This is a genomic window from Paenibacillus sp. S29 (genome assembly GCF_049319765.1).
Lineage (GTDB): Bacteria > Bacillota > Bacilli > Paenibacillales > Paenibacillaceae > Paenibacillus > Paenibacillus polymyxa_B.
The window spans coordinates 403701-461371 of the sequence record NZ_JBMOUI010000003.1 but is presented as its reverse complement, the minus strand read 5'-3'; the positions used below and the strand labels follow the sequence as shown (position 1 = coordinate 461371).

The window sequence follows — 57671 nt, the reverse complement described above, 5'->3', positions numbered from 1 at the left end:
TGGGTGTCAAATCGGGCAACGAGCCAATGGCCGCAATTTCATCTATCCCCTTAACACCATTCAGCAGGTCATACACGTCGTCACTATAAGCCAAAATCGCAATCCGATAGCGCGCTGTCAGCCGATTTCCTTTGGTTGACCGAAAAACCATCTGCCGGATCGCCAACGATATAGCTTCATATACAACGTCAATACGCCGCCGCCCCTCCATCAGCATGTTCATCGACGCGCTGATGTCAATCAGGTAAATGATTAGGGCGGGAGTACGTTGTGAAGCCTGTATTGTATAATTCATAGTTTGTACATGCTCCCCTCAGTTACCTTCTATCTCCATCTGTTTTGTATCTATCATTCCGCCCATATATAAACATATGAAATATTAAATTTTAGGCAGTCTAAAATTCGTATCACCTAAAAAGTTATAAATCGAGGAAGCCCGATATCCCACTTCACCTACCGAACGATAATAAGAAGGATTACTATCATATAGTGTTCTAAAACGCTTGGCAAAGCTCTTAGCCTTCGCAGCGCTTCCACCTTCCTGAGAGGCATACGCCTTGTTGTACAGGGAAATAAGCTGAAGAACGTTCTCCTTGTTTCGTGCATGCATGGACTCTTTTTGCTTTTGTTCCGCCTCGGCTGCTGCCTTACGAGCTGCCTCTTCTTGGGCGGCACGAGCTTCCTGCTCTTTTTTCAAAGCCAAGTATTTTTCATACTTTGCCTGTTGATCATACGCTTTTTGCTTCGCCAACTTGGCAGCCGCCTGCTTGTTTTGTTCCTTTTGGGCGAGATAAGCTTCATATTTAACCTGTTGAGCGATAAGGGCTTGCTGTTTCTTCTGCTTCTCCTGTTGCTTTTGAGCAGCAAGTGCCTGTTGTTTGGTCTGCTGTTCCGCTTCCTGTCGTTGTTTCTCCGTCAGCAATTTTTGAGACGCTTCCTGCTCGGCTGCCAGCTTTTCCTCGGCCGCCTTTGCAGCCTTCGCTGCCTCTTCCTGCTTGGCTGCCTCGATTTGCCGCTGATTGGACTGATCTGCAAGAATATTCACGGCTGGGATTCCAGCTGCCAATAGAACGACTGCGGCCGCAGTTGTCACGATAAATGCTTTGGAGCGATACCAGGCTTTTGATTTTTCAGGTTGCTCTGGCGTCTTGGGATTCAACTGCTCCTCTAGCCCTGTGATCGCAGCCGACACCTCCACATGCAGAGGACTACCGTCTTCTACAAAATGATACAACGACCGGTATACTTCTAGCGCTGCAGCAGGTTTGTTTTGCTGCTCCAAGTCACGTGCCTGTCGGAACAGCTTGTCCGTTACCCCACGCTCTCCCTGCTCCAGAGCAGCCTGATTTAGCAATGCAGCCTGTTCAGCTTTGAGCGGTGCAGGCGCTGACAAAGAGGGTGCAGCTTCACTGGCAAGGCCGCCCACCGCTGCCGATTCTATTGTTTCTGTCGCAGTAGGCTCCGGTTCTATAGCCTCAACTGGAATTTCCTGCTCAGTAACCGCATTAAGTACAACCAGCCATTCGCCAAAAGTAGGGCAACTGCTTAAATCCTGACTATCCCAGGCACGGCTGAACAATTCTACCACCTTGCTGCCCCACCGGGATTCAAGTGATTTTCGTAAAATAAAATAACGTTCACAAGGCGTCTGCATTTCATGCTGATCAAAATAACTTTCGCCCCACGCTTTGTCCACTACTACACGGTCAGACCAGCCTAGCATTTCTCCTATAATAATTGCCCCTGCAAAACGGTCTGCATACGCACTCCATAACCCGCTGTGGACGGTACGATGGGCGGCATACCCTGGCGAACCTGCCAATAGAGCATCTGGACGATCCATTTTAGTACTATACATTTGTTCCACGTCCACCAATTCCACAGCTGACGTGCCTTGAGGCAGTTCCACTTCAGAAAAAAACGGAAGCATTACATTCGGCGCCGATAAATCACAATGCGCCAATCCTTTTTGCTCCATAGCTGAACCGATCCCTGCCAATGCTCTGGCCAAAGCCAGACTATCGGAAGCCTCAAGCTGACGCTGATCTGTGAGACAATCGAACCATGTCATACCGTGAACCCATGGCATCAGCACCGCATACAGCAAATCAGGCTGCTCGGCGATCAGACTTCCGTTTCTTTCTGGAGTGAGCACATCACGCTTGCATACCTGCAAACCGGGAATATCCCCGTATGCTTCCATATGCTCCGATTGATAAACCATAGCCGGGATGCGGAACTTCGGAAAAAACACCTTAAGGGCTTTGGCCTCATGCGGCGCTCCGTTTTTGGCATTTAGCTGGTATACAATTCCCTGTCGCCCTGCTTGAGCATAGGCTAAACCGGGTGCAGCGGGATGTCGCCCAACCACATAAGCTGTGCCGTTTATGATCAATTCGTCTCCCGGATTCGGTTGAAAAGACATGAAACATCCCTCTCCTTACATCATTCAGTATGCTAGTATTCCTCACCTTATTATATACATCTATGGATGGCAAGAAAACCGGGTATCCGAAGATCGCCCGGTTTTTCCTGAACATCCTGTGCCAAACCATGAGGAATGGCTCACATATTGCTTCTTTATAGAGTGGTGTATGATAAGTTGATCCCTATCAGGCAAGGCAACTTATTTCGTTTGGTCAACCGTACGGAATTTGTTAGCGATAGCTGTCAATTCTTGGCTGATGCTATTCAAAGTCGTTACGAAAGCTTGCATTTGTTTGCTAGCTTCCTGAAACTCTTGGAAGAAGCGTTGCTTAGTCATACCTTCCCATTGACCTTCCATACCTGAGATGGACTGTGTCAAACTGGAAACGATCTGCTGGCTTTGCTCACCACTTTGTTTAAATTGGTTAGCCACCTGATCAACCTGTTCTGGGGTAATTAAAATGCGTCCTGCCATTTTTTGCGTCCTCCTTGATGATAAATAATGTTTTTGTTTATCTGGTTCAAATTGTACTATGGCTATTTAATTCCCTACAAAAGGCAAAGGACCTAATTGTTATAATCCCACTTTTTAACTAGAAAACAGCACCTAACAGTATAATATTAACAAAACAACCACCTAATAAGTCCCATAAAGCCGGGAATTGCGAAACGAATTCAAGTAAATTTTGCAATCGATCCAGATTGTCCCGGAACGCGTTCCCAACTAAGCGACAGGCTGATCTCTTGCTGTAGACGGATCAGTAAAATACCAATCCTGCGGACTGCTAGAAGACGCCTGCATCAGAATATCCTGATGCAACGTTTCTATATCCGAAGACTGTACACCAGCAATGGCATGTACGACAGACTGCGGGTTTGAAATCAGACTGCCTCCTTCCGAAGCTTGCCCAGGCAGAATAGACGGTGATTGCTGATTCGACCAATCGAGCATCGTGACGGGTCGTCCCAATGGTTGGCTGGCAAATGACAGAATCGTTTGATAGTTGTGGTCAACAGACTGAAACTGCTCTGCCTTTCGGTTCAGTTGTGTACCTGATGTATGGAGGTAAGCATGGATCTGTTCTGACATCCGCTTGGCCTGCATCCAATGATTCAAGATCGCCTCGCGTGCAGATACATCCCAATCCAGCGATTGTAATGCCTGCTCCAAACCTGCTGTTAACTGTTGAATTTGCTCCGCCGCATGCTGTAGCTGCCCGCTAAGCCCCCGAAGCACATCCGGTTCAACTCGAATGCGCATATCCATCACCCTTCTTCTGTCACTTCTTCATTCACTGCCGACTGTTTCAACCAATTTAATAATAAATCCACAAACTGATCTCTTGAAGCCATAGCTGCAATCAGCCAGTCTCCGTTACCACTGGAGCTCATCCGAAATATCCAGTTCATTGCGGGACACAGGACAAAGGCTGCCCGTTGTGACTCCCACTCCCTACCGTTCCAGACCAGCAATTGCAATTCTCCCTCGGCTACACGGGAACTCAAAGACTGAGCCAGGCTTGCAGACCCCTCTGCATCTCCGCTAGCCTCGGTCAGTTTACTGCTGATCAGAGATACACTTTCTCCTGCCGACTGCTCGTAAATTTTATTAAATGCCTGCTTGGAGAACATAAGTGCGGGGGATTCAGGCACAAGTCGATCTACCCAACCCATTTTATCAATCAATGTTTCGCAAGCCTTTTCCACATTACCCAGATCGTACAGTCGATACTCATCGGGTTCATCAGCGGATTTCACGAGTTCCACTACACGTTCGTTCGTGCAATGGAGATAGCCTTCAAACTGCTTGCCTCCCCGCATATAGCGTATACGGCAAGCCCTGTTGGATAATCCCGCGATAGCGACTCTTGAAAAAACGGTAGGAGGCATTGCTAGCTCTTTGCCCTTATCTGCCCGCTTTAGATAACCCTTTTCCAAAAGAGTAGCTTTTACCTGCTCCCACTCTTCCGCCAACTCCTCTGCTAGATAGCCCTTAAACGGATCTTCCACCCCAAGCAGTCTGTCAGAACCCAATACGCCTGCTAGAAAAAACAGTTCCTTCGCCTTGAGGGTTATTAACTTCTGCTTGGAAGCTTGAAACGTTAACATTATGAGCCACCTCCCTTCAAACTACAACATGCCATCGGTCACGAATTTTCGTTATCCAATCCTCACAGCTCACTTGCTCTGAGAAGGGAATTGCCGCTTTTATCCTGGTAAATTTGCGCCGTACGTAGTATCCCTGCCCAGGTGGCAGGACTTTTAGGCCACCAGCAGCGGCGTTCGCCTCCGAATAAGGGATACGAAAGAACGATAGATCATTCGAATCTAGTGTTCCAAATAGCATACCGCTTTGGCTTGCCTTGACATCATTAAACCAGTCCACACCAAAGGTAGGAAAATCAGATGGCACACCAGATAGCACGACATGCACATTGCGATCACGTCCCAACCGTACAATGGCGGAGAGCTGATCCTTTATCATAAAATCGTTCAGTTGCTTACTTAACATATCCGCATCATCAATGACCAGGAGCAATTCGGGATCATTCCCCTCCTTGTTCCGCTGTTGAACGATATCATACACCTTCTGTACCAGAGGCCCCATTTCTTCTTCGCTTTCGGCAGCAGCCTTAACATGAGGAAGATGCCGTAATCTAGATAGTCCTCCGCCTCCATAGCGTGTATCGATTGTATAGACTTCCAATTGATTAGGTGATGTGTAATAAGCGAGCGATATAATCCAACTCATTAGAAAAGAGGTTTTTCCACCCTCCATTGGACTACCCACGATAAAATTGGGCCCTTCTTTTAGATTCAGGAGAAAAGGCTCAAGATCGTCACTCTGTAGACCTACAGGCACCTCATAAGGAAGTGCGCCCGAGGGTCCACTTGTCCGATCCCACTGCTGAAGCAGTTCCGACAGTGGAATCCGCTCAGGTAATGGAAGAATGGCTGGTGCGTGCTTGCCTTTCCATTCCTGCGCAATGCCAGCGATATTGCGACGTAACCGTGCTGATCGTTCCGCCTCATCTTCACCTGGTGAAGGCAAAGCCGTTTGGAACTCCAGCGGAGGAACATGTCCTTTAACCAGGGCGCGGCCTGGAATTAACGGTCCTGGCGTTTTGGCTGGTCGTCCTACCGCATAATAATAGTCACTCGGGTCGGACATTTCAAAAGAAACAGCATTCGGTATGTTACTGCGGAATTTCTCAAACACATCGGTAATCCGGTTCGCCGTAATGATAAACGTGATACCTAGACTACCTCCTTCTCGCAAAAGAGATTCCAGCAGTTCATTTTCATCTGGATAAGCATTACGGAAATTAAGATATCCATCAATGACTACGACAATTTGCGGAATATCCTCGACAGCAGAACGTCGATAAGAACTTATTGTTTTGACACCAGCCTCGGAAAGCATTTCCTTGCGTACGGCCACCATCTTGAACAGATAACGGAACAATCGCTTGATCCGGTCATCTTCCTCAGCCATCATAACAGCTCCGATTTGGGGAAGTTCCCCAAAATCGCGCATCGTTCGACCCATGTCAATGATATAACCATTCCAATGATTCGCAGCAAAACGCTGAGCCGTGGACATCAGCAATGTATGCAAAAAGGTCGTTTTTCCCATGCCAGGCATGCCATATACAGCCCAATGACCATGATCCAACGATGCATAAATCGGCTCCTGTCGCTGATTCGGCAAATCATCGACCAGACCCATAAGAGCCTTCAGCTCCAAAGATGATGATGTACTATCTATTTCGGTGCATGCAGGCAGATTTGTTAAATCCAGCAATTCAGGCAGCGGTGGAAGCCACGGTCCCTGAAGTCGTTCGATCCCTGCTTTAGCAGCCTCATTCGCAATATAATCAATAAATACTTGAAGCTGTTTAGGAGCTTCTTCACCTTTTAATCCTGAGCTTGCCCGTTCTCCACCCGTCAGTAGCGCTTCACGTTTCCCGTTCAGTCTCACTTCATGGACAGGTAGTGCAGAAGAAATATCGCTGTTGCCTATATACGGCGCACCGCTCCAAGCAAACTGCATCTCTTCAAACACCTCGTCGCTACCCACTTGAAAATATCCTCGTCCCGGCTTCGTAATCCACGCAGCATTCGGTATTTTCAACATGTCACGGCTATCACCTTCGCTTTGCACCCGTAAGCAGATGCGGAACCTGGAGTTACTCCAGATCTTATCATCCACGACACCTGCGGGCTTTTGCGTCGCCAAAATCAAATGGACACCTAGTGTCCGCCCAATCGCAGCAATACTGATTAGCTCGTCCATGAACTCTGGCTGATCCCGCTTTAATTGTGCAAATTCATCAATAATAATAACCAGATGAGGCAGCGGTTGTTCCTGCCGCTGCCGGAGTAGTCTGTAATATTCATCAATATGCTGTAAATTGCCTGCATCGTTCAATATCTTCTGTCGACGAACCAGTTCTGCTTTAAGAGATATTTTGGCACGTTCAATCAAATTATTGTCCAAGTTCGTAATCGTACCCACCACATGCGGCAAGTTAACGAACGTGTTGGACATGCCTCCACCCTTGTAATCGATCAGCATAAAAGCCAGATCATGCGGATGAAACTCGGCAGCAAGCGAGGCTACGATGGATTGGATAACCTCACTCTTCCCTGAACCCGTTGTACCGGCGATCAAGCCATGGGGACCATGTCCTTGACGCTCTATCTTATCATGCAGGTTAATCATAATCTTCTTGCCGCCTGCTCGCACGCCCATCGGTACGGGTAAGGTATCAGGATGGCGGTTACGTCGCCACCGATCTGCCACGTCCAGTTCTTCTACACTCGCTACGCTCATCATATCAAACAGAGGCAGCACAGCGGGAATATCAGAAGCAGAGGAACGCTTCAAGCGAATAGGAGCCATGTACCGCGCTAATGCATTGGCTTCCTCTCTTGACAAACGATCCGGTTTAAAACTTTGTTGTTCAACCTCCGCCGATTCTGATTTGCGGGCATATACGCCCTGCTCTTTGGAAGCCTCCACAATCAGCTGACACTGCATCGGTAAAGCCTCTTTACGAGAAGCCAGCACAATCGTACACGCATCAATGGCTCGGCCGTCCTCCAGTAACAACGGCAGCAAGGGTTCTTCCTCAATCAGCTGGGTGTCAGATAAAACAACGATATAACACGGGACTTCCATCCCTTTACCATGGCGATCATTGCGATTATTTTTACGACGGTTCAGTCTGGCAAACAGAAAATCAGCTAGTTGATGGGCACTGCTACTGCGGTCTGACATCATTCTCTGGATTCGGTCATCATCCCACACATGTGGGAGCCAGCGCATCCAAGTCCATTCACTTTCCTCTCGCTCGTCATAGAAGGAAGCAATTTTCACTTCATCTGGCGAGTGACGAACCGCCACTTGTGCCAAGATGACTCTTAACGCAGCAAGGGTATGCTCCCGTTCGCCGACCAATCCAACCACTTTGGATTGAAATAGCGGTAATGCAATGGAAGCGGCGTCTACCAGACGAAATTCTTCTTCCAGTTCATCCGCAGCTCCCAACAAAGGATCTCGATCATAACCGTCTGGGCGTGGAATTTGCAATTTAATATGAAAGGGAACTTGTCCAGTTCCAATACGCACCTGCAAAAAGTCCTCATCCTCAGGTGATCGTTCCCAGAGTGAACTGTTGCGGTTTTTGACAATTTGAGTACATATTTGCGGGTCACCGTGAATTTCATATAGTGTGCGAATTTGCTCCTCGCGTTTCATTTCAAGTTCTTCACGATGCTTTTGGAGCTGTTCCCGGTACATGCGGTCCCGTTCCTCCAGCTTGCGCTTGTATTCCTTCTTATTATTTAGATAGACGAAAAAAGGAATCGTATAAGATGTAAGCATCATGACCACAGTGACCATCTGGAACATCAAATAGTTACTGTTGCCCATCTTACCTGTTTTGCTCATATATACGTAAAAGCCTATAGTCACCAACGTCATCATTAACGGAATAAGTATAGATATAATAGAAAAAGACGGCTTGCTCGGCTCAGCCGGAGGCCGTAAAATCTCCAGCTTCTCCTCTCGGAGCGCCGGCCTTAATCTTGGGGATCGCTGGTATAATGCATTCAAGACAAAAGTCCCCCTTTTCGCTTACTATTTCATTTTACCAAGGTTTCATATAATTTCATGTGTGTATTTACCCATTTTTTTCACTTTGAAACAGAGAACGCCTTCCATACACAGGCGCTTCGTCCTGAGTTGTCGAAAAAGCGCGCTGAATACGCACAGTACAGCCTTCCCGCAAGCCTGATCCTGTGAGTAGCTGGTTATCCCCCACCCTGAACCAAAGCCCTTCCGGGAACTTTGCTTCCATAATATATTGCATGCCTTCCGCTGGAGGCTCGCCGAAAATGCGCACACCCAGCATCAACTTTAAATGTTCCACCGAGTATTCATCAGCTACCTCGATGTCAAACCACTCTGTTTCCTGTCGTCCTGAAAGCACGGTCAGGATCATCTGTCATCCCTCCCGATCCTTAATATATAGCAAAATTCACGCAAAAAGCCTATTTCTACGGAAATATGGCTATCGTAACTGTAGCATCCGACTATTAGACTGTCAATTTGTTACAAAATACCCACTTCAAAAATAGAACAGCGACTTTAGTCATATTTTCTCACATTAGTAGAGCCATTAGCATCAATAATATGTATTTAATCGTTTTTAATATGGGGATATACGTCATTTTGTCGATTAGTTAGAACTAAATTCGATTGTTACCTAGATTGTTGTGAACACTTTGTAAATTTTTCAGACCTTTATGTTTTTATAAGGTGTTTTTAAGGTAATTTTAAGAAACGGGCACTACAATGAAGCCATGAAATAACTCAGGCGAGGTGATTTTTGTGAGAACATTAATTACATTTCAAAACAAACGTATTCCCGTATACTTCAATCAAGAAAATAAGCAACCGGTACAAAAAACATTAAAACTTCTAAGTAACACTTTGGAGAATAAAATCTTCAGCGGCAAGCGTGCCCTTCAAAAATGTCTTAACTCTTTGATCAGTATAGAGATTGTCGGTTGTGAAGCCATCCTGCATAGCGTTAGTGAAAATGATTCATTGGCATTGTCCCTCTATTAAGAGGGACTTTTTTTGTCCACATTAGACACAAAAAAGAGAGGGGCATTTCAGCACCCTCTCCATATCAGCAGCTTTGAAACATGATACATGTGACTTACCGCAGCTTATGCATTTGATTAGACTCTATTTAAAGTATTCTGCGATAACCTTTTTTACCGCCTCGTTCCTTATTCTGCGCCTTCTCTATCCGTATTCTAAACAGTTCTAGTAAATTAGCGCGTGTATGCTCTTCCCGGCAGTTGTCCAGCTTTTTTAAGATAAAACGGTCAATGGACATATGACTCAGGCTCCTTTACAGCAAGCTGCCCCTGCTTTCAAGGGGATGATCAGGCTATCCATTTTTAACCATTCTGTCTGTTGTTTAAACAGGTACGTTACTTATAGGATAAAGCAGACGGGATTACATACCCTTTAATTAGGGTAAATACATAAAGTTTCGAAAATTTTATCACGTTAAGCCTGGAAGCTATGGACAAGGAGCGAGCAAAAACCATGAGTAAACATATGATTACCAAAATAGGCTGGAACCTTTTATGTGCATTCTTAATCCTAACGATGCTGGCTGCATGCAGCAGGGAAAAAGCTTCAACCCGGAGTATGGCCCAACATGAAGCTGAAGCACGTGCCTACACCGTAACGGGTAATCCCAACCAAGGCGCATCATCCCTTGATGAACGAGCTGCCAATCATACACCTGTCCATAAGCAAGGCAGCAGCTATGTCGAAATATCAGGTGGCGTTAGCATTGATAAAAATACCGTGAAGGTTACAGGACATTCCAACCTCCCGGCCGGAGCACGGATCAAAGGGAATCTTGCGGTCAAAAACTCCCTGTTAACTGGGTACACGGATGAGACAACCGTTCAAAAGGATGGAAGTTTTGTACTCCAGGTACAACGCCCCGGAATACAGGGCAGTATGGATCTGACTGTTCTGTTCCGTCCAGATGACCAAGACAATGAAATACGAAATCTGTATGGCAGCGGTGGCAACAAATTAGAAGGTCCTTATATATATCAATACGAAGAAAACAAACAGCTTCTGCATGAAGTTCGGATTGGGGCTGAATTTGATCCTGAACAAGAACGCAATATCCCTTTAGTTAAGCCCGTCTGGAACAAACCTAAGGACTACGGTAGCCCTCAAGTGTGGATTAAGCCTGATGTGAAGCAAGAAGGTAACTATTATCATGTATATGCGCGCAGCAATTTGCTGGAAGGGTCAGACGTCAAACTCACGATTGATTTTCCGGGACGATGGCAGTTTGGCTACGATGATCAAACCAAAGTTATGCCTGACGGCTCCTTCAGCATGAGGGTCAAAAAGCCGAGCCTAGCCAACCACTACACCATAGTCATAATTTTCGAACCGAACGAAGATATGTGGACCAACGCCAAACAGGCATACGGTACACAAGGGGAACGCCTTTCGGGACCGTTAGTCAAGTCCGCAGACGACAAAGAGGGCTCCAAACAGATTGAAGCCCGTATCCCTATCCAACCCAAATCGTAACTAAACGCAGCATCTAACCTAAAGTTACGGCCGTTCGCCATGAAATACGCTTCACAGATACAGCATATGACGCGGCTTCCATGACTGAGTAGATACAGAATCTAGTGTCTTCTAGCCGCTACGGCTGTATCGTGACTGGCGTGCCTATACTTACCTTTTCCTGAAGCTCAAGCACATCCTTATTCTGCATTCGAATGCAGCCATGTGACACCATCTTGCCAATGGACCATGGCTCATTGGTACCATGAATGCCGTAATGCGGCTTGGACAGCCCCATCCAGAACGCTCCGAAAGGGCCGCCAGGATTGGGCTGTTTGTTAATAATCGTAAATTGCCCATGCGGTGTCTGTGTAGCCAGCTTGCCAATACCGACTGGATAACTAAGAACAATCTGATCTCCATCTTTCAAATATAAACGACGATCCGATAAATCCACCACAATGCTGTAGTTCGGCATATATTCACCCCTTTATACCATATGCCGACTACAACTTAGATTTTCTTATATTTTTACATTTGATGCTTCACTGCAGCTCGGCTTACCACTCCACATCACGTCGCCAGCCGCTTCGCTGATCTCTACGACCCGGAGCTGTGCTTGAACGGCTATCTTTCCTGCGTCGATCTGCTTCCTTACGCGCCTGATATTCCAGTTCCCGCTGCATTTTGCGATAATTGTTCACTCTGGATTCCGACAATTCCCCTCTCTCTATAGCTTCCTCCACTGCACATCCAGCTTCGCCCTTATGCTTGCAATCTGCAAAACGGCATTGCTGCGCCGTGTCCATAATATCTGTAAAGGTATGAGCGACTCCCATGGAATCATCCCACAGATTAAGCTCACGCATGCCGGGTGTATCCAGCAGAACAGCTTGCTTTGCGATGGGAAAAAGCTGTCGGTGAGTGGTTGTGTGCCTGCCCCGGCTGTCTTCCTCCCTCACATCCTGTGTCAGTTGAACTTCAGACCCGGAGAGCCAGTTTACTATCGTGGATTTGCCACTACCGGAAGAGCCTGTCAAAGCAACTGTACAGCCAGGTTGAAGAAACGCCTCCAGTTGCTCTCTGCCTTCGTTCTGCAAAGCAGAAATAACGATAACAGGTACACCAGGGGCAACTCCCTCCGCTTCAGCAACCCGCTGTTCGACATCTTCACAAAGATCACTTTTACTCAAAACGACAACCGGGTTTACCCCGCTGTTCCAAGCCATAATTAAATACCGTTCCAGTCTGCGCATATTAAAATCATGATTCAGCGCATTAACAAGGAACAGCGTATCCACATTGGTAGCGATCAGCTGCTCCTTCGTCTCAAAGCCCGCGGCCTGCCTAGATATTCGACTTTTACGTGGCAAGACGGCATGAATTACTGCATCCGACACTTCATCCGACGTGGTGATTGCCAGCCAGTCCCCTACAGCCGGCATTTCCGCCGGATCTACCATAGCATGTCGTAGCTTACCTGAAGCCGCTCCCCAGCGTTCTCCATCCATTGTGATAAGCTTCACCTTTTGTCCATAATCGGCAATCAAGCGGGCAGGACGTACCTGTGTATTTCCTGCTCTTTCCTCATAGTTTTGCTTCCATTGGTCCCAAAAACCGTTCCAGTAATCAGACCAACCGTATTCATGTATACTCATTGTTTTCCTCCTGAAATCATCGTTTATTTTTGATCGTAGTGTTATTCGATAGGTGTACATTTTTTCTCCCCGCATGCAAACAACGCAAAAAATCCGCAGGGGTTTCCCTGCGGAGGGTATACGATTCAGGCCGATGTGATCCGTTCGTTCACTTAAGCAAGCGGTCTCTCACGGACCACTCCCCAGAACCAACAACTGGATAACAAGACGCCTAACCATAAAAAATCCGCAGGGAATCACTCCCTGCGGATTTCGTTGGTTCTACTGTCCAACCAACTGCTAAGCCAAGACTATAGATCTATACAGTCTTTAACCGTGCATCGTCCGTGCGGGAGACAAGTCATTCTGCTGCTGAACCCATCCATTCATGTTCGTACGCATATAACATCGCCTCCTCCTAAAATTTCCTTTATCATACAAGTCCATCAATTGTCTGTCAAGGCTGCTACGGAACTTTTTTGAAATCTTTGTCAAGTTTCGTTTAGCGTACCTGATCCCAGCGTGTCCACATCTCACGCGGGTTCAATTCGTACATTTCCCGTTCCCTATACATAAACTGATGCATAATCAGCTCACGCCGAATCGTTGCAAAATCCTCATGGTATTGCTTGATCCACTCGTTTAATTCACGTTCAGGATACATACGGCCTGGCTCCAGCTTTTCTGCCAGCATCTGAAGTACAATCAATTTTTTCTTATACTGTGCAGGGATTTGGCGCAACTTGCCGTCCTTGGAAAAAAAATTGCGTAAGACCGACGCCTCCAGCGTTTCATTCAACTCTGACATCTCTTCCTCCCCCTCTCCTTTTTCGAAAATAAATTGCACCGTCGCCTCGGCATGCTGCCGGATCAGCTCTGGATTTAGTGTAAAATACACCGTGTTTTTATCACGTCGTTCCTTAATCAACCCAGCCTCACGGAGTTTGGAAGCATGATGTGTAACAGTCGGCTGTGATAAATTCAGCTTTTTCGCCAAAGCTTGGCCATGCATCTCCCCACGGGACAAAAGAAGTAATATCCGCATTCGCGTTGGATCAGCAAGTGCTTTATGATAATTGACCATTTTATCCAGTTGCATCGTTATTGCACCTCTTTTCACTAGTACATACTTGCTATGCAAGCGAATTCAATCACAGTAAATAGATATATATCTAATTATATATTTGCTAAAAGTGGCTGTCAATCTTCACCGTTCGTCATCTCTTTCTGAAAAACGGCTGGATATTGTGTTCGCATTGCGGTAGGATTATTATTTGAAAACTTCTCACATACTGAGCTATTTGCTTCAATCCTGAGATCCGTTTTTAATCGTCAAAATAATGTTAACCCTACAAAACTGGCGTAATAAACCAATACAACTGGAGGTTCATCCAAATGCACGACGTAATCATTATCGGTGGCGGACCCTGCGGACTATCCGCTGCAATCGAATGCAGCCGCAGAGGTTTGCAAACTGTCATTATTGAAAAAAGCAACATCGTTCACTCCATTTTTCTGTATCCGACGAACATGCAGTTTTTTAGCACCGCCGAACTACTGGAAATCGGTGATGTTCCATTCAGCACCCCTAATGACAAACCTTATCGTCATGAAGCACTGGCGTACTATCGTAAGGTAGCCACTCATTATAACTTGAACATTCAGCATTATGAGGAGGCCCAGTCCATTCATCGCCAGGATGACGGTACATTTACCGTACATACCCTGAGCAAAGGAGAAATAACCAAAACGTATTCGTCACGTTATGTCGTAGTGGCTACAGGATATTTTGATCATCCGAACTATTTGGGCATTCCCGGGGAACAATTGGATAAAGTCACGCACTATTTCAGCGAAGCCCATCCCTATACAGGAACCCGGGTCGCAGTCATCGGTGGCAGTAACTCTGCGGTAGATGCTGCGATGGAATTGGTGCGGGTCGGAGCTACGATTGATATGGTATATCGTCGAAGCGAGTTGTCCCAATACATCAAGCCGTGGGTACGTCCACTGTTTGACAGTATGGTACAAAAAGGGAAGATCACGCTGCACTTAGGCGCACGCATTACCGAAATCCATCCAGACCATGTCATAGTCAATCCGCTGGACACTGAAGCATTCCGACTCGAAAATGATTTTGTACTGGCACTGACCGGATTTCACCCGGAACGAAAACTGCTGGAGTCTGTCGGCGTTCACATGGCTGAGGATCTGGACAAACCAGAATTTAATCCTGCCACGATGGAAACGAACATCCCAGGTGTATATGTCGCCGGGGTCATCGCTTCAGGCAGCAATGCCAATGAAGTGTTTATTGAAACAGGCCGCTGGCACGGGCGACAAATCGCCGAACATATCCAAAGCTAATTAAACGAAGGAGAACATCTGTATGGATTACAGCTCACTTATCTTACTCGTATTGGCTGGTCTAGGGATTGTTAGTGGCAACTCTACCGTGACTATTGCCATGGTTGTATTACTGCTACTGCGGGTAACCAGCTTTCACACTGCTTTCCCCTGGCTTGAAAAGTATGGCCTGACGATCGGAATTATTATTTTGACGATCGGGGTCATGACCCCGCTAGCCAGCGGTAAAATCAGTATCAATCAGGTGATGGAGTCTTTCCTGCACTGGAAATCACTGCTCGCGATTGGTATCGGAATTCTGGTAGCCTATCTTGGCGGCCGCGGAGTAACTTTGATGTCTGGACAGCCCATTATTGTGACAGGTCTACTGATCGGGACCGTCATTGGCGTTGCCTTCTTTAAAGGAGTTCCTGTTGGACCTCTAATTGCTGCCGGATTGCTTTCCTTATTAATTGGCCGCAGCTAAATTCGTACAACAAATATAGGAATACATGATAGCAATCTGCATGTCGGGCTGAATTCAGTCCCGCTTTGTGGTATACTCATATCGCATAATTTGGTAAATGCAGGAGGCTTGACCGATGTCTCGACAATTTGTAACGGAAGCTGTAATGGTGGCTATATACGGCCAACTACTTACATCTCCCGCCCCTGTGGAATATATAGTGCCTTACACATCACTGCTAGAGCTATACGAATTTCAGGATAGCACAGAGCCGCTCATGGATAATCCTATGGACGATCAACATGTGAAGCGGAAGGTAAGCGAGCTGATCAGTTATTTTGAGGAACCGTTGAATCAGAAAAAAATTCGGCGTGCCCTTCAGATGCCTTGGGCCAAGAGCTTGCCTATTCTATTCGATGTCAATACATCACTCATCATCATTAATGCTGTTGATACAGCGCATTACGGAGAATATTTTGATCCAATTGAGACTGAACTGGTGTTGACAGCTCAGCGTGAATCATTACCCATTCTGACGGATCAATTGGACTGGATCCACCGTATTATCGAAGCTTCCGTACCTGTACATGTGTACGACATTGATGATTTTGATTTTGCACTCGATGGCCCGATACTTAACAACCCTTGACATACGACATACCCGCCTTGACCACAAAAAAGCGGCGGAGCATCATGTACAGGCTTATCTCCTGTAACACGATACTCCGCCGCTTTTCATGTCCAAGAACAACTATTTGCACGCTATGATTGACAGTGGAACACTAAGCTTGTTCATCCTCAACATAGGTGTAAATAATGTCATCATGTTCCTCCAAATACTTAACTTCCAGATGATGGCCCTTCAGATACCAGTAATCCTGGTCCTCCATATAAAACGTAATGCCAGCCGCTTCATGCTGTAATACGGGGTGCTGCGGCGGCTCTACGGCAATTCCCAGAGAAAAGCCTGGATGCAACCCACCGCCAGAGCTATAGCGAACAAAAAAACGGATCGAATCTCCACGATTCAAACTAAGCTCCTTAATGTACCACTGTGCCGCAGGTTCAGTTACCTGTATGCTCATACGTTATGCTCATCTCCTTGTACAATGACGTCTGCCAACTATATCATAGCATCTTTTAGAATGACCACCAACCGTCCCAACCCAGCGAGCTTCTTGGACAAGTCATATACATTTTTTTGAAAAAGGTTTGACAATTCGCAAATAAGGGTGTTAAGATTCAACCATACGAGATCCATTTTGAAATTTATTACCAATTTGAACGATTACTCATGTTAGAATGAACCCATTTTGAGGAAGAAAGGAGTGTTACCGGTGCTAAAATTTCCTATTGCATTTTATCCACATCTACAAACACAACAACTTCATACCGGAGCATCTCCCCCCTGTCGCATCCTTCAAAATTGGGCCATTCGCGTTGTATGGTTTAATACGAGTGGCTGCCTGCGTTTGAGCAGTTTTTCAGTGGTGAGTGTGCTGAAAATACCTGCGCGCCATATGATATTGAGATTTAAGGCATATCGTCTGCGGACGGTATGCCTTTTTTGCGCCTGTTGCCGGATCATATTTGTGGTAGCAAGCCGCTGTTGTTTCTTCAAAATGGTACACAACTCTCGAATGAACTTGTCATGAAAGGATGGGATTCCCCTTGTTTTCGGTACTTAAAAATTTAAGCTGGTTTTTTAAAAGAGAACGAAGCCGATACTCCATTGGATTGTTTTTGCTGATAGCCGTTGGTGTGCTGGAGCTTGCTCCACCTCGGCTGCTTGGTAGTGCCATTGATGAGATTGTGCGCGGTTCAATTTCCTGGTCCTCACTTTGGCGTTATATTTTGTACATCATAGGCATTCTAGCCGTCATCTACTACATTACGTACATATGGATGCACAAGCTATTTGGTGGTGCCAATCTGATGGAACGCTTACTGCGCACACGTTTTATGAATCATCTGCTGCGAATGACCCCTCCATTTTTTGAACGCAACCGCACTGGGGATCTGATGGCTCGTGCCACGAACGACCTTCGCTCCGTAGCAAGTACAGCGGGCTTCGGTATGCTGACACTGACAGACTCTACGGTCTATCTGAGCGTGGTATTAGTTGCCATGGGCACTCTAATCAGTTGGAAGTTGACACTGGCAGCTATCCTGCCCCTACCTTTTATCGCACTGGCTATGAGCATTTACGGTAAAGCCGTTCACGAGCGTTACACACTGGCACAAGATGCATTTGGTGATATGAACGATCAGGTGTTGGAATCCGTGGCAGGTATCCGAGTCATTCGCGCCTATGTGCAAGAACGAATGGACGAAAAGCGTTTCGCTGATATTACCGACGATGTATTTCGTAAAAATCTGGCTGTCGCTCGGATGGATGCCCTCTTTGAACCAACAATTCGTTTATGTGTAGGACTTAGCTACGTCATCGGACTCGGGTATGGTATTTATCTGGTATTTCATAACGATATCACGCTAGGCGAACTGGTCTCCTTTAACATGTATCTAGGAATGATGATTTGGCCGATGTTTGCCATTGGAGAGCTGATTAACATTATGCAGCGCGGTAGCGCTTCCTTGGACCGGGTTAATGAAACTCTCGATGTCCAGCCAGATGTTCAAGATGCGGCTCAACCTGTTCCAGTGGATCGCCTCGAATCCATCAGGATGAAAGACGTTACCTTCCGTTACCCTACCTCTACTATTGACAATCTGTCACATGTGAGTCTGGAGCTCAAACGCGGAGAAACGCTAGGCGTCGTCGGTAGAACAGGCAGTGGGAAATCCACGCTGCTCAAACAGCTACTACATGAATATCCGACGGGTAGTGGTGATATTTTAATCTCCGGCATACGTCTAGAGGACATTGCAGTAGAACAACTACACAGCTGGATCGGCTACGTGCCGCAAGAGCAAATTTTGTTTTCCAAATCGGTGCGCGAGAACATTCAATTCGGAAAACCTCATGCAGATGACGACGACATTATGGAAGCTATCCGTACTGCTGCCTTCGACCAGGATTTAGGTACCCTGTCTGATGGGCTGGATACACTGGTCGGAGAAAAAGGTATCGCCCTGTCCGGCGGCCAGAAGCAGCGTGTTTCGCTGGCGCGCGCCTTTATCGGTGATCCGGATATTCTATTGCTCGACGATGCACTATCTGCAGTAGATGCCCGGACGGAAGCAAGGATTATTGACAATATCCGACGTAAGCGCTCGGGTAAAACAACCTTGATCTCCACCCACCGCCTTTCCGCTGTAGAACATGCAGACCGGATCGTCGTGCTGGAGCAAGGACGCATTATTGAGGAAGGGACCCACAGCGAGCTACTTCAGGCTGACGGATGGTACCGACAACAGTATGAACGGCAACAAGTGGAATCTGATCTGACCTCAGGGGAGGTATCCTAATGAAACCCAATATCGGCAAAAGGCTATTTCAGTACGCGCTGACGAGCAAAGCAGGCTTTATCGCCGCTCTCATCGCTTTGGCTATCGGAGTAGCCGCCGAGCTGGCTGGTCCCTTCATCGCTAAAACGATGATCGACGACCATATGCTCGCTATTGAAAAACCATTTTATGAAACGACTCGTGTGGACGGAACTGTAAGCTATGCTGGAACCCACTTTAAGCGTGAAGATCGCTTTGAGTCCGGGGAGACTAAAGGTCGCGAAGCGAGGATTTTACAAGTTGGGAAATCTTTCGTATTTGTCGATGGCTCGGTTCAAGTGGCTGACGGTAACCGCTCCTTTACGAACGGAACGCTGACTGTGACACGCGGCTCCGACACCTTTCGCTATGAAGCTAAGGCTCTGACAGCTGATGAACTGTATAGCTTTTACAAACCGGAAATGCCCGGTATCTTTCAGCTGATTGGCTGGTATTGCTTCTTCCTGGTTATTTCCATTTTTGCTGAATTCGGCAAAACATACTGGCTGCAATCCTCGGCGAACAAGGTCATACAAAAGCTTCGGCTTGATCTCTACGCTCACATCCAGCGGCTGCCAGTTTACTTTTTTGATAACTTGCCTGCAGGCAAAGTCGTATCCCGTGTTACGAATGACACTGAGGCAGTCAAAGATTTGTTTGTGGCTGTGCTCTCCAATTTCACTTCAGGGATTGTAACGATGGCAGGAGTATATGTTGCACTCTTTTTGCTGGACTTCAGACTGGGTCTTATCTCTCTGTTTATTGTACCGTTACTGATCTTGTGGATTGTATTGTATCGCAAGGTCGCCACCCGCTATAATACGATCATTCGGTCCAGACTCAGTGAAATTAATGCGATTATCAATGAATCGATTCAAGGGATGTCCATTATTCGCGTGTTCCGCCACCAGAAACAAACGCAGCAAGAGTTTGAAGAACTGAATGATGACTATATGAAGCATCAGAATAAAATGCTGAATTTGAACGCTTTCACTTCGCACAATTTAGTCAACGTGTTGAGAAATCTCGCCTTTGCCGTCGTGTTGTGGTATTTCGGATCTGAGGCGCTCGGAACTACAGGTAGTGCTGTTTCACTAGGCGTATTGTATGCCTTCGTCGATGTGCTGGGTCGACTGTTCCAACCTATGACGGGTATGGTCAACCAACTCGCCGTACTGGATACTTCCATCGTATCCTCAGGACGCGTATTTGAGTTGATGGACGAAACTGGAGAGCCGGTGACGGACGGCACGATGCCGCGCTACAAAGGCCAGGTAGAGTTTAACGACGTTTCCTTTGCCTACAAAAAGGATGATGTACTTAAACATATTTCCTTTACAGCACAGCCCGGGCAAACAGTTGCCCTTGTCGGACATACCGGATCAGGCAAAAGTTCGATTATCAACCTGCTATTCCGGTTCTATGATCCGCAAAAAGGAACGATCACCATTGACGGAACGTCTGTCAAAGACATCCCTAAGCAATGGCTTCGCCATCATATGGGTATTGTTCTTCAAGATCCATATTTGTTTACAGGTACGGTAGCCTCTAATGTCAGTCTCGAAGACAGCCGAATCACGAGAGAACAGGTGAATAAAGCGCTGCATGACGTTGGAGCCGACAAATTGCTGGCCCATTTGCCGCAAGGATTCGATGAGCCTGTTATTGAAAAAGGCAGCACCTTATCAGCCGGGCAACGCCAGCTTATTTCCTTCGCTCGTGCACTAGCCTTTGATCCCGCAATTTTAATTCTGGATGAAGCTACTGCCAATATTGACACCGAAACGGAAGCGCTCATCCAATCCGCTCTTGAGGTGCTCAAGAAGGGACGTACGACCTTTATCATTGCTCACCGTTTGTCCACCATTCGCAGTGCGGACCAAATTTTGGTGCTGCATCGGGGTGAAATTGTTGAACGGGGTAGCCATGATGAACTTATGGCCCAAGGCGGGCGTTACTTCCAAATGTATCAGCTCCAGTCGGGAACAGTTGCAACAGAATCAGATTCAATCTCTGCTACGCCTCCTGCGCAAGATGACTTGCTTACTGGCAAAGTCAGCATTTAAAGCTTGAATAGCCCAATTGCTTAGGGCTAACGATGAACATTTGGCATGAAAAAACCAGCGAGCCTCTCCTACACATTGGAGGCTCGCTGGTTTATTTTTATATAGGACATATGGCTTGTAATTTTATTTAGCTACAGACGTGCCTGTTCCTGTGGGTGGAAACACTGTTCCATCTACTGCTTTGAGCGTAACCTTATACTTGCTGTCTACCAACGTACTTGTGTGGGTATCCGTAATGACCTGAATATTCATTTCCCCTGGCTTTGGACTAGTCAGCTTGTAGTAAATTACTGCATTCGTATCATCTACGTAGTCGATGTGATCCACTTCAATGCCGTAACCTGGATTAGGTGCCTGCAGACGGGTGATTGTCACTTTGTTCTGCTGGTCATTTGTCTTCTCTATGCTCATACTAATATTATTTTGTTGAACCGGATCTACAGGCTCAGCCGGATTTTCAGGAGTAGCTTCAACCGTTTTATGACTTTGTACAAATTCGGATGCGTTATAGACCATTTCTGCTGCCTCCATCCGCGTTACTTTACGATCCGGGTTAAAGTTGCTCTGTTCGTCCAATTTTGCAATTTTGGTCAACAGCAGGAATTGAACTGCTGCGTTTGATTCCTGATCTAATTTTTTGCCATCCGCTACATTAACTAACATACGGACAGTTGGATATTCACCCGTTGCACTCACTGCTTTATACAGAATATTCGCAAATTGTTCTCTTGTCATACGGGTGCTTGGATCAATATCTGGTGACAAAGGAATTTGGTGTTGGGCCGCAATCCGATAGGACTGAGCATACCATGCGGAAGCCGGAATGTTTGCAAAGGAACCCGTTGTGAAATCAGGCATTACCTGAAGATCCATCGCACGAACAACCAAATGTACTCCTTGTGCATAGGTGAGCGTTTGATCCGGTGCAAATTTATCCTTGGTTATTCCTTGGATAATTCCTTTATCCTGAAGTGACTTTACGATCTTCTCCTGTTCAGCTCCCTTTATATCACGAAAAGCAGAAGCCGACGTAGCCACAGCCAATGAGCAGACGACAAGCAGGGCAACTGCCACGCTTTTATTTTTTTTCATGAGATACACCTCCATGTTTACTTTGCTTCTATACTTACCGACGCAATAAAAGCATCAAATGTTTCAAATATGCACAAATTGGTTGCAAAACAGTGGAATACCTGCGATTAGTGTAACCCGTCTAACTCTTTTCTGCTCACAATCTTTATACATACCCAAAAGTGCCTGTAACAGATTACCTTTTACAGTATCCCCTTGGAAGAACCGGATCTGGGTAGCAGTATCCCGCCGGCAAACCTCGCTCCCCTTTGTTCTCTTTGCTTACATCCGATTCGGTGCTTTCAGACCAAGAAGTTGCAGCGCGCATGCCAGAATATCCGCAGTTTGTTCCGCCAATTGAATACGCCAGCGTCCACCATCGACAATCCTTTCCTTGGCGTAAAAACGGTTGAACGCCTGGGCCGTATCCAGTGCAAATCTCGCAATAACCGAAGGCTCCAGTTGGCGAGCCGCACGTATCAGTTGTCCGTGATAACGATCCAACTGCTTAAGCAGCGCCCAACCTGCGTCACCAAACATTTCATCCGATATGTCATTCAAATCACGAGAATGGCTATCTTGGACAAGGGCGTTGTCGGTAGAATTAGTAATAACATCAACATCGGCGCGAGCATGAGCTTTCTCCAGAAGGCTGCGTATGCGCGCATGAGTATACTGCACATAAGGCCCGGTCTCACCTTCAAAGGTCAGCGCCTCCTCCAACGAAAAATCCACTTCATTCAGCCGGTTGTTTTTTAAGTCACCAAAAATAATCGCCCCAATACCAACGTCCTCTGCTACTGCCTGTTGTTCCTGCAAATCGGGATTCTTCTGAGTAATGATGGCTTGAGCACGGGCTATAGCTTCATCCAGCACCTCTTCCAGTTTGACAACTTTTCCACGTCTTGTAGACATTTTCTTACCCGCAAACCGCATTAATCCAAACGGCACATGCTCACACTGCTCCGCCCATGCCTCTCCTGCATGTTTCAGCACCGCAAACACCTGCTGGAAATGCAGCTTCTGTTCCCCACCAACGACGTACAGAAGCCGATCAGCCTTCATCACTTCATGACGATAAATCGCTGTTGCCAGATCACGTGTCGGATAAATGGTAGTCCCATCCTTTTTTAGAATAAGACATGGCGGCAGTTCCTCGTCTTCCAGACGAACTACGAGCGCGCCATCACTTTCCTCCAGCAATCCCTTTGCTCTTAATTGAGCAACAACTGCCTGCATCTTATCATTGTAAAAACTTTCTCCCAGCACATGGTCAAATGTAATGTTCAGGCGCTGGTACATACGATCAAATTCACCCAGACTGACTTCAACAAAAAACTCCCATAGTTGTTGAGCCTCAGCATCCCCATGCTCCAAACGTCGGAACCACTCGCGGCCTTCATCTTCCAAAGTTGGATCATGCTCGGCCTCCTGATGAAAACGCACATACAGTTTCAGCGATTCACCAATCGGATCATGTTGTAGCTGCTCCTCATTTCCCCATCTTTTATAGGCCGCAATTTGCTTGCCAAACTGTGTTCCCCAATCTCCAAGATGATTCACACTAATTGGGACATATCCGGTTTCACCAAGTATGCGATACAAGGCAGCACCAATAACAGTAGAGCGAAGATGACCAATACCAAACGGTTTGGCAATATTGGGCGAAGACATATCAATGACCACCCGCTGTCCGTGTCCGATATTGGGCCTGAGGAAATCAGCTTTGCTCAACTCAGCAAGCATAAGCGGAATATGAACCGATCGATCCAATGTTATATTTACGTAGGCACCCGATGCTGAAGCAGTTAAACCTTCTTCATGGCTCACTAGCTCCGCTAATTCCATTGCAATGTGCTGCGGAGACTTTCGAAACTTCTTAGCCAGCACAAAACAGGGAAACGCTACATCTCCCCATTCAGGCTGCGGAGGCACCTCGAATAAAGATAAAATTTCTTTTTCCTCCAAGCCCGTATGGGCCAATATCGCTTGAGCAGCAATCCTCACTAACATGATCTCTCTCCTTCTTTTTATAGAATCTAACAAAAAAAGCTCCCGCCTCTTGAAATAATTCAAGAGACGAGAACTTCAATATCCCCGCGGTACCACTCTTCGTAAATCGGTTGTGCAGCTAAAGATAACTTACACAAATCGCGATTTCACTCCAATGACTAATAACGGTGTCTGCCGGGCTGATCTACTAGAAATTCTGCTCGTTGGATCAACCGTCTCCCGGGTGCGCTTCACATCGGACCTCATACCGGCTTCCACCTCTTCCGGCTCGCTGTAATGATACGGCTCCGCTGCTACTCTCCCGTTCCATGACGTTAATTCCAATTATTATACAAACCTATTCAGTAGAAAGCAATCTTTTATTTCCTCTTCAGGCACTAGTTCCATATATGTAATTACACTGCCACCAATTGGCGGCATGCCTGAACGCAACGACGGCAGGCTTCTGCACAATGTTTGCAATGATCATGGGAATGCTTGCTGCATTCAGCAGCACATACCTCACAGGCCTTGGCGCACAGCTCACAGATTTGCTCGGCAAAATCCGTTCCGCGCTGCAGCATTTGAGCAGCAAATCCGCATATTTCTGCACATTCCCTACTCACTCGAATACATTCACGCAGCATAGCTAAATCATATTCCTTCAAACTCGCTACGTAACATACATTGCAAGCGTTCATACATTCCAGGCAAGCATCCACGCATTGTTGGTATGAATGATTCATATTACATTACCTCCCAGTTGTTGACCCTGCTGTACTATTACCCGCTGATCCTTGAGTTTAATCATTTGATGTGCGCGCTTACAATAAAATAAAAACAAAACAATCCCGACTTATGTAAGGAAGTGTACTATATTCCAGTATGTAAGTGCAAGGATATTAATCACATGGATTTTTAGCCCCTGTTTCTGACTTGCATACACTCAGTCATTGCTCTATTGTAAAAAGTGTATGTCTAACCATCGATCAAGGAGTGAACATTTTAATGAATATGTCTTCCGTAGAGGAGCATCGACAGGAATCCCCGCAACAGGTTAATTGCATGGTCGTGACTGTCTCGGACACACGTACCGTGGAAACAGATACCGGGGGACAACTGCTCATGGATCTACTAGAAACCAATGGATATAAGGTTGTTCGATATGTCATCGTCAAGGATGACTACGAAGGTATTCAGCAGTTAGTATCTGAAGCAGCGGCACAGAATGACATCGAGGCTGTACTTTTGACAGGCGGTACCGGTATTTCTCCACGTGATACTACATATGAAGCCGTCTCCTCTCTACTGGATAAGGAACTACCTGGCTTTGGGGAAATCTTCCGTTATTTAAGCTTTGCTGAGGACATTGGTTCAGCAGCTATATTAAGCCGGGCTGTAGCTGGTACTGTGGGTCGGACAGCTGTATTTTCTATGCCTGGCTCACGCGGAGCCGTTCGTTTGGCAATGGAACGCATTATTGTCCCTGAGCTACGACATGTGATGAGAGAAATTTATAAATAAGCTCCTATTTCCTACATGCCGCGACACAAAAAGGCACCCCATACATTCATGAGGTGCCTCTTCCAACTATTCTTTTTCTTCAACTTCGGGCTGCATATAGCTGTCGATCAGCTTTTGCTTCAGCTCCCATACCTTCTCGCTCAGATTTACACGATAAATTTCAGGGTTCAGCTTCCGCAAATATTCTGGCCAAAACAATTTCAACTGTGAAGTATGGTAGGCACGAATTTCATCCAGCTCAGGAAGCTCATATACCTTCTGTCCATTTATAAAAATAGGCTCAAGCATTGGCACGGCTTCATAATTTTCTACATACTTCTTCATATACGGATGTAAAGGGTTAAACAGCTTCAGGCGCTTACCATTACGCGGACGCTCTTCATCCGGGAAAGAAATATAATCGGCTACAGCTCTCCCTTTCTTCTTATCCACAATGCGATATACATCCTTCTTGCCTGGTGTGGATACTTTTTCTGGGTTACCCGAGATCTTAATCGTCGGCAACATTTCGCCATCCACTTCACGCTCAACCAGCTTGTACACCCCGCCAAGCGAAGGTTGATCTGAAGCCGTAATAAGCTGTGTTCCTACACCCCATACATCAATACGTGCCCCTTGGGCTTTCAGGTTAAAAATCGTATTTTCATCCAAATCATTGGAAGCTACAATTTGTACGTAATCTAAGCCTTCAGCATCGAGCATTTCCCGCGCCTGAATGGATAGATAAGCCAAGTCACCGCTATCCAGACGGATTGCATTCATACGCTTGCCCTGACTCTCCAGCATTTTTGCTGTCCGAATCGCATGAGGAACACCGCTTTCCAGCGTGTCAAAGGTGTCTACCAACAGTGTAACCTGGTCCGGTAAAACCTTCGCATACACGTCAAACGCCTCCTGCTCCGTCATAAAGGTCTGCACCCATGAATGGGCATGTGTCCCCTTCGTCGGGATTCCAAAATGCTCGCCTGCCAGCATATTAGAAGTCGCGTCAAAACCTGCCACATAAGCTGCCCGTGCTCCCCAAATCGCCGCATCTGCTTCCTGCGCACGCCGTGTCCCAAATTCGAGCAGTGTATCGTCACTTGCCACCTGCTTGATGCGCGACGCCTTTGTCGCAATGAGCGTCTGATAGTTCATAAAATTAAGCAATGCCGTCTCGACAAGCTGCGTTTCCATAATCGTTCCTTCAACACGTACCAAAGGCTCGTTTGGAAAAACAAGTGCTCCTTCTTTCATCGAATGGACCGTTCCACCAAACTTAAACTGGCGAAGCGCCTCCATGAACATGGGATCGTATTTCTCCTCCTGTTCAGACAGGTAGCGAATGTCCTCTTCTGTAAACCGCAAATTTGCAATATAATTCACAATGCGTTCCAGACCAGCGAACACGGCGTATCCATTACCAAAAGGGAGTTTACGGAAATACGCCTCGAACACAGCTTTACGCTGATGACTTCCGTTCACCCAATGGGCGTACATCATATTAATCTGATATTTATCTGTATGTAATGCGAGGCTCGTTGACTGCATCGTAATCATCCTCTCTGACTGTCCCCAGGTTTGTGGTGGCAGCGTACCGCCTCATCTGCCCAGATTCAGCAATATCCGGCTCCATTTTGTTATCGGACATTGGTGCACAATCGTTAAGTTATTTTACTTCTTCTGGCGTAAAACCGTATCCTCAGCCGACCGTACCGCGGCTCCAAGACTTCCTTCAAAATGACCCAAAGCCCAATCATGTCCAGCTTGATTAAAGCTCGCCACAGCGTCCTTGTATACAGTAATAGCAAAACCTTTGTTATAAGCATCTACAGCCGTATGCAGCACACATATATCTGTACACACACCAATCAGATGAACTTCCAGAATACCACGTTCACGCAGCCTGAGCTCCAGATCTGTGCCCGCAAAAGCACTATACCGTGTTTTATCCAACCAGTAGATAAGATCACTTTGTTGCTCATAGAGGCTACGAAGCTTGCCATACAAATGTCGTCCGTTGGTTCCACGTATATTATGTGGAGGAAACAGCTTGCTCTCCGGGTGATAAAGGTCGTTCTCCTCATGCAAATCCACAGCCATGACAACAAAGTCCCCTTGATCCACGTATGCCTGCGTAATTGCTGCGATCCGTTCATCCAACTCAATCGCAGGTTGTCCTACAGGCAAACTACCGTCCACAAAATCTTTCGTGTAATCAATAACAATTAGTGCCTGCATCGTACGGTCAGCTCCTTATCCTCAAAGTGAAATTGTACGTTCTATGCGTAACCTATTACATTAGACGTTACGTGTAGATAGATAAACGCGGTACTCTGTCACTAAAACGGTACAACTGTGCAGGTCTTTGTGAATACTGGTTGGAACTGAGCGGTTTGCCGTTCTCATCACGCACCTCTTCCAGTATTCCCTGCCTGCTACGAGTCGATGTTATTTTGCGAATAAAGTTTGGCTCTTCGAAATCCGGTACGACACTCTGAATCACCTGATATAATTCACCCAGTGTAAAATGTAGCGGTAAAAACTGCTTGGCGATCGTCGTCTGAAGCATCTGCAACTGAATTTTGCGATAAGCATCTACTATGATATCCCGGTGATCGAATGCCAGCTCCAATTCCTCCAACGCTTCGCGGATCGTGAATAACCCGACCTCGGAAGCATCATCGGCCGCCTGACGCTGTTCCAACATCCATTCTTCTACCAGCGCAAAAAATGCATGTGATATGATCCACCCGCGCGGATCACGTCCCGGTCCACTATATACACCCAAATACTCCAGATGCCCGCCGTCCACACCCGTCTCCTCTAACAGCTCCCGCTTGGCAGCACCATACATAGATTCATCTTCCTGACAAAACCCTCCAGGCAAAGCCCAGCGTCCTGCAAACGGCCAACTGCGGCGCTTGATGAGCATCACTTTCAGCTCTCGAATAGGCAATGTCTTTGTTACCGTCTTGCGCTCCCGCTTCGTTAAGGTAAACATAACGATATCCGCTGGAGCTCCATCCGGGGTACGGTATTTCTTAATGTTGTACGACGCCTTTTGCGCCTCTTCGTTTATACGCTTGCTATCCATTGGCATCACCATATTATATCGTTTTGATAAATTCATTATGACATAATAAAAATTTTTGTCAAGTGTCAGGCCTTGCCTGAATCACTTGCTTGTGTACGTAATACTCGGAAGGTTGCTGTAGATGTAGAACCGAGTGTGCCTTCACTATCTCTTACTTCCGCCTCAGTGGTTATAGTGCGACCTCCTTGATGAAGAATTCGCGCCCTAACCTCCAGTCGTCCTTGCTTCATGGCTGACAAGAAATGAACATTCAGGTTCGTCGTTACACATGGATCCATATTTCGTGAAGCCATACTAACCATCCCCATCGCCTGATCCATCAATGAAGTAAGTACACCCCCATGGACAATACCCATCACATTGGTATGCTCTTGTTTGGCCTCCAAAGCGATCTGTACCTCGTTTGCATCAGCTGCAATCAGCTCACACCCTAAATACTCCCAAAAAGTATTATTTTCTCCCTCTAGCATCTTACCCAACTTATCCATTCCTTGCTTCCATCCCTTCGATGTTGTCCCATTTCTCTTGATGTCTTATAGACACATACGATAGTAAATTGCTTTCGAAAAAAAGGCGTGGAAGCTACGCCTCCACACCATAGATTTCATTCTAATCACTGCAATTCGACGAAGAAGTGCTTTTCCCCTCTTCTACGTTCACCTTCTCAGCAACGGTATCACGGATCGCCATGATTACCATTTGCAGTAGTTCATTAATTTCCACCTGACTCTGCTGAAACTCCGTGACAATTGGAATACCGTCAAGCTCTTCCTGTAGCTCCTGTAGCTCGGCCTCTATTTTGGCAATCATTTTTTGATTCTTCAAGGATTCAAATGCTACAATTTCCTTTTGCTTCTTTTTCATCGTTGCAATCAGTTGCTGGATGCGCCCATGATCCTGAATCTTTTCTTCTGCTTTCCGGAATACCTGCACTTCCTCACTGCTACCCAAAATACCTGCCAATTCTTTGGCTTTTGCCAATATCATTTCGCGATTGACCAAATGATCATGCTGGCGCGCCGCCGATTGAAGTTCTGTTTGTTGCAACCGCTCCTCTGTCATTGCCCATCGCTCCTTTTCTCACTTAGACGGCCTTGCACACAGCCCTTTACTCAGACCGCATGCAACCCGTTAGAAATTCTTTTATCCGTTAACTGCTACGGCCGTTTCAACCAGATCACCTTTGATGTAAAAGGTCATAGGTTCCGTAATTTTCACTTGAACAAAGGAACCGATCAGGTCCTTAGAACCCTCAAAATGTACAAGCTTATTGGAACGGGTCCGACCGGCAAGCACTTTGCTGTCATTTTTGCTCTCGCCTTCCACCAGCACTTCAACCACTTCGCCACGCAATCGACTATTAAAGCGAAGGCTGTTTTGGTTCACAGCAATGTTCAGACGCCGGAGACGCTCTTTTTTGACCGACATAGGCACATTATCTTCCATCGAAGCAGCTGGCGTACCTTCACGTGGTGAATAAATAAATGTGTAGGCAAAGTCATAGCCGACCTCGCGTACCAGAGATAGAGTATCTTCAAACTGCTCGTCTGTTTCACCAGGGAAACCTACGATGATATCTGTTGTCAGAGAAACATGCGGAACAGCTGCTTTAATCTTCGCGGCCAGTTCCAGAACACGCTCACGGGTATATTTTCGGTTCATTTTCTTCAATATATCCGTATTACCGGATTGAACAGGCAGATGGATATGCTCCACCAAATTGCCACCCTTACCGAGCACTTCAACCAAATGGTCATCAAAATCACGTGGATGTGATGTCGTAAAACGTACACGCGGGATATTGATTTTGCGCATATCATCCATCAGATCCCCGAATCTGTAATTCAAATCTTTCAAATCCTTGCCATAAGCGTTAACATTCTGCCCCAGTAAGGTAATTTCTTTAAAGCCTTGACGTGCCAAATCCCGCACCTCAGCGATTACATCCTCTGGACGACGGCTTCTTTCCTTACCACGTGTAAAGGGAACAATGCAATAGGTGCAAAATTTATCACAACCGTACATAATGTTCACCCAAGCCCGCATACCCTCACGCTTCTTCGGCAAGTTTTCGATAATGTCGCCTTCCTTAGACCACACTTCGACCACCATTTCTTTGCTAAAGAGTGCTTCCTTGACGAGCTGAGGCAGACGATGAATATTATGGGTACCAAAAATCATATCGACAAAACCGTGTTTTTGCATAATCCGGTTAACGACATTCTCTTCTTGTGACATGCAACCACACACACCAAGCAGCAGTCCTGGCTTTTCTGTTTTGAGATGCTTGAGGTGACCCAGCTCGCCAAACACTTTATCCTCCGCATTTTCACGGATAGCACAAGTGTTCAGTAAAATGATGTCCGCTTCCTTCCGATCCTCGGTTGCCTGGTAGCCCATTTGCTCCAGCAAGCCCTTTATGGTTTCGGAATCATGCTCGTTCATTTGGCAACCAAATGTGTATACGATATAATGCTTTCCCTCACCGATATGCTTGAGCTCATCCGGGACTGCGTTATCATACAATACTTGTACGTCCTCTTTACCGCGTTGCTTTTCTTTTCTATGGTTCGGCTCCGCCATAATGTTGATTTCACGTCCGCGAATGCGGATCTTTTTGCTATGCTCATCTTCAGAAATAATCTTCGCATCCGAGAAATCAAAATATTTGGAGTAATCTTTTGTTTTCTTTTCCATTCCTTAGTCACTCCTTACACCATCTATTTCACGAGCTAATTTGTGATTTACTGTATCTTTAGGCATGGGTAAATTTATTTAAGTTCTAAAAAACCTTTAAAAAAGGCATTACACTAAATTATAGCATGATTTATAGGCCATCGCCATAGATCAGCCGCAGATACCATGAAGTCAATGTGAACTCATGTTCTTTTTGTACATAAGTGAAGTATTTATAAATTATATAGTATGTAAAAAGCCCGATTCTTTTGCAAGAATCGGACTCTTTAAGCCTTCCGGCATTTAAATACGTGTATATTAGTCTACGATTTCAGCGTTGTCACCGTTTTTCACACCGGCTCCGTTCGCTTCATCTGTATCAATGTGCATATCCAAAGCAAATGAATCGGACACACGTGCAAGAACATTTTCAAATACAAGGCCACGTTCGCCGCCGACACGTACTTTCAGCAACTGCTTGTCCTTAATGTCCCATTTAGCTGCATCAGATGTATGGAAATGAATATGGCGGGCTGCTACAATCACGCCTTCTTGCAGTTCCACTTCACCAGCTGGTCCTTTTACCGTGATTCCTGGTGTACCATCAATGCTACCAGATTCGCGTACAGGTGCTTTTACACCAATAGCAAAGGAATCAGTGCGAGAGATTTCCAATTGGGAAGCGGGACGAGCAGGTCCCAAAATACGAACCTTATCAAATTGGCCCTTAGAACCAATTACAGCTACCGTTTCATTTGCGGCAAATTGTCCTGGTTGGGACAAAGGTTTAAATTCAGTTAATTGATAGCCTGCTCCGAACAAAATTTCAATATGCTCTTGAGTCAGGTGAATATGACGGGCGGAAACGCCGACAGGTACGATTTTACTCATCGTGTGGTCACTCCTTTTTCTCTATACAATACTTTACACATCCATGCTATTATACTCCTATTTTGCCAAGAAAGAAAAGGAGAGCGCATAAAGTTCCCTTTTTCGCCCCAATCAGCGTTAAATATCCTCCCTATAAAGTCGGATCAAACCGTCGTTTTAGCGAACAGGAGAAAGAAAAGCATGATTTCAGCTACGATGAGATGAGGGGGAACGACAATAAATATATTAAGGATAAACAGGACACAGAGTATTCCAGTCAAGAAAAAAATGACTGTGAGACGAGGTTTAAGATGACTTAATCTGTACTGATGAAATACCAGCAAAGCCGACAAAAAGTAAATAAAAACAGAAGCAAAGGTAAAGCAAAGCACAAAGATATAGTCTACTTGTCCCAAAAACAAGAGCTGAATCGAAGCAGCTAGCATGCTAAGGGAAAGATAAATAAACAAATGACCATAAATAATAGTCTGGCCTGCTGATTGTTTTGATTTATCTACGCGCTTCTCCATATTCTCAAAATATTGCCACCAGATTGCGATGACTAATACAAAAGCCAAAGCAGCAAATACAACAGAAGAAACCGTAAAATGATCGGATTGTAAAACAGAAAGCATACTTATCACAGATTCGCCAAGCAGAATTAACGTGAACTGTGCAAAGCGTTCTAAAAGATGCTCCGTATGGATTGGTGTGATCACCAACTTTTTACGGCCAATCAAAGGAACGAGGATATCAATAGCTATACCGGTATATAAAATCAAATATCGAACCCAAGAATCAAAGAAGAGGGAGAAACTAGAGATGACTATTCCAATCCAAAAATAGGTACCAAAAAAACGAGCTGTTTCCTGTTTATGAGCCGTTTCTTTGGGTGCCGAAAGTAAATATTGAACGACAGTCAAACCTCTTAACCCAATATAGCCAACAAAAAAAGATACATAATACGCATCAAAATCTATATTAAGGCTGGCGGTCATGATTAACACGAAAAACAATTGCAGGATCATAAAGATTCGATGCGTTATACTGTCTTGCCCAAAACGATTGTTGTAGACCGTTTGCCCCACCCAAGCCCACCATATTGGGATAAAAATCATAATAAACTTTTCCATATGTTCCCACGAAATACTACCATGCTCAACATGTAGTAAAACATGAGTGGCCTTAGAGACAGCAGCTACGAACAATAAGTCATAAAAGAGCTCAAGCCAAGTAACCTTCTTTATTAACATTGTGTAATGGAGCCCCCTCTGATATGGCGGTGCAGCATGGTGTCCCGTCAGTCTTGCTCCAACGTCTGCCGTATTTATGCTTATTTTAGCACCATGAAATTCTAAGATGCTCCAATTATTTCGTAATCGTTCTCACTTTGTCAAGGTATTCGCAGCCAATAATAACTCCTAGTAAATAGCTATTTAAGAAGACATTTTGGAAGGCAAATTCGTTTGCAGGTATTCCAGCGCATGTCCTCCCAGCCATCCCTTGACTAGCTCCTCAGGGTAATGCTTCAGCAGCAGTTCTGCAAAAACCGGATATTTACCCGAGTGCTCCAGCCCTTGCACATGGTGCTCGATACCGTCAAAATCAGAGCCAAACATCAAATGCCTTTCCCCGCCTAATGAACAAATATGCTCAATGTGCGGTAGCAGATCCTCAGCGGTTACCGTACCCTGCTCTTTGAGAAACATCGTGACGAAGGTCAAACCAATCCGTCCGTTACGAGCGATCAGTGCACGAATCTGTTCATCCCGTAGATTACGAGGATGAGCACATCTCGCAAAGGCATTCGAATGCGAGGCGATGGGTGGTAGAGCAGCCTCCTCCAACACCTCCCAGAAGCCCTGTACGGACAAATGCGACACATCTAGCAGCAGTCCCAGGTCATTACAGCGATTGACCAAATCACGCCCCTTGCTAGTCAGCCCGCCTCCTCTATGTTCCATAATGCCATCAGCCGCCCAGTTCGCATAATTCCATGTCAGCCCAATCAATCGTATTCCCATGGCATAGCACAATTCTGCATAAAACGGGTTCCCTTCCAGCGCATCTACCCCCTCCAGTGAGAGCAAAGCCCAAGGTGCCCATGTATGATCCGTCCCCTTACCATCCACATACGTTAACTTTTCCGTGCGCTTCTCTTCTCCTACCTGTTTTACTTGCTCCATCTGATGCACTGCGGACGTATTTTTACACATTGCCAAGTCTTCCTTCCACAGCAATGGTCTCAACCCACCTGAGATAGAGGTAACATGCTGCCTGAACAGCTCAATCTGACGAACCACATGCTCAAATCTTGGCATGCCCAATACCTGTGAAATATATATAGCAAACGTTTGCAACCGCACGTTACCTTCTAGCAAACGTTCTTTTGTGACATCAAGCGATGGATGACTGAAATCGATCTGCACATCGAGCTGCATTTTACATAACACATCACAATGAAAGTCAACAACAGGCCAATTCACTTTTAGCTTATCATTCATGAATCTTACCTCCATTTATAGATTGAAGCACTACAAATTTATTTCAAAAAATCATAGTAACAGACTCACAATGCAAAAAAGCCCGTTTACAAATCGTAAACAGGCTCAGGCAACTTACATTTATTATCTTGGTTCTACAATCAATTTGATCGCAGTCCGATCTTCTCCATCAATAACAATGTCTGTAAAAGCAGGAATGCAAATCAAATCCACTCCGCTTGGTGCGACAAATCCCCGGGCAATGGCTACCGCTTTAATGGCTTGGTTTAGTGCACCCGCTCCAATCGCCTGTAATTCTGCATTTCCGCGTTCACGCAGTACTCCTGCGAGTGCGCCTGCAACTGAATTGGGATTGGATTTTGCTGATACTTTTAATACATCCATAGTAAGTACCTCCCCTGGGAATGATGATGGTTTGATTCCACTATTAGATGTTATTCGAGGGTCAGCAAATAATTCCTGCTTTTTGGTGACAGTTTTCCTTATTCTTTCCTTAAGTAGCTCACAAAAAAGTTAATCCATCCGCCATTCATCTTCTTTAAGTCTGATTTTTTGAATTTTGCGGGCTTTTCCATCATTATCATTCAGTTCTACGCTGATGGCATGAAAGTGCCACTTGCCCATGTCCACTTGAAAACGTACCGGAAGCTGGGTCTGGAATTTCTGTAACACAGCCTCTTTCTGCATCCCAAGCACTCCCTCATAAGGACCTACCATTCCCGCATCTGTCTGATACGCAGTTCCTTGTGGCAAAATCGTATCGTCATTACTCTGTACATGTGTGTGCGTACCTACCACGATTGAAGCACGTCCATCCAAATGCCAACCCATAGCGATTTTTTCCGAGGTTGCTTCGGCGTGAAAATCAACTAGGATATGCTTATGTTTTTTCCGTAGTTCATCGACAATTTCATCTGCTGCACGGAATGGACAGTCAATAGCTGGCAAAAAGGTTCTACCTTGCAGATTAACAATAGCCAGCTCTTTACCTCCACCTTTTACAACGGTATACCCCCGGCCTGGTGTTCCTGGTGGAAAGTTAGCCGGGCGGATGATCCGTGGCTCATCATCTATAAAATCAAATATTTCCTTATTGTCCCAAGTATGATTTCCCATCGTAATCCCATGAACGCCCCAATCAAAAAATTCTCTGGCGATGGCTGGGGTAATTCCTCTTCCCGAAGCCGCATTTTCTCCGTTCACGATAATAACATGCGGGTTGTATTTTGATTTTAGCGAAGGGAGATTCTCCCTCAATGCCTTTCTGCCTACACTGCCGACGATGTCTCCAATAAATAATACGTTGATAGAAAGCCCTCCCTAGTCTGCCTTACATAATGAAAAGTGGCCCTACAAGCAGCGGCCACTTTTCATTGAAATGCTTTTATTTTGCGTATTCTACCGCACGGGTCTCGCGTATGACGGTAACCTTGATATGTCCCGGATAGTCCAGTTCATTCTCAATCGTTTTCGTAATATCGCGGGCCAGTCGGAATGCTTCCGCATCATCAATTTTCTCTGGCTGTACCATGACACGAACTTCGCGTCCGGCTTGAATCGCGTATGATTTTTCAACGCCTTCAAAAGATTCGGAGATGCGTTCCAGCTTCTCAAGACGACGGATGTACGTCTCTAGCGTTTCACGCCGCGCTCCCGGTCTTGCTGCTGACAGGGCATCTGCCGCCCCAACCAGCATGGCGATCACTGAAGTCGCTTCGCAGTCGCCGTGATGTGAAGCAATGCTGTTGATGACGACCGGGTGTTCCTTGTACTTCTTCGCCAGTTCCACGCCAATTTCAACGTGCGATCCTTCCACTTCGTGATCCAGCGCCTTCCCGATGTCATGCAGCAATCCTGCCCGTCTTGCCAGTACAACGTCTTCGCCCAGTTCCCCGGCCATCAGACCTGTCAAGTATGCAACTTCCATCGAGTGCTTCAATACGTTCTGTCCGTAACTCGTACGGAACTTGAGACGTCCCAGGATCTTGATCAAATCCGGATGCAAGCTATGCACGCCCACCTCAAAGGTGGCCTGCTCACCATACTCACGGATTCGTTCGTCCACCTCTTTACGGGATTTTTCCACCATCTCTTCAATACGAGCCGGATGTATCCGTCCGTCCGCTACGAGCTTTTCAAGCGCAGTACGCGCAATCTCTCTACGAATCGGATCAAATCCGGACAAAATAACAGCTTCCGGCGTATCATCAATAATGAGGTCGATTCCTGTAAGGGTTTCAAGTGCACGGATATTACGGCCTTCGCGCCCGATAATCCGGCCTTTCATTTCTTCGTTCGGCAATGTGACAACAGAAACCGTCGTTTCTGCTACATGATCTGCCGCACAGCGTTGGATGGCCAGTGTGATGATTTCACGTGACTTTTTGTCCGCTTCTTCTTTGGCCTGCTGTTCAATTTCTTTAATCATCTGAGCTGTTTCATGACGAACTTCCTGTTCTACGTTGGTCAGAATAATACTTCTTGCATCCTCCATCGTCAGATTGGAAATACGTTCCAACTCAGTTACCTGACTCTTGTAAATCAAATCAATTTGCTGCTGGGTTTCATCGATTCGTTTCTCTTTGTTGGCCACTTGTTCTTCTTTGCGTTCCAGCGATTCCAATTTTTTATCCAGCGATTCTTCTTTTTGCAGCAATCTTCGTTCCTGTCGTTGAATTTCATTGCGACGTTCACGAGTTTCTTTTTCAGCTTCGGCACGAATGCGGTGGATTTCATCTTTCGCTTCCAATACCGTTTCCTTCTTCAGCGCTTCTGCCTCTTTTTTCGCGTTCTCCACGATTTGCGCGGCAGCTTCTTCCGCACTGGAGATCTTAGCTTCTGCAATAGATTTGCGAATAAAATAACCAATCCCGAACCCAAAGAATAACGCGGCTACAGCAACGAGAACGAACCAGATCGCAGTCATCATACTGTTCACCTCCCCGTTGGTTCCTCCAAGGCATTCCTTGGGACTTTTTGCAATTGTCACATTTACTTTGATCGTCAAACTAAGACAACGACACAAGGTCGTTTCATTTCATATGCACATGCTTTCACATGTACAATTCCGCCTGGCATAGCGGCATCACTTGTTATTTGGCGATGAGAACTCACCCGTGGATTCCGCTTTTTTGGAAGGAAAAAGGGCGTTCCACAAGTATCGTTTCATATATATTTTATTATTTGACAAATGGCATTGTCAAGGGAATGCAAACATTAGTAGACTACCATGCAGCTTTCCCTGTAATAACTAGCTCATCCTATCCGTTCATACTAGTCAAAGGTTCAGCAACCGTTTGGCAACTATTCCTCCCACTGCAACAATTCCTCGTCATCTGAAGCAACGTCATGCTCGGCCGCAGTGAGATGATTGACCACTCGGCGTGTCATATCCCCCGAATATCCACGTCTCATGAGAAAAGGGTAGGTTTTCCTTTTTTTCTCCATTATATCACCACGTACCTGATTCCATTTCTTACGTCCGACCGTCAAAGCGCTCTCCCACTCCTCATTATCGGTGATCTCACCTAACGCTTCGCCAATAGAGGCTTTAGAGATGCCCTTCTGACGAAGTTCTTGCCTAACCCACATCTTCCCCTTACGTTGGCTAGTTATGCGCTGCCTTGCCCATTGGCGGGCGTATAAATCATCATCTACGAGTTGTTCCCTTTGCAGTCGAACCATTACTTCGTCAATAACAGACTGATCCAGTTCTTTTTGTAACAAACGTTGGGCAATTTCCTGACTTGTGCGAGGCTTTCGCCCCAAATAGCGAAGCGCAAGTACATAAGCCTGTTGCTTTTCATCTGCCAGAACGATATCTTCCAGTTCTTTTTTATCAAATGACGTTCCTTTGAACATATTGTACTTGATCATTACATCTTCTAATACAGACAGCGAATACGGACCAAAATGAATGATATACCTTCCGCGTTTGCGTCCCTGTCCCTGCTCTACCCTAGTAATCATCAATTCCTCATGATCCGGAAAAAGAGAAATCCCTTGTTGCTTATTTGCTTCCGAAGTGTATTCATCTTCATCGTCCAACTGCAATATATTTCCCTCACTTTGAAATTCACGAAAGCAGCCATTGAACACCTGCTACGCAAAGTTAGATTCCGCTGACAAAGCAGACTTTAGTTGATGCAAAAATGCCCTGCACAACTGTGCAGGGCATCAGAATCATGCTATTCAAACGGACGGTGCCATAACCCTGGCCCCAGTTCACAAACCAAGATTCACCAAGCTTTATTCAAGCTCCAACAATTCCTGTTCTTCCTTCGCTTGCTGCGCCAACTCTTCTTCTGTAGGCGGAGCAACCGTCGTAATCAAATTGCTGGCCACCCGAATTTTTTGTTCGATCGTACTAGCAATATTCGGATTTTCCTTCAAAAATTGTTTAGCATTCTCACGTCCCTGACCAAGGCGCTCACCTTCGTAGGAATACCAGGCTCCGCTCTTGTCGACAATGTCATGCTCCGTACCGATATCGATCAAGCTACCTTCTTTGGAAATACCCTCACCGTACATAATATCCACCTCAGCCTGACGGAAAGGAGGGGCAACTTTGTTCTTCACGACTTTAATACGTGTGCGGTTACCCACAATGTCGTTACCCATTTTCAAACTTTCAATACGACGAACATCCAAACGTACCGTAGAGTAAAACTTCAAGGCACGTCCACCTGGTGTTGTTTCAGGGTTACCGAACATAACACCTACTTTTTCACGTAGCTGGTTAATAAAAATAGCAATGGTTTTCGACTTATTAATAGCTCCAGAAAGCTTACGCAATGCCTGAGACATCAAACGTGCTTGAAGACCAACGTGGGAATCTCCCATTTCGCCTTCAATCTCTGCCTTGGGCACAAGTGCCGCTACGGAGTCAACAACTACAATGTCTACTGCTCCACTACGTACAAGGGCTTCGGCAATCTCAAGCGCCTGCTCTCCTGTATCTGGTTGCGATAGTAACAACTCATCAATATTGACACCCAGCTTGCTTGCATACGACGGATCAAGCGCATGCTCGGCGTCGATAAAGGCGGCTTGTCCGCCTGTTTTTTGCACCTCTGCGATAGCGTGAAGAGCTACTGTCGTTTTACCGGATGATTCCGGTCCGTATATTTCAATAACCCGGCCTCTTGGAAAGCCGCCCGTTCCTAACGCAATATCCAAAGCAATCGAACCACTGGGGATCGTTTCCACTTGCATGTGGGTAGACTCACCCAACTTCATAATGGAACCTTTACCAAATTGCTTTTCTATTTGACGGAGCGCCATATCCAGCGCAGCACGACGATCTGACAATAAACTCACATCCTTCATTGTTTGTACTTTAATAATACCTTGTTTTGACACGCTTGCCAAGCATTTTTTCGAACATACATTCGTTTTTTTTATTCGCACAACTCTCTTCTATAATTACACCTGTCTCTTAAAACAAAAAAAGAACCGCTGGCAAAAGGCTTTGCAACGGTTCTTCCGATAAGATGATTATACCATGAATATCTATCTAAAACAACTCTACGAGTCACACTGTACATAGATGTTTAAGAGAGTTTCTCGTTCTCTACCAGCCTGCGCCACAATCTGTACAGGATTGCTTTGACTGATCGCAGTCGGATTGTTTCACGGTTGCCACTCAGTCTCAGTTCATGTACTTCCGTTTCCTTGTCGCGTTCAGCAATGCCAATATACACTAGACCGACTGGCTTCCGTTCGGAATACCCAGGCCCAGCTACACCAGTAACTGAAAGTCCAAAATCGCTATCCATGATCATTCTCGCCTGCTCTGCAAGCACAAGGGCTACTTCCTTACTCACTGCGCCTGGCGCATGGTCCCCTTCCAAATAATCATAAGGCACGTTGAGTAACTTCATCTTCATTTCATTGGAATAGCACACGATGCCACCTTGAAACATAGCAGCACTGCCAGGTATAGAAGTAATCTGTTCCATCAGCATTCCACCTGTACAGCTTTCTGCCGCACTCACAGTGAGTTCGCGTTTGGCCATTAGATCTACGATAACCTTCTCCAGCGCAACATCCTCGCTTGCATACATATACTCCGAAAGACGCTGCTGAATTTCTACTTCCGTAGCTGTCAGCTTAATTAATGCTTCACTTTCGCTGGCCGCCTTGGTGGATATACGGATCGTGACTTCCCCTTCCTTGGCATAAGGAGCAATCGTAGGATCTGTCTGGGATTGGATCAGATCTAACAAATGGGTTTCAAGAGCTGACTCACCGATCCCTGCAAATTTTAGCATTTTCGAATAAATTGGCATTTCCTCACCGCTCAATGCCTGCTGAAGCAACCAAGGTTTCGCATGGTTTGCAAACATGGGTTTGAGTTCCTTAGGCGGTCCAGGCAAAACTACATAAAATTTACCGTCCTGTGCAATCGCGTCGCCCACAGCTAGCCCTGTCTCATTTTCAAGTGGAGTAGCACCTTCAATAGAAAGCGCCTGCCGGCGGTTATTCTCGGTCATTTCTACCCCACGGTTACGGAAAAATTGATCTAGCTTGTCCATTGCAAGACGATCTATGTGCAATTTCCGCCCCAATACAGCCGCTATCGCCTCTTTCGTCAAATCATCCTGAGTCGGCCCCAGACCGCCGGAAAACAAAATAATATCCGCACGCTTCTGAGCAATTCTTATCGCTTCCTGAAGCCGATCTATGTTATCGCCAACCACAGTCTGAAAATATACATCGATTCCAATTGTAGCCAGCTCTTGTGACAAATATTGAGCATTTGTATTCACTATTTGTCCGAGTAATAACTCTGTTCCTACTGCAATTATTTCAGCTTTCATCAATTCTTCCTCCTGTACTGCGAATATGATGGGAATTATATAAAGAAACAGCAATAAGTTTAGTCCCTATTGCTGTTTCCATAAAATTTATCCTGTTAAACTTTGGAGGAGCTCAGCAAATGGATATTTTTCACGAAATAATCAATACCCGAATAAATGGTGATCAACACTGCTGCCCATATCGCTATTAAATCAAACGGTATACCAAGAAAAACAAACGGGAAATTATTAATGAGCAGCGCTACAATAGCAACGATCTGGATGATCGTCTTTAATTTGCCCCAATTGCTTGCAGCAACCACAGACCCATCCAGTAAGGCAATCTGACGCAGCCCCGTAACCGCAAACTCACGGCTAACAATCACAACGACAATCCATGAATCAATTTTCCCCATTTCTACCAAGGAAACCAAAATAGCGGTTACCAAAAGCTTATCAGCAAGGGGGTCCAACAGCTTGCCCAAATTGGTGACCATATTATTTTTACGTGCCAAATATCCGTCAAGACCATCCGTGCTGGCTGCTACAAGGAAAATGATAGCCGCAATCAGCTGATTATACGGCAGCTTGAAAGCTCCGATCTCAATCGGCGGCGGATAAAAATCAAAGTCCACCAGCAAAGCCAGCATCATCACCGGGATAAGGCAAATCCGCGTTATTGTAATTCTGTTGGGTAAATTCACAACACACTCTCCCCTGATTATCGTACTTGATTACAAATGGCAGTTTTCGGATTAAATTCAATCCTATGTAAATCGCTTTCGACGAGCGCTATACACCTGAATTGTCTGCATTTTCGTTACAAGTATAATATGGCGCAAAACGCATGTCAAAATAACCTGCCGCACATCAAGCAACGTTTTTTCCTACAAAATATATGAGGGAAAACGGCTTTATTTCATGTTTGTAAATTGAAGCTCCAATGGCAAATCAGCTTTACGTAGCAATTGAATGATCGCCTGTAAATCATCCCTGTTTTTTCCGGTCACTCGGATTTGATCACCTTGAATCTGACTTTTGACTTTTAGCTTGGAGTCCCGAATAAGAATATTAATTTTCTTGGCATTATCCTGATCAATTCCCTGCTTAAGCGAAAGACGCTGACGCACTGAACCTAGAGAAGCGGGTTCCAATTTGCCATACTCCACATTTTTAAGGGACAGACCTCGTTTGGCCATTTTAGATTGCAAAATATCAATCACCGCATTCAGCTTGTACTCGTCTTCCGATGCAATCGTAAGAGCTTCTTTCTCAAGCTTGAGGCTACTTTTGCTACCCTTGAAATCAAATCGTGTTTCAATTTCACGCTCCGTCTGATGAACCGCATTTGTTAACTCCTGCATATCCATTTTGGAGACGATATCAAATGAATTTTCTGAAGCCATCGTTTCACTTTCCTTTCCACAACAAAGTTCAATATCTAATTATAGGCTAGTCATTTACAAAAATCCAATAATCCGTTGACTAAAAAGGCGTTCTTGCCAGTTTTCCTGACAAAAACGCCTTTATTTCAATTACGGTCAAAATATCTAATTATGGCTTCGTGTTGGAGTTCGGAACATATCCAAAAGTCCAAGCACAATGTGAGCAAGACCAAAGCCCAGTATGCCATAGCCCCATGCATTCGGTGTCAGATAATAGCCCAGTAAACTGACAATGATACCGAGCCCAGTCACAATCCAGCTGACGGTCATAACGTATACACCTCACTTTGCGGAAAATGAAATGACTGCCTTTCCAGGAATTACAGTCATTAGTATTTCCTTGCACCAAGGCGTTTATTCACCATCAGTAGTTGTAGAATCTGTACCACTTTGTGTTGAATCCGTACTGCTACCTGTCGAAGAATCTGCAGGTGAGCCCGTTACCCCTGCACTCGTTCCGGTCGTGGAAGCTTCTCCTTGCTGGATCAGTACACGAGTAGTCGATTTATTATCTGTTATCGGTTGACCTGCTACGGAAATATCTGTGGCAGAAGACCGTCCTGATTTGATATATAAACCTTCCGGACCAATATCGAAAGACATGGCATCTCCACTTTTAGTCATACCGTAGCTCAGCTTTTCTCCACGGGAATTTTGTCCCTTGTACACTTCAAGCCAACTTTCACCCGTAGCTTTAATATCAACCTTGGCTGTGGCTCCCGTTGCACTGGAAACTTTGAAAATCGTCGTCTTGCCTTGCTTGCCGTCCTGTGCCACAGTTACACCTTGTTGTGGTGTAGTCGTATCCGGCTGCTGTCCAGTATCTGGAGTAGTAGCATCCGTATTCCCCGTACCATCTGGCTGAGTTTGTCCGGTTTGCCCCGCATCAGGAGTCTTCCCACCAGCACCATTTGGAGCCGTCGTTTGACCATTGTTCGGCTGTGTCGTAGTGGTATCAGGAGTAGACGTGCTTGGTGTTGTACTTGGTGTTGTACTTGGTGTTGTAATCGGCGTTGTGTTTTCTGCTGTTTTTGGAGTTGAATGGTTGTTGCTCACCCAATAAGCATAAATAACCCCAACAATGAGAACTAGAAAAAGCCACATTAACGCTGTAGGCAACCATTTAAGATTACCAATCGTGGCGGGACGGCTGGAGCGCTTCTGTGTAACAGGCTCCATGACTGCTTCCGGCTCAGGTTCAGGCACATTGCTTTGATGCCCTTCCAGAATCTCATCGGGGTTCAACCCGACCGTTTCAGCGTATGTTTTAATAAAAGCTCTGACATAAAAGCTTCCCGGCAGCACTTTGTAATCGCCCGTCTCAATGGCTTCCAGATAACGTTTGCGTATCTTCGTCATTTCCTGAACATCGTCAAGGCTCAATCCTTTTTGCAGCCGGGCCTCCTTTAATTGCTGACCCAGTTCTGACATGTCATCATCTCCTTGTATAATTACGCTTATTTAAAGATCTTCTGTATAACTGGCTGTAAAGGTATCATAAATAATTTCCTCAGCCGGATTATTGCGAAGTTCAATAATGATATTGAAATCGTCAAAGCTGTATCCTGATTCACGTACAAATACATCAGGATGCTCAATCACTTTAGTACTTGGCATGCTCATGATTTCCTGAAGCAGGTGATAATGTCTTTCATTTGACCGAATTGTACTCACAATACCATCAATAATAAACACATTGTTTGGGTTCATTTCTTCTTCAGAGAGCTGACTGCGCACCGTCTGTCGTAGTAACGTTGAAGACACAAAAGTCCAACGCTTCATTGCGCATACACTACTGGCAATAATGGATTCCGTTTTGCCCACACGCGGCATCCCGCGAAGACCGATCACCTGATTGCCGTCCCTCTTTAATACTTCACCCAAAAAATCGACCAGCAATCCAAGCTCATCGCGTGTAAAGCGAAATGTTTTACGATCATCTGAATCCCGATCGATGTAACGGCCGTGTCTTACTGCCAATATATCAACCAGTCTCGGAGCACGTAAGGCCGTGACTGTAATGTTGCTCGCTTTTTTTAACGTATCTCCGAGAATGCGTATTTTCTCGTCATCGTCCGTTTCAAGCAACATCCCCCGTCTTTCGCCTTCAACACCGTTGATTGTCAGTATATTAACCCCCAGAATACCAAGCATGGAAGCAATGTCTCCCAGCAGTCCGGGTCGATTTTTATGTATCTTGTACTCCATGTACCACTGTTTCGTTTCTTCCGTCACGTTAGCACCTCATTCACATTCAAACCGTCAACAACTCCAAATCAAAGCATTATTGTATCATAAAATAACATCTTTCGACAAAACCAATTATTGAAATTCGATAGGTTACATTGTGTTGTAAGCCTCAATCACGTTTATGATATATAAATTACAATGGAATTACAAGAACAGCTCTGTAACCATTACAGAAAAGCCCCCAAAAGGGAGCTTTTCATGTTGGTTCCTACTTATGCGTTGCTCTTAGCCAATTTAACCATTAGCCGGGCGATGGTGTGACGCTCGTCCTCATCGGCAACTCCCCACAGTTCTTTCAGTGCGCGGTTGGAGTGGTTCGCTGGGTCGACCTTCTCATCCAGAAAATCACCGATTTCATAAGCAAGCTCTGAAATGGTATCTTGGCTGATTCCCAGCTTCTCCGCTTGCTCTACACGCTGACCAAGGAACTTTTTCCAAACATCAAAATTCTGAACAACTGTTGACATACTTAAATCCTCCTTAGATGATTCAGATTTAAAATCAACAGTTATAATATGCTCTTCTCAGACGCTTACTATACTGGTGGATTCCTCCAAGCGCTATCCCTTAAGTCACCCATCCTCCATTAGGACTTATGACCTGGCCATTAATATAACCTGACTCAGGAAGCGCAAGAAAATAAACCAGGGACGATATTTCATCAGGTCGAGCCAACCGTCCGGCAGGAATTTCTTCTTCCAAACTGGTAATTTCGCCTTTATCCAAATGATCCAGCATCGACGTATCCACTGCACCTGGAGCTACAGCATTCACTGTCACCCCGGAAGGTGCTACCTCTTGAGCCAACGCTTTAGTGAAAGCGTTAATGCCTCCCTTGGTGGTGGAATACAACACCTCGCACGATGCGCCACATATCCCCCACACGGAGGAAACATTCACAATGCGGCCATAGCGTTGGGAAATCATATGTGGCATAAAAACCTGCGTGCACAGAAAGGTTCCCTTAACATTGACGGCCATCACTTCTTCCCATTCCTCTTCCGAAACATCTGTCAACAGCCCATAATGAGATAATCCGGCGTTGTTCACAAGAATATCCGGCTTCATCCCGTGATTATCCAGCTTTTCCCGCATGCGTTCGATCTGCTCCTTGCTCCGCAGATCCGCTGACACGGTCATTACCTTGCCTGAATAAGCCATGCAACGACGGGCAACTTCATTTGCTTTTTCATGGGACTTCATGTAGTGAATGACAACATTCATCCCTACAGCTGCAAAACGCTCAGCAATAGCCGCACCAATTCCGCCACTCGCTCCTGTAATCAGCACGGTTGTATCGCCAATTGCTTTTAATTCTCCGCCCTCGGTGGTCATTGTTTCCCTCTCCCTGGACATTACGGACTCACCACTAGTGATATTGCGAGTTGATCCCACTGGATATGGTCTTTTAGACGGCGATTTACATCCTCAAGCGTGATACTTTCATAAATAGGGAGCAGTTGGAAAAAATCGCTGCCCCGGAAGCGATGTCTTGTAAATTCATGTGCAATATTTTCTGGTGAATTGAGTGTACGCAGATAACCACCGATTTTCTTTTTACGTGCCCGTTCAAAATGTTCTGCTGCAAAGCCCTGCTTCTGAATGGACTCCACCTCTTCACGTATTCTCGCCAACAGCCGATCCGGGTCTTTGGTATCCCCGCCGATTGCAGAGAATGCATATTGCTGCGTACTATTGTACTCATGACCAAAACTGTCCGAAATCAGATCCTCATCGTAGAGCTTTTGATATAGTTGTGTACTGGAACCAAACAGGAGATCAAGCATCAGCTTGGTTTCCAGATCATGACGAAGTAATTCTTCACCCGTTAGGCCTACTTCAGCCTCCTTGAATCCAAACAGTAGCTTTGGCAGAGAAACGGCCAGCTTCACCTCACGACGTGGTTCTGCAACTGTAGTGGGTTCATCGTCGAAAATCCGCTCAATCTCTCCCTGCGGCTTATAGTCCTTTTTGGCCTGATTGTTACGTACCAGCTCTATTACTTCAGCTGGATCCACTCCGCCCACTACAAAAAGAATCATATTGCTTGGGTGGTAGAAAGCTTCATAGCAACTGTACAGCGTTTCTTTTGTAATCGTACTGATGGATTGAACAGTACCTGCGATATCTATATGCACCGGATGGACCTTGTACAACGCCTCGATCAGACCAAAGTAACTCCGCCAATCGGGGTTATCTTCATACATATTAATTTCCTGGCCAATAATGCCTTTTTCCTTTTCTACATTTTCATCTGTAAAGTAAGGATGCTGCACAAAATTGACCAGCGTGGTCAAATTTTCTTGAATACGCTCCGTTGCCGAAAACAGATATACTGTTTGATCAAAGCTCGTAAATGCATTCGCTGATGCCCCATTAGAGGAAAAGGTAGCAAAAATATCGCCTTCAGGCTCTTCAAACATTTTATGCTCCAAAAAATGGGCTATGCCATCCGGCACCTTTACGGGCTGTTGACCTTCTACGCGGAAATGATTATCAACTGAGCCGTATTTAGTTGCAAATGTGGCGTATGTCTTCTGAAAACCCGGTTTGGGCAACACATAAACGTGTAAACCGTTATCCATTACTTCATAGTACAGCGTTTCCTGCAAATGCTCATAAGGTATATGCTCCACCGCTATTCCCCCTTCTGGTCTCTCAAGAAATAAATAGTGTCCAGTCGGAACGTCCGGGCGGCATCCTGAACATCCTGCACCTTGACTGCCTCCACCTGACTCAGCAGCTCATCTACTGTCCGTTCTTTACCGGAAAGCTGTCTGTTAAAATCATAGGCGATCATTTCAAAAGCGGAATCCTGCATCTCCTTTAGCAAGTTGCGAATCATCGCCTGCGTTTGGGTCATTTCCAGCTCAGTAATCGCTCCGTTTTGCGTATCTTCCAGTTGCTTGCGGATAATAGTAACCGCTTTTTCATAATTAGGAATTTCAATACCAGATTGAATCGTACCAATACCTTTATGCCCGTCATACCGTGATGAAGCGTAATACGCCAAACTTTCCTTCTCCCTCACATTAACGAACAGCTTTGAATGCGGATACCCGCCCAGAATGCCATTGTACATCAGAGCGGAAGCATAGCGATCGTCTCCATACGTAATAGGGGTGCGCAACCCCATGTTGAGCTTGCCCTGGTTCACATCAAGACGCTCTACAACGGTTTGAACATCACGCTCTACCGACTTGGGCTGTTCAGGAACATACCCTGTTTCCGCTGAACGGTTCAATTGAAAATAGCGATCAACAAACTTCTCAACTTCTTCTAGCGTCGTATCTCCCACAACGTATAAATCCATGCTGGCATGATTCAGCCATTCTCCATAAGCCTTATACAAGCTCTGTGCATCTATACTGTCCAGATCAGATCGTTGACCAAGAGGGTGCAGACGATAAGGCTCATCCTTGCACATTTCCTCCATACAGCGCTCACCAGCATAACGTATTTTATCGTTAACTATAGATTCCAGCTTCTTACGCACATTTTCCCGTTCCTGCTGGACGTATCCCGTTTGAAATGCACCATTTTCCAATGCAGGCTTCGTTAGCACTTCTCCGAGAAAAGAAAACGAACGATCCAGTAAACTATCTGGACTATTTACAAAGCTGTCATTAATCGTATCCATGCGAAATTGCACGATCTGATAATCTCCACGTTTATACACATCGAAACCGAAACCCGCGCCATACAATTGCTCTAACTGTTCTCTGAATTGTGTAGTCTGCGGATACGATTCTGTACCCCTTCGCAGAACGAAAGGTACCAGCCCCACTCGAGTTACGGTGTCCTCCCGTAGCGGAGTGCCTACATACAATGATATAGCAAACGTCTTAAAGCGCTTGGTCGGCAGTACATGAATCCTCAGTTGTCTGCGTGTGCCACGCTCGAAACCTGTTTTGTTCAAGTCCAAAACTCCTTTGTGACGTCAATTTGCGTCTAGCCTTTGATTAGCATTAGCTGCTGTAAATCATCCTCCTGTAAAGAGGTAAAGTGTACCAATCTTTATTCTAACCATGCAAAAGCCAAGAAGCAACCGGAGACAAGCTCCCGGCTGCTTCGGCGTTTTACATGCAGAAAATATGCTCCCCGATGGTTTTCACCTGCGGACGGGTCCAAATCCATTTGGAGGTGGCTGTTTTTGGGTTAAAATAATAGAGACATCCTCCGCTTGGATCCCAACCGTTCAGGGCTTGGCGTACCGCCTTTTGTGCAGTCTCATTCGGTGTGAGCCAGATTTGACCGTCTGCTACAGCTGTGAATGCTCCTGGTTGAAAGATCACTCCAGATGGTGAGTTGGGAAAGCTAGGTGACTTGACCCTGTTCAAAATAACAGCCGCGACGGCAACTTGGCCTTCAAACGGCTCGCCGCGGGATTCACCGTAGACCGCGTTGGCCATAATTTTAAGATCGTTTTCAGATAGTCCCATGGTGTTGGCCGATCCCATCGTTTCATCATTTTTATCTGCTTTATCGTTATTGTCCGCTGTCTGTCCCTGAGCGGAACCTTGATTGTTGCGATGCATAGGAGTTTCCGTTGGCTTCCAGTTAGGAGTAGCATTCACCAGCTTTAATTTCGTCTTTACTCCGACCACTCCATCGGGACGGATGCCAAATTCCTTTTGAAAACCCTTGACAGCTTTTAGTGTACTGCTGCCAAAATGACTGTCCACTTTCCCGCCAAAAAAGCCCAGCAACTTCAAACGTGATTGCAACTCATATACATCCTGACCGTAAGATCCAAAATCAACCGCTCCCGAGCTGAATGTCGGCTGGGAAGGTTGCGCCGCTTGTACTTTCTGCTGTGTGCTCAGCGGCTCTGCTTGCTGCTGTGCAGAGTCACTTTTAAAAAGTCCTGTGTACGTAATAGCCGAGGCTGCGAGGATACCCGTGCAAATCCAGACCATTGTCTTTTTCATATGCTGCGCTCTACCTTTCTTTTGTGGGATTAACAGGATGGCTACGTTTATTATGACAAGCTCCGCTTAAAGCTATTCACCCTTTTAATCTTCTTTCAGCAGGTAGTCGCCACACCTCAAAAAACATCACAAAAAAACGCTGTTTGTGCACTTGGAGTTGTCATATTAGAACAACCACCATGCGAACAAACAGCGTTTTAATGTAGTGCTGGATAGAGATCATGCTTAGGAACTTACTTTATTTTGCTGATATTGCTCCATTGAGATAAGGACCTCACGGGGCTTGCTGCCCTCGTAAGGGCCGATGACTCCGCGAGCTTCCATGGAGTCAATCAGTCGAGCAGCACGTGTATAACCGATCCGCATACGGCGCTGAAGGAGCGAAACGGAAGCTTGTTTAGCCTCTAAAATGATGTTGACCGCCTGATCGTACAGCTCATCCAGCATTTCATCTGCATCAGCCGATACCTCTTCCACCTCCGGCACTAGCGTTTCATCATACTGAGCTTCACCCTGTTCACGTACGTAGCTAACAATATTTTCGACTTCTTGATCGCTCATGAATGCTCCCTGAACGCGGACTGGTTTGGAAGCACCCATTGGCATGAACAGCATATCACCACGTCCGAGTAGCTTCTCGGCTCCACCCATGTCCAATATGGTACGGGAGTCTACCTGCGAGGAAACGCCGAAGGCAATACGTGAAGGAATATTGGCTTTAATCACCCCGGTAATTACGTCAACCGAAGGTCTTTGCGTTGCAATAATAAGGTGGATGCCTGCTGCACGCGCCATTTGGGCAAGTCGTGCAATCGCATCCTCCACATCTCCCGCAGCTACCATCATTAAATCTGCCAACTCGTCCACAATAACGACGATGTAAGGCAGAAATGCATCCGGGTTATCTTTCATCAGATTATTATAGCCCTCAATATTACGGGTTCCTGATTTGGAAAATAACTCATATCTTTTTTCCATTTCAACTACAATTTTCTTCAATGCAAGTGAGGCTCGCTTTGGATCAGTCACGACCGGAGCCAACAAATGCGGGATTCCATTGTACACGTTCAACTCCACCATTTTAGGATCGACCATCAAAAATTTGACCTCATCCGGCTTTGCTTTGTATAAAATACTCGTAATGATCCCATTGATACACACTGATTTACCCGAACCTGTTGCCCCAGCTACAAGCAGATGGGGCATCTTGGCCAAATTACCGACAATCGTCTGTCCTGCGATATCACGTCCGAATGCAATAGATAAATTGGAAGCTGACTCCTGGAAAACGGTTGTCTCCATTACCTCACGCATCGTTACAATGGAAACTTCATTATTCGGAACCTCAATTCCGATAGCAGATTTCCCAGGAATCGGAGCCTCCATACGGATATCTTTGGCAGCAAGCGCAAGCGCAATGTCATCCGTCAGACTCACAATGCGGCTGACCTTTACTCCAATGTCCGGCTGAATTTCATAACGCGTTACGGCAGGGCCACGGACAACCTCCAGCACCTTCGCCCGCACACCGAAGCTTTCCAGCGTTGCCTCCAGCTTGCGTGCCGTTTGCATGTAATCCTTTTGTCCCATACCTTTGCCTGCGTTTTGTGGTTTAGCAAGTAAACGAAATGATGGGAGCTTGTACGGTTTAGGCGGCGGAGCCGGAATAGCTGCATGGTTACCTTCAGCCTCTTCGCCTGCTACCCCAGTTGCAATCGTCTGAGCTTGTCCCTGAGCACCTTCTAATGTCCCCTGGATCGCTGTCGAATCATCCATATCCGTATTTGCACTGGCATCCACAAAGTCATCATCCAGGGATTCGTCAATAACGGAAGTTGTCTGCTCTGCCCCTGTCAGGGACTCTCCAAATTCAGCTTCCGGTCTTCTTTCCTCATGCTTTACTTGTTCGAAGAAATCCCTAATAATCGGCGACCTTTTTACCGGAGTTGCAGCTTCCTGCTCAGCGTGTTCTACTACGTCAGACATCTCTTCACTCTGGTTGCCGTTTCTCCACTGGGCCTGCGCGTCCTCAGCTTCATATGGAAGATCATGATCATCCTCATCCGTATCGACGGAATGCTCATCCTTGTCCGCTTTATCTGAATTTTTGAGACCAAACAACTGAAAGAAAATCGGCTGTTTGCGTGCAGGAGGCTGCATTTCGTCAAAGTCATCATCCATGTCTTCCTCATAGGCAGGAATGGACTCAGACTTGATTTTTCTATTTCCACTGCCTTTGCTTGATGCTGAAAGCGGAGTAGCTTTACCAGTCCATTTTTTGCGCACGCTTCCCCCGGCTGTCAGCAGCTTGGTCTTTACAATCCGTACCAAATCCACATAGGACAGTTGGGTCATCAGCATGAAACAAATGACGAACATAACAATCATGATCAGTTTAGCTCCCGTGAGACCAAACAGCCATAACAGAACAGTAAGCTGCAATGCGCCTACGTAACCCCCGCTGATATCCTTGTTCAGCATCGAGGTATGACCCTGCTGGTCAGGCGACAGCAACTGCTCACGCATATCTATATGTATCTGGGTCATCACTCCGCCCGGCTGAAGCGCGTTGATCGGCCCCAAACGCTGCTCCATAGATGAAATAGAACTCATAAGTGTAAAGGCAAATACTAACAGGAGCAAACCCGTTTTGCGGGAGTTCCACTGGTTCGGCCACTTGCGGTGAATCATCACCATCAGACCATAATAAATGCCAATGAGAGGGATAACAAAATAGAATTTCCCCAGTACGAGCCCAAACATCTTGGATAGCGACCGACCAACCGCCGCTTCACCCGACAACGCAATGACCGCTAATGTAATCAGCACAATGCCGTAAATTTCAAATTTTAGAACTCCGCCAAATGCGGCTTTCTTTTTTCTTTTTCTTCTTCTGGACATACAAGGTCACCCCCCAGAAGAATATTATACCACGTCACCCGGTATCCGCACATATGTTCTTTTTCAACAGTAAACGACCTATTTCTGTACTATTCGACACCTTCTACGACCACTCGATGACTTGACCTGGTCCATAGCGCGGATTCAGATAGGCTTCCAGAGGACAGTCCAACAACCGTACAATGATCCCCCGACGACTTTCAAGCGGCTGTACTTGCATAAGTAGACCGTCTACCCGAACCTCTGCAAACTCCTCAGCCTCTTTCCACATCCCTTGCCATACCATTTCCATTGGCATTACAGTATATAGTGTCATTGTGGTAGCTCCCCGCTAGGCTCCCCTGACAGTGTCTCTGTAGGAGTTCCTGTGGCACTAGGAGAAAAAGGAGCATACGGAGCCTGCTGTTGAATCCCAGCGATCCCGTTTTGCTGACGCCGCGTTTCAATAATGGTGTTCAGCTGTTTTAAAGCCTCTCCGATGCCTCCAACCGCGTCCATCAATCCATACTTCACTGCATCGGCTCCCCCAACCGCTGTACCAATATCGCGGTTTAACTCACCGGTTTTAAACATTAATTCCTTAAACTGCTCTTCTGTAATACGAGAATGAGAAACGACGAAGCGTACAACACGTTCCTGCATTTTTTCCATGTATTCAAAAGTTTGTGGTACTCCAATGACCAGACCGTTCATACGAATGGGATGAATGGTCATCGTCGCACTCTCCGCAATGTAGGAATAAGTGGAAGACACAGCAATAGGCACACCGATGCTATGTCCCCCACCTATGACAATGGTCACCGTTGGTTTACTCATCGATGCGATCATTTCGGCAATAGCCAGTCCTGCCTCTACATCACCACCAACTGTATTCAGCAAAATCATTAATCCTTCGATACGAGGATTTTGTTCTGCCGCTACCAACTGGGGAATAATGTGCTCATATTTTGTCGTTTTGTTTTGAGGCGGTAAAATGAGATGCCCTTCAATCTGACCGATAATCGTCATGCAAAAAATATTAGACTCGCTTCCAGGCATAGAGGTTTGACCCAGCTGCTGTAAAGCCTCCATAGCAGGCAAAGCGGGTCTTTGCCCAATTTCTGGTTGATCTGGTGCTTCCGTTTCCTCGTTGCCAGATGTTAGATTGCTGTATTGTTCCATATGGGTGATCTTCCTTTCGCTTTACGCATCTATATGACCCGTATTCACCCTATAGTATGGGATGGAAATGGAATATCTTATACCCGCCCCCATGATTTTCCTTATCCCGGAAAATCAAAAAAGCCTCTCCTCCCGCGGAAACCGTCCAATATTTCCTGCGGGAAGAGAGGCGACTGTGTGCCTGTGACTTAAGTTTTTAATTCAGGTTTTTGAACAAATTTCAATTGAATCACACTTCCATTATAATTGGCAGGATCATCGGTCTCCGACGAGTTTGCTCATACAAGAAGCGACCTAGTGCATCCTTGACATTTGTCTTGAGGGAAGCCCATTCATTTACATTTTCACTCATGAGCTTATGCAGTGTACTTGAGACAATACGATTCGCTTCATCCAGCAAACCTTCCGATTCACGGACATATACGAAACCTCGGGAAATGATATCTGGTCCCGATTTAATCGTTCCGTCTTGCTTGCTCAGCGTAACAACAACCACCAAAATACCGTCCTGTGACAGCAATTTGCGGTCGCGCAATACGATATTTCCTACATCCCCTACGCCTAGTCCATCGATCAGTACGTTACCTGCTGTAACTTTACCAGCTCTGCGTGCTCCACCATTCTGAATTTCAATGACTTCACCGATATCCGTGATAAAGATATTCTCAGGCTCAATACCTACACCTTCAGCAAGAAGAGCGTGACGACGTTGCATTCTGAACTCACCATGAATTGGCAAGAAGAACTTTGGTTTCATCAGATTCAGCATCAGCTTGAGTTCTTCCTGGCTTCCGTGTCCAGAAACGTGGATACCTGGATTAGCTGCGCTGTAATATACATTGGCACCCAGACGGAACAGCTCATCAATTGTGCGTCCAACGTATTTTTCATTACCTGGTACTGGAGTAGCTGCGATGATGACTGAATCCCCTGGAAGAATGTCAACCTTTCGATGTGTGGAACGAGCCATTCTTGTCAAAGCTGACATCGGTTCACCCTGACTGCCTGTGCAGAGAATAACTACACGATCCGCTGACATTTTGCCAACTTCTTCAGGCTCAATCAGCATTCCATCTGGAATTTCCAAATAGCCCAAGTCCGAAGCAATACCTACGACATTAACCATGCTTCGACCAATAACTGTTACTTTACGTCCCGTTGCTTCAGCAGCATTAATTACCTGTTGAATACGATGTACGTTAGAAGCAAAAGTGGCTACGACCACACGCTGTCTTGACTTGCGGAAAATGTCTTCCAGGACAATACCAACGCTCTTTTCCGAAGGTGTAAAGCCCGGTTTTTCGGCATTCGTACTGTCTGACAAAAGAGCCAGTACGCCACGTGTGCCAATTTCAGCCATACGCTGCAAATCTGCATATTGTCCGTTCACCGGAGTATGGTCAAATTTGAAGTCACCTGTATGAACAACAGCGCCTTCAGGAGTATCAATACATACACCTACAGAATCTGGAATACTATGGTTGGTTCTGAAGAATGTTGCTTTCAGTGTGGAACCCAGCTTGATTTCAGAATCAGCATTGATCAAAATACGTTTGGTTTCACCAAGCAGATTCGCTTCCTTCAGCTTGTTTTCCACCAATCCCAGCGTCAATTTGGTACCATATACTGGTACATTCAAATGTTTCAACACGTAAGGCAAACCGCCGATATGGTCCTCGTGACCATGAGTCAGCACAATGCCTCTTACTTTGTCGCGGTTCTCTGTAAGGTAGGAAATATCAGGAATAACGATATCAATGCCCAGCATGTCCTCTTCCGGGAATTTCAAACCGGAATCCACCACGACAATGTCATTGCCGTATTGAACGACATACATATTTTTCCCGATTTCACCGACGCCGCCCAAAGCGAAAATCATCAATTTATCGTTGTTTGTTTTTTTAGACAAATGAATCTAAACCTCCTATGGTAGTTGGACGTCGTACCTTGATTTGTTTATTTAATTTTCAAAAAAATACCGCACCCAGTCACTTGACCCCATTATACATGATTAAAATACGAAAAAACAAGTCATCCTGTTCGTTACGCTAGGTTTCCCATTGCCGTCTGAAACCATTAGTATCTGTCATTTTGTCTACATACATGGTTAAAAGCACAGCAAAAAGGGCGTCCTATAAGAACGCCCTTCACGCTGGGAACCTTGTCAGACAATAAACCCTATCGGTTTTGTACCTACCGACTGCCCTTAACAAGGATACTCCTTAGTATTAATTAACATCTTACATTCCTATTTCTCTTTAGCGGGTAAATAATTTCTTAATAAATTCCGCTTCATCCTCAGTTGGAGGAATGAGCGGCAACCGAACCGAACCTACCTTAACCCCCCGTAATTCCAATGCATATTTTACTGCCACCGGATTAGGCAGAGGATGAGGACAGCCAAACAAGCCCTTGAAAATAGGGAACAACTGCTGATGCAACTTTGCTGCCTCCTGCGAGTGTCCTCCTACAAGTGAATCGATCATCTGTTTCATTTCAGCACCTACCACATGACTCGCTACGCTGATAATACCATAAGCACCTACAGCCATAGCAGGCAACCCAGAAGCATCATCCCCGGAATAAACCAGAAAACCTTCTGGCGCTGCCGCTGCAATCTGTGTGACCTGCGCAAGTGATGCACATTCTTTAGTTCCCACAATATTCGGAATTTGTGCAAGGCGCAGTGTTGTTTCAGCTGTTAGACTCGCTCCAGTACGACTTGGAACATTATACAGTATAGCTGGGAGGGATGTGGAGTTCGCAATACTTTCGAAATGCTGATACATCCCTTCCTGATTCGGTTTATTATAATATGGCACTACCAGTAGAACACCATCTGCTCCTGCCTGCTCCGCGGCACGGGTTAGATGAATGGAGTGACGTGTATTGTTGCTTCCAGTCCCGGCAATAATTTTACATCGTCCAGCTGCTTTTTCTACAACAAATGCAAACAACTTGATTTTTTCATCATCGCTCAGGGTAGGAGACTCCCCTGTTGTTCCAGATACAACAAGCGACTCTGAGTGCTGTTCTTCTATTAAGTAATCAATCAACGAGGACAATGCAGTCCAGTCAATCTCTCCTTGCTTATCAAAAGGTGTCACCATTGCGGTAATCAATCTGCCGAAGTTCACCATGCTGCCTCCTTTTTGCAAGTCCGAGCACGGACAATGCGCCTATTGATGGAGTTCAAATTTATTATGCAATGCGCGTACAGCCTGCACCATATCTTCTTTTTTAACAAGTACCCAGATCGTCGTGTTGGAATCTGCGGATTGAAGGATCTGTACGTCTGATTCTGCCAATGCCTCCACAATTGTCGCCATAATGCCTGGTACCCCGTTGATACCACCGCCTATGACAGAAACTTTAGCACACCCGGCCAGTATCTTAGGTTCTAGACCCAAACCGTTCAATACTTCAACCGCTTTGCTTCCATCATGATCGAA

55 protein-coding genes and 1 other annotated feature (2 of these 56 cut by a window edge) are annotated in these 57671 nt (G+C 45.8%); of the genes, 8 read left to right on the top strand and 47 right to left on the bottom strand.

Features of this window, described 5'->3' with window-relative positions; genetic code table 11:
• From ACL9RM_RS07620 to ACL9RM_RS07590, 7 genes are all read right to left on the bottom strand, one after another.
• Positions 1 to 295, bottom strand: partial view of a vWA domain-containing protein gene (locus ACL9RM_RS07620; RefSeq protein WP_013309992.1) — the 5' end (the start) only. It extends 458 nt beyond the left edge of the window; only the first 295 of its 753 coding nucleotides appear in the window; it begins with the start codon at positions 293 to 295; the stop codon falls past the left edge of the window.
• Between the two features lie 84 nt (positions 296 to 379).
• Positions 380 to 2425 carry a hypothetical protein gene (locus ACL9RM_RS07615; protein WP_250268132.1) on the bottom strand — a complete coding sequence of 682 codons (2046 nt, stop codon included), beginning with the start codon at positions 2423 to 2425 and terminating at the stop codon, positions 380 to 382.
• 201 nt (positions 2426 to 2626) lie between these two features.
• Complete coding sequence (locus tag ACL9RM_RS07610; protein WP_013309990.1) at positions 2627 to 2902, bottom strand: WXG100 family type VII secretion target; 276 nt, start codon at positions 2900 to 2902, stop codon at positions 2627 to 2629.
• Positions 2903 to 3151: 249 nt separating this feature from the next.
• Complete coding sequence (locus ACL9RM_RS07605; protein ID WP_061829458.1) at positions 3152 to 3688, bottom strand: WXG100 family type VII secretion target; 537 nt, start codon at positions 3686 to 3688, stop codon at positions 3152 to 3154.
• Between the two features lie 5 nt (positions 3689 to 3693).
• A complete protein-coding gene (locus tag ACL9RM_RS07600; protein ID WP_250268130.1) occupies positions 3694 to 4536 on the bottom strand; it encodes a hypothetical protein in 843 nt (280 codons plus the stop codon).
• Positions 4537 to 4552: 16 nt separating this feature from the next.
• A complete protein-coding gene (gene essC, locus ACL9RM_RS07595) occupies positions 4553 to 8548 on the bottom strand; it encodes a type VII secretion protein EssC (RefSeq protein WP_250268129.1) in 3996 nt (1331 codons plus the stop codon).
• A 67-nt stretch (positions 8549 to 8615) separates the two neighbouring features.
• Complete coding sequence (locus ACL9RM_RS07590; protein WP_023988263.1) at positions 8616 to 8936, bottom strand: hypothetical protein; 321 nt, start codon at positions 8934 to 8936, stop codon at positions 8616 to 8618.
• Between the two features lie 389 nt (positions 8937 to 9325).
• Between ACL9RM_RS07590 and ACL9RM_RS07585 the strand changes: the two genes are divergently transcribed.
• Positions 9326 to 9565 carry a hypothetical protein gene (locus ACL9RM_RS07585; protein ID WP_250268128.1) on the top strand — a complete coding sequence of 80 codons (240 nt, stop codon included), beginning with the start codon at positions 9326 to 9328 and terminating at the stop codon, positions 9563 to 9565.
• A gap of 127 nt (positions 9566 to 9692) precedes the next feature.
• On the opposite strand, the gene ACL9RM_RS07580 is transcribed toward ACL9RM_RS07585, so the two are convergent.
• On the bottom strand, positions 9693 to 9842 hold the full coding sequence (locus ACL9RM_RS07580) for a hypothetical protein (RefSeq protein WP_023988262.1): 150 nt from the start codon (positions 9840 to 9842) through the stop codon (positions 9693 to 9695).
• Between the two features lie 215 nt (positions 9843 to 10057).
• On the opposite strand from ACL9RM_RS07580, the gene ACL9RM_RS07575 reads away from it, so the two are divergent.
• A complete protein-coding gene (locus ACL9RM_RS07575) occupies positions 10058 to 11077 on the top strand; it encodes a flagellar motor protein MotB (protein WP_250268127.1) in 1020 nt (339 codons plus the stop codon).
• A gap of 118 nt (positions 11078 to 11195) precedes the next feature.
• On the opposite strand, the gene ACL9RM_RS07570 is transcribed toward ACL9RM_RS07575, so the two are convergent.
• The 3 genes from ACL9RM_RS07570 to ACL9RM_RS07560 form a co-directional block, all read right to left on the bottom strand.
• On the bottom strand, positions 11196 to 11534 hold the full coding sequence (locus ACL9RM_RS07570) for a L,D-transpeptidase (protein ID WP_023988260.1): 339 nt from the start codon (positions 11532 to 11534) through the stop codon (positions 11196 to 11198).
• Between the two features lie 82 nt (positions 11535 to 11616).
• On the bottom strand, positions 11617 to 12714 hold the full coding sequence (gene rsgA, locus ACL9RM_RS07565; protein WP_250268126.1) for a ribosome small subunit-dependent GTPase A: 1098 nt from the start codon (positions 12712 to 12714) through the stop codon (positions 11617 to 11619).
• Positions 12715 to 13195: 481 nt separating this feature from the next.
• Complete coding sequence (locus ACL9RM_RS07560) at positions 13196 to 13792, bottom strand: metalloregulator ArsR/SmtB family transcription factor (protein ID WP_061829408.1); 597 nt, start codon at positions 13790 to 13792, stop codon at positions 13196 to 13198.
• A gap of 296 nt (positions 13793 to 14088) precedes the next feature.
• Between ACL9RM_RS07560 and ACL9RM_RS07555 the strand changes: the two genes are divergently transcribed.
• The 3 genes from ACL9RM_RS07555 to ACL9RM_RS07545 all read left to right on the top strand — a co-directional run bounded on the left by ACL9RM_RS07555 (position 14089) and on the right by ACL9RM_RS07545 (position 16154).
• Positions 14089 to 15060 (top strand): YpdA family putative bacillithiol disulfide reductase, encoded by a 972-nt coding sequence (locus ACL9RM_RS07555; RefSeq protein WP_061829409.1) that lies wholly within the window; start codon positions 14089 to 14091, stop codon positions 15058 to 15060.
• Positions 15061 to 15082: 22 nt separating this feature from the next.
• A complete protein-coding gene (locus ACL9RM_RS07550; protein WP_029517055.1) occupies positions 15083 to 15526 on the top strand; it encodes a DUF441 domain-containing protein in 444 nt (147 codons plus the stop codon).
• A 115-nt stretch (positions 15527 to 15641) separates the two neighbouring features.
• Positions 15642 to 16154 carry an ADP-heptose synthase gene (locus ACL9RM_RS07545; RefSeq protein WP_250268125.1) on the top strand — a complete coding sequence of 171 codons (513 nt, stop codon included), beginning with the start codon at positions 15642 to 15644 and terminating at the stop codon, positions 16152 to 16154.
• Between the two features lie 133 nt (positions 16155 to 16287).
• On the opposite strand, the gene ACL9RM_RS07540 is transcribed toward ACL9RM_RS07545, so the two are convergent.
• Together ACL9RM_RS07540 and ACL9RM_RS07535 are read right to left on the bottom strand one after the other, a co-directional pair.
• A complete protein-coding gene (locus ACL9RM_RS07540; RefSeq protein WP_061829410.1) occupies positions 16288 to 16590 on the bottom strand; it encodes a HesB/YadR/YfhF family protein in 303 nt (100 codons plus the stop codon).
• Between the two features lie 335 nt (positions 16591 to 16925).
• Positions 16926 to 17126 (bottom strand): hypothetical protein, encoded by a 201-nt coding sequence (locus tag ACL9RM_RS07535; protein ID WP_231109418.1) that lies wholly within the window; start codon positions 17124 to 17126, stop codon positions 16926 to 16928.
• Between the two features lie 50 nt (positions 17127 to 17176).
• On the opposite strand from ACL9RM_RS07535, the gene ACL9RM_RS07530 reads away from it, so the two are divergent.
• Together ACL9RM_RS07530 and ACL9RM_RS07525 are read left to right on the top strand one after the other, a co-directional pair.
• Positions 17177 to 18934 (top strand): ABC transporter ATP-binding protein, encoded by a 1758-nt coding sequence (locus ACL9RM_RS07530; RefSeq protein WP_250268124.1) that lies wholly within the window; start codon positions 17177 to 17179, stop codon positions 18932 to 18934.
• Positions 18934 to 21018: an ABC transporter ATP-binding protein gene (locus tag ACL9RM_RS07525; protein WP_250268123.1), complete on the top strand. Its 2085-nt coding sequence runs from the start codon at positions 18934 to 18936 to the stop codon at positions 21016 to 21018. Before ACL9RM_RS07530 ends, ACL9RM_RS07525 begins: the two co-directional genes overlap by 1 nt.
• A gap of 123 nt (positions 21019 to 21141) precedes the next feature.
• On the opposite strand, the gene ACL9RM_RS07520 is transcribed toward ACL9RM_RS07525, so the two are convergent.
• From ACL9RM_RS07520 to ACL9RM_RS07510, 3 genes are all read right to left on the bottom strand, one after another.
• Entirely contained in the window at positions 21142 to 22110 is a 969-nt protein-coding gene (locus tag ACL9RM_RS07520; protein WP_061829413.1) for an S-layer homology domain-containing protein, read from the bottom strand.
• 261 nt (positions 22111 to 22371) lie between these two features.
• The gene (argS, locus tag ACL9RM_RS07515) at positions 22372 to 24102 is read right to left on the bottom strand and encodes an arginine--tRNA ligase (RefSeq protein WP_061829414.1); all 1731 of its coding nucleotides are present in this window, start codon (positions 24100 to 24102) and stop codon (positions 22372 to 22374) included.
• 59 nt (positions 24103 to 24161) lie between these two features.
• Positions 24162 to 24420 (bottom strand) — a binding site (T-box leader).
• Positions 24421 to 24497: 77 nt separating this feature from the next.
• Positions 24498 to 24827: a four-helix bundle copper-binding protein gene (locus tag ACL9RM_RS07510; protein ID WP_023988251.1), complete on the bottom strand. Its 330-nt coding sequence runs from the start codon at positions 24825 to 24827 to the stop codon at positions 24498 to 24500.
• A 262-nt stretch (positions 24828 to 25089) separates the two neighbouring features.
• Here ACL9RM_RS07510 and ACL9RM_RS07505 point away from each other — a divergent pair, with 262 nt between their 5' ends.
• Positions 25090 to 25605 (top strand): MogA/MoaB family molybdenum cofactor biosynthesis protein, encoded by a 516-nt coding sequence (locus ACL9RM_RS07505; protein ID WP_039273566.1) that lies wholly within the window; start codon positions 25090 to 25092, stop codon positions 25603 to 25605.
• A gap of 66 nt (positions 25606 to 25671) precedes the next feature.
• Here ACL9RM_RS07505 and ACL9RM_RS07500 read toward each other — a convergent pair whose 3' ends face one another.
• The 31 genes from ACL9RM_RS07500 to dapG all read right to left on the bottom strand — a co-directional run.
• Positions 25672 to 27135: a nicotinate phosphoribosyltransferase gene (locus ACL9RM_RS07500; protein WP_023988249.1), complete on the bottom strand. Its 1464-nt coding sequence runs from the start codon at positions 27133 to 27135 to the stop codon at positions 25672 to 25674.
• A 123-nt stretch (positions 27136 to 27258) separates the two neighbouring features.
• Complete coding sequence (locus ACL9RM_RS07495; RefSeq protein ID WP_103047837.1) at positions 27259 to 27825, bottom strand: cysteine hydrolase family protein; 567 nt, start codon at positions 27823 to 27825, stop codon at positions 27259 to 27261.
• A 67-nt stretch (positions 27826 to 27892) separates the two neighbouring features.
• Positions 27893 to 28681: an NUDIX domain-containing protein gene (locus ACL9RM_RS07490; protein WP_155765278.1), complete on the bottom strand. Its 789-nt coding sequence runs from the start codon at positions 28679 to 28681 to the stop codon at positions 27893 to 27895.
• A gap of 65 nt (positions 28682 to 28746) precedes the next feature.
• Positions 28747 to 29169, bottom strand: a complete 423-nt coding sequence (locus tag ACL9RM_RS07485) for a PaaI family thioesterase (RefSeq protein ID WP_069291745.1) — start codon at positions 29167 to 29169, stop codon at positions 28747 to 28749.
• A 121-nt stretch (positions 29170 to 29290) separates the two neighbouring features.
• Positions 29291 to 29743, bottom strand: a complete 453-nt coding sequence (locus ACL9RM_RS07480; RefSeq protein WP_023988245.1) for a RicAFT regulatory complex protein RicA family protein — start codon at positions 29741 to 29743, stop codon at positions 29291 to 29293.
• 81 nt (positions 29744 to 29824) lie between these two features.
• Positions 29825 to 31378 carry a tRNA (N6-isopentenyl adenosine(37)-C2)-methylthiotransferase MiaB gene (gene miaB, locus ACL9RM_RS07475; protein WP_013309963.1) on the bottom strand — a complete coding sequence of 518 codons (1554 nt, stop codon included), beginning with the start codon at positions 31376 to 31378 and terminating at the stop codon, positions 29825 to 29827.
• A 297-nt stretch (positions 31379 to 31675) separates the two neighbouring features.
• A complete protein-coding gene (pduL, locus tag ACL9RM_RS07470; protein WP_013309962.1) occupies positions 31676 to 32248 on the bottom strand; it encodes a phosphate propanoyltransferase in 573 nt (190 codons plus the stop codon).
• A gap of 143 nt (positions 32249 to 32391) precedes the next feature.
• Positions 32392 to 33480, bottom strand: a complete 1089-nt coding sequence (locus ACL9RM_RS07465) for a low temperature requirement protein A (RefSeq protein WP_250268121.1) — start codon at positions 33478 to 33480, stop codon at positions 32392 to 32394.
• A 183-nt stretch (positions 33481 to 33663) separates the two neighbouring features.
• A complete protein-coding gene (locus tag ACL9RM_RS07460) occupies positions 33664 to 34731 on the bottom strand; it encodes a dipeptidase (protein WP_250268120.1) in 1068 nt (355 codons plus the stop codon).
• A 123-nt stretch (positions 34732 to 34854) separates the two neighbouring features.
• Positions 34855 to 35115: a stage V sporulation protein S gene (locus tag ACL9RM_RS07455; protein WP_007430104.1), complete on the bottom strand. Its 261-nt coding sequence runs from the start codon at positions 35113 to 35115 to the stop codon at positions 34855 to 34857.
• A 129-nt stretch (positions 35116 to 35244) separates the two neighbouring features.
• Complete coding sequence (locus tag ACL9RM_RS07450) at positions 35245 to 36039, bottom strand: TIGR00282 family metallophosphoesterase (RefSeq protein WP_165176691.1); 795 nt, start codon at positions 36037 to 36039, stop codon at positions 35245 to 35247.
• Between the two features lie 76 nt (positions 36040 to 36115).
• The gene (gene rny, locus ACL9RM_RS07445; protein WP_013309958.1) at positions 36116 to 37660 is read right to left on the bottom strand and encodes a ribonuclease Y; all 1545 of its coding nucleotides are present in this window, start codon (positions 37658 to 37660) and stop codon (positions 36116 to 36118) included.
• A 374-nt stretch (positions 37661 to 38034) separates the two neighbouring features.
• Positions 38035 to 38784 (bottom strand): regulatory protein RecX, encoded by a 750-nt coding sequence (locus tag ACL9RM_RS07440; protein ID WP_250268119.1) that lies wholly within the window; start codon positions 38782 to 38784, stop codon positions 38035 to 38037.
• 195 nt (positions 38785 to 38979) lie between these two features.
• Complete coding sequence (gene recA / locus ACL9RM_RS07435; protein ID WP_023988239.1) at positions 38980 to 40041, bottom strand: recombinase RecA; 1062 nt, start codon at positions 40039 to 40041, stop codon at positions 38980 to 38982.
• A 242-nt stretch (positions 40042 to 40283) separates the two neighbouring features.
• Complete coding sequence (locus ACL9RM_RS07430; RefSeq protein WP_250261587.1) at positions 40284 to 41552, bottom strand: competence/damage-inducible protein A; 1269 nt, start codon at positions 41550 to 41552, stop codon at positions 40284 to 40286.
• A gap of 95 nt (positions 41553 to 41647) precedes the next feature.
• Positions 41648 to 42235 (bottom strand): CDP-diacylglycerol--glycerol-3-phosphate 3-phosphatidyltransferase, encoded by a 588-nt coding sequence (pgsA, locus tag ACL9RM_RS07425; RefSeq protein WP_013309954.1) that lies wholly within the window; start codon positions 42233 to 42235, stop codon positions 41648 to 41650.
• Between the two features lie 210 nt (positions 42236 to 42445).
• Positions 42446 to 42937 carry a YajQ family cyclic di-GMP-binding protein gene (locus ACL9RM_RS07420; RefSeq protein WP_023988237.1) on the bottom strand — a complete coding sequence of 164 codons (492 nt, stop codon included), beginning with the start codon at positions 42935 to 42937 and terminating at the stop codon, positions 42446 to 42448.
• Between the two features lie 144 nt (positions 42938 to 43081).
• Positions 43082 to 43246 (bottom strand): hypothetical protein, encoded by a 165-nt coding sequence (locus ACL9RM_RS07415; RefSeq protein WP_023988236.1) that lies wholly within the window; start codon positions 43244 to 43246, stop codon positions 43082 to 43084.
• An 84-nt stretch (positions 43247 to 43330) separates the two neighbouring features.
• A complete protein-coding gene (locus ACL9RM_RS07410; protein WP_250268118.1) occupies positions 43331 to 44407 on the bottom strand; it encodes a helix-turn-helix domain-containing protein in 1077 nt (358 codons plus the stop codon).
• A gap of 30 nt (positions 44408 to 44437) precedes the next feature.
• Positions 44438 to 45211 (bottom strand): DUF3388 domain-containing protein, encoded by a 774-nt coding sequence (locus ACL9RM_RS07405; RefSeq protein WP_013370747.1) that lies wholly within the window; start codon positions 45209 to 45211, stop codon positions 44438 to 44440.
• 227 nt (positions 45212 to 45438) lie between these two features.
• Positions 45439 to 45693, bottom strand: a complete 255-nt coding sequence (locus ACL9RM_RS07400; protein WP_013309950.1) for a DUF3243 domain-containing protein — start codon at positions 45691 to 45693, stop codon at positions 45439 to 45441.
• Positions 45694 to 45793: 100 nt separating this feature from the next.
• Positions 45794 to 46561: an elongation factor P 5-aminopentanone reductase gene (ymfI, locus tag ACL9RM_RS07395; RefSeq protein WP_250268117.1), complete on the bottom strand. Its 768-nt coding sequence runs from the start codon at positions 46559 to 46561 to the stop codon at positions 45794 to 45796.
• A gap of 20 nt (positions 46562 to 46581) precedes the next feature.
• On the bottom strand, positions 46582 to 47862 hold the full coding sequence (gene yfmH, locus ACL9RM_RS07390; protein WP_023988233.1) for an EF-P 5-aminopentanol modification-associated protein YfmH: 1281 nt from the start codon (positions 47860 to 47862) through the stop codon (positions 46582 to 46584).
• Between the two features lie 2 nt (positions 47863 to 47864).
• Positions 47865 to 49145, bottom strand: coding sequence for an EF-P 5-aminopentanol modification-associated protein YfmF (yfmF, locus tag ACL9RM_RS07385; RefSeq protein WP_165175606.1), 1281 nt, complete (start codon positions 49143 to 49145; stop codon positions 47865 to 47867).
• A gap of 160 nt (positions 49146 to 49305) precedes the next feature.
• Entirely contained in the window at positions 49306 to 50157 is an 852-nt protein-coding gene (gene sleB / locus ACL9RM_RS07380) for a spore cortex-lytic enzyme (protein WP_250268116.1), read from the bottom strand.
• 225 nt (positions 50158 to 50382) lie between these two features.
• Positions 50383 to 53058, bottom strand: coding sequence for an FtsK/SpoIIIE family DNA translocase (locus ACL9RM_RS07375; protein WP_250268115.1), 2676 nt, complete (start codon positions 53056 to 53058; stop codon positions 50383 to 50385).
• 103 nt (positions 53059 to 53161) lie between these two features.
• A complete protein-coding gene (locus ACL9RM_RS07370) occupies positions 53162 to 53374 on the bottom strand; it encodes a YlzJ-like family protein (RefSeq protein ID WP_061829428.1) in 213 nt (70 codons plus the stop codon).
• Complete coding sequence (locus ACL9RM_RS07365) at positions 53371 to 54219, bottom strand: ClpP family protease (protein WP_250268114.1); 849 nt, start codon at positions 54217 to 54219, stop codon at positions 53371 to 53373. The genes ACL9RM_RS07370 and ACL9RM_RS07365 overlap by 4 nt, the downstream gene beginning before the upstream one ends.
• Positions 54220 to 54448: 229 nt before the next feature.
• Positions 54449 to 56128, bottom strand: coding sequence for a ribonuclease J (locus ACL9RM_RS07360; protein ID WP_013309942.1), 1680 nt, complete (start codon positions 56126 to 56128; stop codon positions 54449 to 54451).
• 349 nt (positions 56129 to 56477) lie between these two features.
• Positions 56478 to 57359 (bottom strand): 4-hydroxy-tetrahydrodipicolinate synthase, encoded by an 882-nt coding sequence (gene dapA, locus ACL9RM_RS07355; protein ID WP_061829430.1) that lies wholly within the window; start codon positions 57357 to 57359, stop codon positions 56478 to 56480.
• Positions 57360 to 57398: 39 nt separating this feature from the next.
• Positions 57399 to 57671, bottom strand: partial view of an aspartate kinase gene (gene dapG / locus ACL9RM_RS07350; RefSeq protein WP_013309940.1) — the final stretch only. 945 nt of this gene lie beyond the right edge of the window; 273 of the gene's 1218 nt are visible here — the last part of the coding sequence; its start codon lies off the right edge, out of view; it ends in the stop codon at positions 57399 to 57401.

Coding starts and splice junctions, on each gene's coding strand:
- ACL9RM_RS07615 (WP_250268132.1), bottom strand. CDS start 2,425: ATGTCTTTTCAACCGAATCCGGGAGACGAATTGATCATAAACGGCACA.
- ACL9RM_RS07610 (WP_013309990.1), bottom strand. CDS start 2,902: ATGGCAGGACGCATTTTAATTACCCCAGAACAGGTTGATCAGGTGGCT.
- ACL9RM_RS07605 (WP_061829458.1), bottom strand. CDS start 3,688: ATGCGCATTCGAGTTGAACCGGATGTGCTTCGGGGGCTTAGCGGGCAG.
- ACL9RM_RS07600 (WP_250268130.1), bottom strand. CDS start 4,536: ATGTTAACGTTTCAAGCTTCCAAGCAGAAGTTAATAACCCTCAAGGCG.
- ACL9RM_RS07590 (WP_023988263.1), bottom strand. CDS start 8,936: ATGATCCTGACCGTGCTTTCAGGACGACAGGAAACAGAGTGGTTTGAC.
- ACL9RM_RS07580 (WP_023988262.1), bottom strand. CDS start 9,842: ATGTCCATTGACCGTTTTATCTTAAAAAAGCTGGACAACTGCCGGGAA.
- ACL9RM_RS07575 (WP_250268127.1), top strand. CDS start 10,058: ATGAGTAAACATATGATTACCAAAATAGGCTGGAACCTTTTATGTGCA.
- ACL9RM_RS07570 (WP_023988260.1), bottom strand. CDS start 11,534: ATGCCGAACTACAGCATTGTGGTGGATTTATCGGATCGTCGTTTATAT.
- rsgA (WP_250268126.1), bottom strand. CDS start 12,714: ATGAGTATACATGAATACGGTTGGTCTGATTACTGGAACGGTTTTTGG.
- ACL9RM_RS07560 (WP_061829408.1), bottom strand. CDS start 13,792: ATGCAACTGGATAAAATGGTCAATTATCATAAAGCACTTGCTGATCCA.
- ACL9RM_RS07555 (WP_061829409.1), top strand. CDS start 14,089: ATGCACGACGTAATCATTATCGGTGGCGGACCCTGCGGACTATCCGCT.
- ACL9RM_RS07550 (WP_029517055.1), top strand. CDS start 15,083: ATGGATTACAGCTCACTTATCTTACTCGTATTGGCTGGTCTAGGGATT.
- ACL9RM_RS07545 (WP_250268125.1), top strand. CDS start 15,642: ATGTCTCGACAATTTGTAACGGAAGCTGTAATGGTGGCTATATACGGC.
- ACL9RM_RS07540 (WP_061829410.1), bottom strand. CDS start 16,590: ATGAGCATACAGGTAACTGAACCTGCGGCACAGTGGTACATTAAGGAG.
- ACL9RM_RS07525 (WP_250268123.1), top strand. CDS start 18,934: ATGAAACCCAATATCGGCAAAAGGCTATTTCAGTACGCGCTGACGAGC.
- ACL9RM_RS07520 (WP_061829413.1), bottom strand. CDS start 22,110: ATGAAAAAAAATAAAAGCGTGGCAGTTGCCCTGCTTGTCGTCTGCTCA.
- argS (WP_061829414.1), bottom strand. CDS start 24,102: ATGTTAGTGAGGATTGCTGCTCAAGCGATATTGGCCCATACGGGCTTG.
- ACL9RM_RS07510 (WP_023988251.1), bottom strand. CDS start 24,827: ATGAATCATTCATACCAACAATGCGTGGATGCTTGCCTGGAATGTATG.
- ACL9RM_RS07505 (WP_039273566.1), top strand. CDS start 25,090: ATGAATATGTCTTCCGTAGAGGAGCATCGACAGGAATCCCCGCAACAG.
- ACL9RM_RS07500 (WP_023988249.1), bottom strand. CDS start 27,135: ATGCAGTCAACGAGCCTCGCATTACATACAGATAAATATCAGATTAAT.
- ACL9RM_RS07495 (WP_103047837.1), bottom strand. CDS start 27,825: ATGCAGGCACTAATTGTTATTGATTACACGAAAGATTTTGTGGACGGT.
- ACL9RM_RS07490 (WP_155765278.1), bottom strand. CDS start 28,681: ATGGATAGCAAGCGTATAAACGAAGAGGCGCAAAAGGCGTCGTACAAC.
- ACL9RM_RS07485 (WP_069291745.1), bottom strand. CDS start 29,169: ATGGATAAGTTGGGTAAGATGCTAGAGGGAGAAAATAATACTTTTTGG.
- ACL9RM_RS07480 (WP_023988245.1), bottom strand. CDS start 29,743: ATGACAGAGGAGCGGTTGCAACAAACAGAACTTCAATCGGCGGCGCGC.
- miaB (WP_013309963.1), bottom strand. CDS start 31,378: ATGGAAAAGAAAACAAAAGATTACTCCAAATATTTTGATTTCTCGGAT.
- pduL (WP_013309962.1), bottom strand. CDS start 32,248: ATGAGTAAAATCGTACCTGTCGGCGTTTCCGCCCGTCATATTCACCTG.
- ACL9RM_RS07465 (WP_250268121.1), bottom strand. CDS start 33,480: ATGTTAATAAAGAAGGTTACTTGGCTTGAGCTCTTTTATGACTTATTG.
- ACL9RM_RS07460 (WP_250268120.1), bottom strand. CDS start 34,731: ATGAATGATAAGCTAAAAGTGAATTGGCCTGTTGTTGACTTTCATTGT.
- ACL9RM_RS07455 (WP_007430104.1), bottom strand. CDS start 35,115: ATGGATGTATTAAAAGTATCAGCAAAATCCAATCCCAATTCAGTTGCA.
- rny (WP_013309958.1), bottom strand. CDS start 37,660: ATGATGACTGCGATCTGGTTCGTTCTCGTTGCTGTAGCCGCGTTATTC.
- ACL9RM_RS07430 (WP_250261587.1), bottom strand. CDS start 41,552: ATGAAAGCTGAAATAATTGCAGTAGGAACAGAGTTATTACTCGGACAA.
- ACL9RM_RS07420 (WP_023988237.1), bottom strand. CDS start 42,937: ATGGCTTCAGAAAATTCATTTGATATCGTCTCCAAAATGGATATGCAG.
- ACL9RM_RS07415 (WP_023988236.1), bottom strand. CDS start 43,246: ATGACCGTCAGCTGGATTGTGACTGGGCTCGGTATCATTGTCAGTTTA.
- ACL9RM_RS07410 (WP_250268118.1), bottom strand. CDS start 44,407: ATGTCAGAACTGGGTCAGCAATTAAAGGAGGCCCGGCTGCAAAAAGGA.
- ACL9RM_RS07400 (WP_013309950.1), bottom strand. CDS start 45,693: ATGTCAACAGTTGTTCAGAATTTTGATGTTTGGAAAAAGTTCCTTGGT.
- ymfI (WP_250268117.1), bottom strand. CDS start 46,561: ATGACCACCGAGGGCGGAGAATTAAAAGCAATTGGCGATACAACCGTG.
- sleB (WP_250268116.1), bottom strand. CDS start 50,157: ATGAAAAAGACAATGGTCTGGATTTGCACGGGTATCCTCGCAGCCTCG.
- ACL9RM_RS07375 (WP_250268115.1), bottom strand. CDS start 53,058: ATGTCCAGAAGAAGAAAAAGAAAAAAGAAAGCCGCATTTGGCGGAGTT.
- ACL9RM_RS07370 (WP_061829428.1), bottom strand. CDS start 53,374: ATGACACTATATACTGTAATGCCAATGGAAATGGTATGGCAAGGGATG.
- ACL9RM_RS07365 (WP_250268114.1), bottom strand. CDS start 54,219: ATGGAACAATACAGCAATCTAACATCTGGCAACGAGGAAACGGAAGCA.
- dapA (WP_061829430.1), bottom strand. CDS start 57,359: ATGGTGAACTTCGGCAGATTGATTACCGCAATGGTGACACCTTTTGAT.